Below are 44,270 nucleotides of genomic sequence, written 5' to 3' on the forward strand. Positions count from 1 at the left end.
TTTCGCGTTCGACTTGCATGTGTTAAGCACGCCGCCAGCGTTCGTTCTGAGCCAGGATCAAACTCTCCAGTTTAATATCCTGACCAATCACAAATGATTGGTGCTAATCAATCAAAAACCAAAAAAACTACTTGGCCCGCTCTTACTGTTCAGTTTTCAAAGATCAAAAGCGCTTGCGTTCCGCAAGCTGCGTCAATCAGTCTATCATGTTTTCGAAACGCTGTCAACCATTTTTTTGTTTGGTTGCAAGCGCTTCCGTCGTATTCGGCGTTAGCCCCCGAGCGACGAGGCGCCAATATACAGGCCTTGATCCCGCTCGTCAATCTCTTTCTTTTACTCTATGTCGTTTTTTGCCCGTCTGCGAAAGAGGGACTTTTTAATGGTATGAGAATTGAGACCAAAGGTCAATGAGATGGTGAATTATTTTTCGTTCTCTGCGATCCAGCCAGAGAGTGTCTCTACGATCTTTTTCGCCTGGGCGACCGAGGATATATTAAATTTTGATTTGGCTAAGTACTGCCCGTTTCTTTTCTGATACCGGCGGATGGTAAACTTTTCCTGGCCAAACTCGCCTTTTGTTCGATCGAGGTCCTGATAGCGATACAAAATGGTGGTCCAGCTTCCCTTGGAGAGAATCGCTTTGTCGAGTTCTTTAACGACCTGAACCCCATCTTCTTCATAGTTGACGCTTAAATCTTCTACGTTTTCTGCCATGTTCTTCCTGGGTTAAAGGGTGTGTGAAAATTATAGCGGCTCAACCTACCGCGCTGGATGGAAAAAGGCAAACAACCAGTGCATTTTCTTGCCTGGCCCAAAATATTCAGGAGTTCGTGCCCATGCTGAAGCGGTCTTTTCGGAGTCGGGGCTTACCTGAACTGGGACAAAAATTTCATCTCTGGACAGACACGAGTTAATGCTCAAATTCGAATTTGATGTCGCTGCCGCTGGATTCTGCACCGGTCTCGGTCAACAGGGAGAAGCCATGACCAAGGTTGAGTTTGGTGTTGAAGGAACTTGCATCCTCTCCCAGGCTCTTGCCATAGCTGACATACAAATCCGGGGTAAGCCAGCTTCCTAAAACAAGAGATTGGTCCTCATCGTCGTCCCCATCTTCTATTTTAATTTCATCGATCATGGAGAATTTTTTCAGGCTTCTGAGGTAGGGCACAAGGCCTCCCATTCCTATTTTTTCGGCTACAGTGCCCACGGAACCTATATCATCCCTTGTTTCTCCCCCAATTGCCGTATCCTGGAGCATGGTCTGAATGATTGCAGCCTGCTGCATGGCAGGGGTCGAGTAAAAGGATATTTCAGGGTGTTGCAGAAAGCCCTCGACCGTTAGGCCGGTGGTTGCCTTCTCTGTTTTGCGTTCACTGCGTAGTTCAATACCGGGATTATCCAACGGGCTTGCCGTATAGAGTACCCGGCCAACATCAATATTAAGTCGCTTGCCATAGAGGGTGAAGGTACCGTCGTTGACCGCAAGGGTGCCTGTCCCGATCATGGGACGCCCCGGTTGCCCATCTATATGGAGATTACCTTCAATATTGGCGCGAAGGCCAAAGGCATCAATTTTGACCTCCTTGCCGATGGATATTGCCAGGTCCAGGTAAAGAGGCTGGGGCGCTGCAGGCGCCAAAGGCCCTTCATCAACAATGACGACGTCACTCGATGGTGCGGTTGCCTGGTCAAAATCAATGGAACTCAGTTTTGCTTGGGGAATGTCGACTCCCCCCTGAACCTTTATCTCCTGATCACTGACATGAACCTGTAGATCTGGGGAGACTGTCAGGTCCATCCCCGGAAGGCTGGCCGCATGAAAATTCTCGCCTTCTAAAAGAACATTGATTGTCTGGGATCCCGTCTGAAGCAGGTCGACAGTGGTGTCTGCCTGGAGCTCTCCTGTTCCGGAATGGGCCAGTGCCTGGAGCTGTATCTTTTGCCCCTTGCCTTTTAAGGTCAACTCAAGAGGCGAAAGGGTGATACCTAAAGGAGGTATTTCCGCCTTTCCCTCTTTGAGGACGATTTGACCGGAAAAGTTTGGCTCCTTGATAAGTCCTTGCATCGTCCATCTACCCTGCAGTGCCCCTTCGGGGATGACCGCCTGCTGGGTCAGAGCTGTCAGGAGTTGCAGATCTTGAAGATCTATATCAAGTGTCGCCTGAAGCGGTTGGGTCATCAGATCGGCAACGGGATTCGCTGTTTTCTGGCGCAGGTTGAGCTGCACACCGTTTTCCTTGTTGATGCGGCTGAGCAGAGTGCCGCTGAGGAGATTGTCTGCATAACTTGCCTTGAACGTATTCGTGGTCCAGGCAAGTTCCTGCTCAGTCCCGTCGGGAAGGGGAGCGGTGACGACAAGGCCATCTGTGTCGGCCCGAAGCGTTGCCTGGCGAATTTGGGCGGCGTTGCCTTGAGCCTCTAGAAAGGTGTTCAGGCTCCCCTCTACCGGCCATGGAGCATTCAGCGTCCCCGCAAGAGCTGGAAGGGGAAGGGTGGTTACCGTTGAGGTAACCTTCCAGTGTTGATTGCTGCCCCTCCATTCTCCCTGGAGACAGATGGAACTTTCGCTGGAGGTGGCTAAACAGGTTTGGGTTAATTTGGCTTCTTGGGATGAGGCCAAAAGGCTGCTTGGGGTTTTTTGTTGCCACTGGTCCCATCGTTCGTTGTTCACATAGGCATTTTGCAAATTTCCCTGCCAGGTCCCCTGGCGATAGCCGCCAACGAGTTCCAGGCCGGTTTGGAGGTCGCTATTTTGAGCTTCAAAATGGAGTTGGTGTTTTTTCAGGGTTCCGTTGAGCGAAAGCACGCTTGAGTCAAGCTCTGTTCCCGCAAGATCAGCCTGCGCAAGCGTTACTTTTGCTTTGAGTGCGCCTTCCTGGGTGATCAGGCCGTTTGCCGTTGCTTCCACATGGCCGATAAGCATATCTTGATATTCAATATCCTGTCCGTTTAGGCGCAGATCGAGGTTGGGTTTTTTCAGGGAGCCGGTCAACTGCGCCTTGGCCTTAAGTGTGCCCGAGGCTTGGGGAAGGAGTTCGGCCAGGTTTGGGGAGTCGATATCAAGGTTCAGGTCAAGCTTTGGTGAAGATGTCCCCTGGATATGGAGCCGGGAGGTGCCACTTTTCAAGCTCAGGTTCGGGAGTTCAAGTTGGTCTCCCTGAAGTCGCATGCTTCCTTTTCCCTGCAGGGGATAGCCACGCAGGGTGCCGTTAAGGGCGTGGAGCTGCAGCTGCATCTGGAGTTCCCTGTCCAGTGTGCCTTGAGTAGAAAGGTTGGTGGAAAAGTTTCCGGGCCATTCGGCAAGAAAGGCGGACGGATCGATTTTCTGTCCTTGCAGCTCTGCCTTCCAGGAGAGCGCGGGGCTCCATTTGAGCTCACCCTGTAGAGCAAGCTGGGCCTTGTCCTGGACTGCCTTCATACGGGTTATCTGTACACCTTCAGTATTTCCTGCAAGTGCAGTGTCGAACTGCAGCAGGGCAGGGGCGCCTGGCACCGTTGTCTTGGCCTGGAGAGTTCCCTCGTAGGTGGTAAAGGTTCCTTTGCCCTGGAAATGCAGATCTTTGATTTCCTCTTGGGGCCAGGTTTTGTTTATTGCAGCAAGCGCGATGCGTTCACTGTGAAGAGCTGCCGTCCAGCGAGGGGCACTGAGCAGATCGTTGAGGCTGCCATCCAGCTCAATCATTGCTGGTTGGAGCAGGTCAGCACGAAGCTTGAGATTATTAAGCGGGCCGGTGAGCTCGAGTTTTGTATCGATGGGGGCAAATTCCGGCAGCACAAGGTGGGCTGTCAGGGCAGCCTCAATCGGGTAGGTAGTATTTGTGCGCAGGGCGGCTTTGAGTTTGAGGATGTTCTCCTGGGCCTTGACATTGAGGGCGGCCAGACGAAACTGATCTCCCCGGGCGCTGAGCTGACGAAGTCCTACATGATCGATATGTTGAGGAGCTGCTCCGTTAAGATGCAGGCTGAGATCGTTGATATCCAGCTGCTTGAGCTGAATATCAATGGGCAAGGAAAAGGCGGGAAGTGTCGCTGTAACACTTTGTGGCTCAGGCTTTTCATTTTCTGTTTTTCCCGTACGCATATCGATTGCATCCGCTGCAAGGGATGTCAAGATGAGTTGTTTTTTGAACAGCTTTCCTGGCTGCCAGTCCAGCCGAAATCTGTCAACCGTAACAGTGTTGATCCCATCGTTGTATTGAACCTTGTTGAGTGTAAGCGGTCCAAGCAGACTCCCGGAAGCGCTGCCAATGGAAACCATGGTGGCGGTGAATGGTTGAGTGAGTTTAAGGAGCGTGTGGAGTCCTGTTTCTGAACTGACCAAAAATGCCAGAAACCCGATCAGGCAACAAAACACGGCGACGGTCGCCAGAAGAAGTCGTTTGAGTATTCTCATAGATCCGCCCCCAGAGTAAAGTGAATCCTCCAAGAGCCACTTTCATCCAGGGCCTTGGCCAGGTCAAGCCTGACCTGCCCAAAAATACCACTCCATCTGAGCCCAACGCCTGCCCCGGAATGCATGGTAAAATCCGAAAAACTGTTCATCGTTGTTCCGCTATCATAAAAAGCTGCTCCGCTCCAGGCCTTGTAAAGTTTGCGTTCCAATTCAATACTGTAGGTGAGCATGTCTTTGCCTCCCACCAGGTTGCCTTCTGTATCTGTTGGTGAGATCTCTTTATATGCATACCCTCGTACACTTTGGTCGCCACCGGTATAAAAGCGGAGGCTGGGTGGGATGGAATAAATATCATCAACGAGCGTAGTTCCAATTTCCGCACGGCCAATAACACGCCAATCCTCCAAAAAGCGATAGATGCCTTTGGCGCTGAGCGTGCCTTGGAGAAAATCCGCATCTCCAAGCATTCCCTTTTCGCTGCCGATTATTTCCGCTGAAATTCGAATCCCCTGATCCGTGGAAATGCGATCCTCTGCCCAGAACAAGGTGGTTTTTACACCAGGGATGAAAAAGCTGGAGCGGTCACTGTCAATGGCAGAGCCCGTATCATAATTTTCATGGAGATACTGCAGTGAATAGGAAAGCTCGCCCCAGCCTCGGTAATAGTCGCGACTTATGGTGGCGTTGATAGTTTCCGTTTCCGTGTTTTCATAGGTCTCTGTTTCATAAAGACCAGAGAGGCTGAATTTGTCTTTTTTAGGATCACCAATAGGGATGGAATAGGTGCCCCCCAAATTGGTTTTTCGTTGGGAAGGCTGAAATTGCAGATCGAGTTGATGTCCGTAGCTGTTGAGGTAGCGGTTTGTATACTCCAGCGTACCGCGAGGGCCCGTATCTGTACCGTAGCCCAAGCCAATTCCGTACTTGTGGGCAAGGTTTTGGGTGAGGGCAATGGTGATTGGGACCTTGTTGGTTGTTGGTTCGGCCTGGTCAAGGTCGTAGCTGATATCCACCTTGCTGAAATACCCCGCATTATAGAGCGACTGGCGCATACGGGTCAGCGCTTTGGGAGAAAAAGGAGCGCCTTCTTGGATGGGGGTGATTTTTTTCAGGAGTTTGTGATTGATAAAATCGGCCTGAAATTGGAGCTCGCCAATCAGGTACAGGGGGCCGGTGTCGATGTTGATTACAATGGCAGCGCTCAGGTCCTTTTTATGAACTGTAACTTGACTGGTGCGAAAACTGGCCTTTGGATATCCATTTTCCAAGGCCTTGCTGATCAACTTTTGCTTGCCTTGCGCATACAAGGGATGGTTGAGCGCATCTCCCCGCTGTAGGGGGAATTGAGAACTCGCCTCCAAAAGTTTTTCATCCTTTGCTCCAGGTCCTTCGTAGGTTATTGCAACGCTTTGAACAAGAACGGGTTTACCCGGTTGCACTGCAAGATCAACCAGCCACTTACCCGCTTCCAGCTCTTTTTTGCTGATGCTGATTTCGGGGGTGTAGTAGCCGAAGGGTTCCAGGGCCTTAGCCGCTTCCACCTGTGCCTTGCTATACAGCCGTTTGAAGACATTTGCAGAGAGCTGCTCATTGTCTTCAATGCGATTGAGCGAAAGATAGGAACTGATGTTTTGGCGTTCCGCGTCGGTCAGTTCACCGTTGATATTCAACTCGAGGTTGGGGTGGGCATAAGCAGATGACAGGAGCAGGAAAAAATGAAGTTGGCAGACAAAAAAGGTGTGCCAGTAGTGCATGCGGTGTCTGGTTGTGCGGGCAGGATACGATCGATGGCCTCCAGGAGAAGACACTGTTTGGTTGGCTACAAAAAGAAGCCAGCGGTACGGGGATGGCATGGTCTTGGTTGGTCCAGTTCAGCTGTAGTGGATAAACACGAGAAATACATACCTTGCTGTTTGTGCAAAGGTTAAACTGACACTGTACCCTGCTTGGGTGGGTTTTTAAAGGGTGTCTTGAATAATTAGATTTTTCAATCAAGGCCAAGGATTGCGCAAAATTTTACCGCAGGCATATGTGTGATATTCCGAGGATAAAATTTTAAGCATGACGCCGGGATTGGCAGAAAAAGCAATTATTCAAAATTCCCTAAAGATTTGATTGAGCGATAGGCGCTGCGCGTTTTTCGCTCCAGAGAATTAAACCTTGTATCCGTGACGGCGGGTGATCACTGAACAAGGTATCTCTTTTCATGAGACACCGGTGGATGCTCACTGATTCGGGGTAAAAAAATGCCCCCCATGGAATCACCATGGGGGGCAAGAGCTTACTGACGTGAGAAGCTGAGGTGCCCGTTCGGGGCTTTATCAATGAGGATGTGATCACCCTCAACAAAATTTCCTTCAAGAATTTCCAGGGCCAGCGGGTCTTCAATATGGCGCTGGATAGCCCGTTTCAGGGGGCGGGCGCCAAAAGTCGGATCATAGCCCGCATCCACCAGGTATTGCTTGGCTTCTTTGGTCAGGGTTACCTTGTACTTGCGTTCGGCCAGCCGTTTGCTCATACGTTTGATCTGAATGTCGACAATCTGGAGTAGATCTTGCCGTCGCAGCCCGTGGAAGGTGATGATCTCGTCGACACGGTTGAGAAACTCCGGCTTGAACTGGCGATGCAGGAGTTCATCCACCTGGCGACGCATGGTTTCCGGATCGGTCTGGGCCAACTCCATGATGATATGGCTGCCGAGATTCGAGGTCATGATCATGATTGTGTTTTTAAAATCCACGGTCCTTCCCTTGCCATCGGTCATACGGCCATCATCCAGGACCTGCAGGAGGACATTAAACACATCTGGATGGGCTTTTTCGATCTCATCAAGCAAGATGACCGAATATGGTCGCCTTCGAACCGCCTCGGTGAGCATGCCGCCTTCGTCATAACCGACGTAGCCGGGGGGCGCTCCGATAAGACGGGCCACCGAGTGCTTCTCCATGTATTCCGACATATCAATGCGAATCATGGCCTGCTCGGAGTCAAAAAGAAACTCGGCCAGACTGCGGGCCAGCTCGGTTTTGCCCACACCCGTGGGGCCCAGGAAGATGAAGCTTCCCAGAGGTCGATCCGGATCTTGCAGGCCTGCCCGGGCACGCCTGACCGCATTGGAGACCGCGACAATGGCCTCGCGTTGTCCAATGACCCGGTCGGCCAACTGATCTTCCGCATGGACCAGTTTTTCTTTTTCCCCTTCCAGGAGTTTATCCACCGGGATGCCTGTCCATTTTGCAACCACCGCAGCCACATCTTCTGCGGAAACCTCCTCGTTGAGCATTTGCTGTTGCTCCTGAATTTCACTGAGACGTGCTTTGGCAGTTTCCAGGTCTTTTTCCAGCTGGACGATCTGACCGTAACGAATCTCTGCCACCTTGCTCAGTTCACCGCGGCGTTCGGCCTGCTGTTCTTCCACATGGGCCTGGTCAATCCTGGATTTGATATCTCGAATGGATTGAATGATATCTTTCTCCAGAGTCCATTGGCCTTTCATGGCTTTCAGCGAGTCGTCCAGGTTTGCCAGGTCCATCCGCACCTTTTCAAGCCGCTCTTTGGAGGCTGGGTCGGTCTCTTTTTTCAGGGCCTCCTGCTCGATTTCCAGTTTGATTTTTTTACGCTCCAACTGGTCGATTTCCGTGGGCATGGAATCGATTTCAATGCGCAAGCGCGATGCCGCCTCATCGATCAGATCGATGGCCTTATCCGGCAGAAATCGGTCGGTAATGTAGCGGTTAGAGAGCGTCACTGCGGCCACGGTGGCGGCGTCTTGAATACGCACACCATGATGGACTTCATATTTTTCCTTGATACCACGGAGGATGGCGATGGTGTCCTCCTCGCTTGGCTCCTGGACGAGCACCGGTTGGAAGCGGCGTTCCAGGGCTGCATCCTTCTCTATATATTTGCGGTATTCATCTAAGGTGGTGGCTCCTACGCAGTGAAGTTCACCGCGGGCCAGGGCCGGTTTGAGCATATTGGAGGCGTCCATGGAACCTTCAGCGGCACCGGCCCCCACCAATGTGTGAATCTCATCGATAAAGAGGATGATCTCACCGGCTCGTTTTTCCACCTCTTTAAGCACTGCTTTGAGGCGGTCTTCAAATTCGCCCCGGTACTTGGCACCCGCAACCAGCGAGCCCAGGTCCAAAGAAACGACCTGCTTGTTTTCCAGGGTGGAGGGGACATCTCCGTTGACGATACGCAGGGCAAGTCCCTCAACGATCGCTGTTTTTCCTACACCCGGCTCACCAATGAGCACAGGATTGTTTTTCGTCCGCCGTGAGAGGACCTGGATAATGCGGCGAATCTCCTCGTCGCGGCCTATGACCGGGTCCAGCTTGCCCTTGCGCGCCACATCAGTCAGGTTGCGAGCATATTTCTCCAGGGCCTGGTACTTATCCTCCGGGTAGGGGTCGGTAACCCGCTGGTTCCCACGCACGCTCATCAGCGCCTTCAAAAAGGAGTCGCTGGTAACTCCCTGCCTGGTCAGCATGGCTGTTACTTTTAGCGAACTGTCAGCGAGCATGGTCAAGAATAAATGCTCCTGGCTGACATACTCATCCTGCATGTTGGAGGCAGTCTTGAAGGACTGGTCCAAGAGCGCTCGAAATTTTTGCGAGGCGTAGGTTTGATTTGCTCCAGCTCCGCTGACCTTGGGGAGTCCATTAATCAGCTGGTTGGTCTCGTTCAAGACCACGCTTGGCGTAACGCCCATTTTCTGTAAGACCGGCACGACAACCCCTTCGGGCTGCTCCAGGATGGCTTTGAGCAGGTGCTCCGGCTGCAACTCCTGGTTGCCGGCAGACTGCGCCAACTGCTGGGCAGCCTGAATGGCTTCCTGTGATTTGAGGGTGAATTTGTCCAGTTGCATATTCTCTTCTCTCCTTGCCTGTTGAGTTGGTTGTGACAGGCGATATATTCTTTTATTCGAAGGAGAAAATAAGGGTCAAATGGTGGGTGTCAAGAAATTGGCACTGCGGAAAGATGCTCTTTGTATGCAAGAAAAAGGGAATATTCCTTGAATCCGTGCGCATTCAGCGAACATCCTTCATCACGGATAAAAAAACCCCCTTGTCAGAACTGACAAGAGGGCTGGGGGCCGGATGATCTATGCATGATCAACCGCAAGAGCCGCTACAGGAACCACAACTGCTGCCACCGCTGCTGAGCGGGTTGGCGGAAGTGATTGAAAACCCGGAACGGTATCCGGCCTCGATGAAGTCAACTTTGACGGCACCGCATTTATCCTGGAGATCGTTATCAACCAAGAATTTCAGACCGCCTTCCTCAAAAACCTTATCTGTGTCTTTTGGCTCATCCAGAGCCAAACCTAGGCTTGGGCCACTTCAGCCACCCTGCATCAGTGCGATGCGAATAGCAGAATCAATTTTGTTCTGCTCCAGGTAGGCTTTCAGGTTGTTCACAGCAACCTCTGTTACTTCAAACATTCTGCCTCCTCAAAAGTAATAAAACCTCCTTCCCTTGAGGGGGAAGAAGTCATTTGGGTTATGTGTCCAAGGTAAAGCGCATTCTTGAACTCGTCAACCATAGAACGGTTCTAAGGGGAATAAAGAGCCACTTGGTGGTGTTGATTTTCAATCTTCGTTGCCCTATCGGATCAAGAGGTGGGAGGCGTAACTTCGTCCAAAGACAGTGGGGAGAGGTTATTTTTGCTGAGCCCTATGGCGAGCAAAAAGGATATAAAATCAGATTATTGGCTGAAATCTATTGTCAAAGGTTCAGGGGGTTTCTACAATTAAGAGGAATCTTGATGACAGGGTAAAAGGGAACAACGCTGAAAGCATCGAATTGTTGTATAAGTATGCGACGACGCTTAAAGCGTCTTCTTCAAGCAACCCAAAACATATTGCCTGAATCCGTGAGCATTCAGATGCAGGGAGCCCAAGATGCGAGAAAAACTACTTATTTCCACCGGTGGCGGTGATGCTCCGGGGTTAAATGCCGTTATCTTTGCGGTGGTGAATTCGGCAGCCCGAAAGGGGTGGGAGGTCTATGGCAGTCGGGCTGGCTACGGTGGATTGCTCGATCGGGATGATCTGGTGCGACTCACGCCGGAAGGAGTGGAAGGTATTCTTTCCCAGGGGGGAACGATTTTAGGCTCTACCAACAAAGGAAATCCCTTTGCTAAGCCGGTGGAAAATTTGGCAGGTGAGATTCAGATTGTCGATATCTCCGATAAAATTCTCACCAATTTTCAGCGCAACGGCTTTTTTTGCCACATTGCCGTGGGCGGTGACGGCAGTTTGGAGATAGCCCATCGATTTGCCCAGAAGGGGATGCCGGTTATCGGGGTGCCTAAAACCATTGATAACGATCTTGAGGCAACAGACCGAACCTTTGGCTTTGATACGGCTGTCTCCACAGCCACAGATGCCATTGACAAGCTCCACTCCACGGCCAAATCTCACGATCGGGTCATGGTGGTGGAGGTGATGGGGCGGGATTCCGGTTGGATCGCACTTTATTCAGGTATCTCAGGCGGGGCCGATGCCATCCTTATTCCCGAGATTCCCTTTCAGATGGATGCGGTCTGCGCCAAAATCTCGGATAATGAATTGCATGACAAGCATTACTCGATAGTGGTTGTCGCCGAAGGGGCCCGATCCGAAGATGGTGAGGTCATCAATAAAGGCAAGGGGGAGTTGGGGCGCTCTGAGATGGTACTTGGGGGAATTGGGGAATGGGTAGCCAACCAGATTCGTGATCGGCTGGGAAAAGATACCCGCTCTTTAGTGCTCGGGCATTTGCAGCGAGGCGGTTCGCCCACAACCTTTGATCGCCTTCTGGCCCTTCGATTTGGTGCTGCCGCGGTTCGTTTGGCCGAGCAGGGAATTTTTGACCATATGGTCGCCTGGGTGCCGCCCAATATGACTGCTGTCCCCATTGCCGAGGCTATTCGCAATCGTAAAAAAATTGATCTGGGCAGCGATAAAGTGCAAACGGCCCGGGATATCGGGATTTGTCTGGGGGATTGAGAGTGGTTTTTCCAGGGACAGAGGTTTAGAGGATTGAGTCGCTATGCTGACATCTGAGGCAAACAAATACAGATGTTCTTCCAAATGGTCTCATGTCCACAGCTGAAACCTTAGAGCTGATCTATCAGCGGATGCTGGCGCAGCTTGGCCCCCAGCACTGGTGGCCTGGGGAGAGTCCTTTCGAGGTAATGGTGGGGGCTATCCTCACTCAGAACACCAACTGGAAGAATGTCGAGCGTGCGATCGACAATCTCAAAAGGGCAGGCGTTTTTTCATTTTCTGCCCTTGCTGCGCTGCCCACGGCCCTTCTTGCCGAGTATATTCGCCCTGCAGGCTACTACAATATCAAGGCGGGCCGTTTGCAGAACCTGCTGTTCTTTATTCAGGAGCAGCAGGGCGATGACGTAGAAATTTTTCTTGATCAGCCACTGGATCGTCTCCGCCAGCAGCTCCTTTCTGTTAAGGGCGTTGGCCCCGAGACAGCAGATTCTATTCTGCTCTACGCAGCCAAACTGCCGATCTTTGTGGTCGACACCTATACCCACCGCATTCTCCTACGTCATGGGCTCATTGAAGAAGAGTGCGATTATGCCTGTGTACAGGAACTGTTTATGGACAACCTGGCCTGCGAGACGGCCTTGTATAACGAGTACCATGCGCTTCTGGTACGGGTGGGGAATCTGTACTGTAAGAAGAAAAATCCAGATTGTGGTGCTTGCCCTTTGCAGGGGATTTAGGGGATTACAATCGCGGGCCATGCCCGCGATATCCGGGGCGGTCTATTGATCTGGTTGCCCCCACTGTTCGAACTCGAGTTCCGGCATCAAGCTCTTCACGATTCCCTCAAGCCTCCTGCTCCTTTTCCGGCATGGCCTGGTCGTGATGACGGCTGTGCCAGAGAAATTTGCGGCAAACGCCGCGGATCAAGCTGGATTCTTTTTTCTTGAGTTTCACTCTGCCTAAAAATTGGCGAATGTTGCGCATCCAGTAGACACGGTTGGTGTCGTGGAGAAAGGTGATTTCGCCCAGAGCCTCCTCGATATGCTCATACATGCCTTCCAGTTCAAAGGAGTTGGCCAGATCAGACTGGGGGACCCCCGCATAGGGATGGGTGTGCAGCGTGGTGTAGAGTTCGTAGCAATGAATGGCCACCGCCTGCGCCAGGTTCAGTGAAGAAAAACCTGCTGTGGGAATGGTGGAGGCGAACTGGCAATAATCCAAATCTTCATTGGTCAGGCCCGCGTCCTCCGGGCCGAACATGATTCCAATATTATTACCCTCAAGCATGGGGGCCACCTGGGCCATAACCTCACGCGGGGTCTGATCTTCCAGGCGACGCCGTCCCTGACGCGCAGTCGTGCCGACGATGCAGTGATAGGGGGCAGCAGCCTCCGCTGTTGTCTTACAGACACGCATACCGTGAATAAGGTGGGCTGCCTTATGGGTGGCCATTCTCAACATGCGCTCCTGATCGTAGTCTTCGCTGCTCACTACAGCCAGCTCCGAGATGCCAAAGTTTGAGGCAACACGGGCCGAAGCCCCGATATTTTCCGGAAACTTCGGCCCAACCAAAATAATACCGACCTGCCCCAGAGGGGAGGTCGGTTTTTGTCGTTCAATCATGTCTATTTGTAATCATTCCCCGGAGGATTGATCATACTCCAAAGCTTTTTTACTGGTTTTATCCGCCCCTGGAGAGCTGTTCGTCATACGTTTGAAGAAGGGGATGATGCCACGCTCAGCGCGTTTCATCTCATCTTCGGCTTCTTTCATGGTGATCTGCCAGGCGGGAGCAAAACCGGGTGATTTCTCAAACATAATTTCAAGCGCTTTCTGGTAGACCTGCACCTGGCGCAGCTCCTGACGACCAGGCTTCTGGTTGAGGACCTGCACCATGTTGCGCAGGTTATCGCGCTCCTGTTTGACTTTATCCAGCTCTTCCTTGCGTCGCTCGTTTTCAGCAGCGTCGATTTCCAGCTTTGTATGGAGATGCTCCCGCAATTTTTTTACCGTGCTCCGCAGTTCCCGCGATTTGAGCCAGCCGCGCATCAGGAAGAAAAGCGCTATGGCCAGACCGATGCACAGTCCGCGCAGGAATGGATTGGCAATAATGTCGGAGATCCAGAGTGTATCTAGCATGTTTGTACCTCGATAAAAAGTGATGCGACCGGGGAGAAAATGGGGCCGCATGAACGAATTGGTCCGTAAGCGATCACGGGGCACCGAATCTGCGGTGTTATCGCCCTGTTTACGTATAGGTAGGTGTACGCGGCACAGGCCGATGCCTAGCATCTCCGGCACCCTGCGATCGCTTACAGGTATCGAAGATACGGGGGCTTTCGAAGCTTCCCCCCCCCCGATCGGTTACATAGGTCCTCTCTAGGGGCCCCTTTTTTATTTGAATTGCCCCTGTTCGTCAAGCAAAACCACGGAGAGCGTTTTCCCTTCAGGCCATTGTTGATTCGTTGTTTTTTTGCTCCCCGGCAGGTGGGATGGAGGCCAGGGAAAAGCTGATTCGTTTCGTTGCCAGGTCAACATGATCAAGGCGTGCCTCAATACGGTCGCCCAGCTGATACATTCGATTGGTGGACTGGGCGATCAGGCGATAGCGACGGCTATCATGCAGGTAGTAGTCATCTGTCATGGTCGCTACGGGAATCATACCACTAATAAAGGTTTCATCCAAGGTCAGGAAAAGGCCAAAAGAGCTTACGCCAGAGATGATTGCCGGGAAAATTTCACCAACACGGTCCATGAGGAAAAGGGCGGAACAACGTGCATGGACATTACGCTCGACCTCAATGGCCTTGCGTTCACATTGAGAGAGGTGAATACCCGCCTCTGCCAGGTCTTGCCCCCTCTGCGGTGTTGGCCGAGCCTCTTCCTTCAACAGCCAGGCTTGCAGGACCCGGTGGGCGACCAGGTCGGGGTAACGGCGGATCGGCGAGGTGAAATGCAGGTAGTACGGGGCGGCAAGTCCAAAGTGGCCAACATTTTCCGGTGCGTATCGGGCCTGTTGCATGGTGCGAAGCAGCAGGTTGTTGACTATATAGTCGGATTGGGTGTCTGCCACCTGGCTAATCACCTCACTGAACCAGGCCGGATTCACCTCAGAGCGGGGCAGGGTTATCCCCAGGGCTTTGGCCGCATCGGTGAATGTTTCGAGTTTGCCCGGATCGGGACGCTCGTGAATTCGGTATAAAACCGGTTTTTGTGCCTTGGCAAGCGACTCGGCCACCGCTTCGTTGGCGGCCAGCATACAGTCTTCAATCAGCAGGTGAGCCCGGTTACGCTCGGCCAGTTTTATTGAGCTGACCTGATCATCCTGCAGGCTGACCACCGGTTCGGGGATATTAAACTCAAGACTACCCCGTTCAAGGCGTCTTTTTTTCAGGAGCACAGTCAGTTGGTCCGCCCGCTCAAGCATGGGGAGCAGGGCTTGAAATTCCTCGCGCACCTGAGGGGTTTTCAGGTACAGCAACTCATTGATGATTGTGTAGGTAAAACGCTGTTTACTTTGAATTAAGGATTTGCAGTAGTGCTCACCAAGCCTTTTTCCTGTGTGGTCGTAGCGGAGAATGGCTGTAAATGCCGGTCGTGGCTGATGAGGAACCAGGCTGCAGAGATCGTTTGACAGGCGCTCGGGGAGCATGGGTAAAACGCGGTCGGGCAGATAGACGCTGGTACCGCGCAGGTAGGCCTCCTGATCAATGGCAGAGTTGGGGCGCACATAATGGCTGACATCGGCAATGGAGACATAGAGGGTGTAGCCCTCATTCGTGATTTCAACGCAGATGGCATCGTCAAAATCCCGAGCAGTTTCTCCGTCAATGGTGACATGATCCAGATGACGCAGGTCTTTTCGCCCCTCTTCACATTCTACAACCGGGGTAAGTGCAGCTGCCTCTGCTATGACTGCAGCGGAAAAATGATCGCGCAGGGAAAACTGGGTAATGGCCATGCGGATCTGCACTCGGGCACTGCGCGCATCACCCAGGATTTCAGTAATACGGCCACTTGGGCCCTGACGCTCTACTCCGTAATCGGTTATTTCAGCCACCACAATCACACCGTCCTGGGCATTGGCGCTGTCTTTGGGAGCGATGGTCACTGTATAGGGTAAGCGATCGTCATCCGGTGTGACAAAGTCACCAAAGGTGCTGCCGTTATATATACCGCAGACGCTTGTCACTGCGCGTTCCTCGACAGCAAGCACCCTCCCTTCCCGTCGTCCGCGACTGGAAGGTATCAGCACCAATTGCACCGTATCTCCATGGCTGGCACTGCCAAGATTATGAGGGGCAATGAACACATCCTTGCCCTTTTGTGCCTGTTCTCCCTCTAAAACGGCAAAACCATATCCTTTACTGGTCAATTCGACCGTGGCCCGCAAGGATTGGGGGGCGGCACCGGAGGAATATTTTTTCCCCTGCTTCTCTATTTTTCCACTTTCCAGAAGTGAGGTCAGAGCCTTGTGCAAGGCAGAGAGTTGACCACGGGAAATAAAGAGCTCCCTGGCTATTTCCTGCAGTCCCAATGCCTGTTGCCGTTCACCAAGCAAACCGAGAACTGAAGTTTGCAATGACCCGGAGGGCTTTGACCGTGGGGTGCTGCGTTTGCGTTTTTTTCGTGAGGCTGCAACTGTCTTTTTTTTGCGATGAAATTTTCCAGCCATCTTTTAATCCTTGCTTAGGTTAACTTCTGGAGTTCAGTCCATTGCGCCAATCAGGTAAAGTTTTTTCTGAGTCAGGCTGGGGCAATGCATTGCTTTGTGTATGCGTGCTTGATTGTTCGAAAATAGAGAGTGAAATGCGCGAAGCTTTTTTTAAGAGCGACACTATTTGCTTTGTCCACGGGGGTGTCTCTGTTAAGGTACAGTTTGGTTTTTGGGGCGGAAACTTTTATTGTACTCGATTTCGTTTTTTTAAAAAGTAAAAGCCAAGGCAGGCTGGAAAGAGGATGCATTACACTACTTTTGATCTAGAGGCGTACCGCCGGGTCATGCTTGATTTTATCGGCGACGGACCGGAATCACAGGTGTTCTGGAAGGCTCTGGATTTTGCTGTTGACGCCCACGGAGACCAGTGGCGCCGTTCGGGTGATCCATACATTATGCATCCCTGTTCGGTGGCTCGTATTCTGGCGGAAGAACTGGATTTGCGTAACCCCGAGATTTTGGCATCTGCACTCCTGCACGATACGGTTGAGGATGTTGAAGAGATCACCGATGAGGTTATCCGCGAACAGTTTGGTCCGACGGTTGAGGCCATTGTCGAGGGATGTACCAAGGTAACCCATTACTCCGGTGATCGGCAAACCTTTAAAAAATTGGTGCACCGCAAAATTTTCAGTGGGGCCGCAGCCAAGCTTGAAGTTATGATCGTTAAGTTGGCTGATCGTCTGCATAATCTGCGTACCCTTGCCAGCATGCCCAAGCGCAAGCGACAAAAAATTGCCGATGAGACGCTTGATATTTATGCGCCCCTGGCCACAATACTGGGGCTTTTTGCCATTAAACGCGAGCTCTATAATCTGGCCCTGGCCTATAAGTTTCCGCGGCAGGGGAGTCGCTTGCAGATGCACATCAACAGTCTGCGCAACGATCCTACCGTGCTGGCCATTGTTGATAATGTCCAGAAGGCCATAGAGGAAGAGGGGCTTAAGGGAACGGTCACCTTGCGAACCAAAGGCCTCTGGGGCTACTATGATGTGCGCAACCATATTCTTATCAAAGAGATTGAAAGCCCTCAGGAAATGCTCATCCTTATGGACACCCGGAGTGAGTGTTACCAGGCCCTCGGGGTGCTCAATCGAATTTATCCTCCCATTCCCCGCACCATTCGTGATTTCATCGCCAGCCCCAAACCCTCCGGCTACCAGGGGCTGCATGCCCGGCCTAATATCGATGGCCGCAAATACCTCTTTAAAATCAGAACCAAAGATATGGCCCGCCGTGCCCAGCGGGGCATGATTCGCGAATGGACCAGCGACACCCGCATTAATAATCGCTACTTTCGTGAAATTCAGGAGATGTTCGATATTCTCGGCAGCGATGATTCCGTTTCCTACCGAGACATGATCGCTGCCAGTGGCCGCAAGGAAATTTACACCTACACACCCCAGGGGGATCTGATCTGCCTGCCGGTGAACTCGATCCTGCTGGACTTTGCCTTTCGGGTACACACAGCCATTGGCCATACCTGTATCGGCGGGATGATCGGCAAGCAAAAGGTCAAGCCCGATCAACAACTGCGCGATGGCAGCGTGATCAAAGTTCTGCGGCAGAAGGACGAGGTGAACTTTGATCCTGCATTGCAGATGCTCTGTCAAACACCCAAGGCGCGCTCCGAGCTGTCCAAGGCTTTTCGCAAGCGACGGGAGGCGGTCTCTCGCCAGATTGGTGCTTCCGTGCTTTCCCAGGAGTTACGTAGGTACGGGGTGCCGTTTGAGGTGCTGGAAAAGGAGGAGATGGTCGATATCATGACCTACTTTGGAATAGATTCTTTGGATGAACTCTATCTCCAGGTAGGTGAGGGGCGGGTGCGTTTACGGGAATTGATCTATGAAATTCGTAACGGCCTTTATGTGGGGCGCCCAACCCTGTTTCAGCCCACCGGCGTTTTTAACCGGGTGGATTTGGTAACTCTTGACCCGGTGGTCCTTAAGTCTTCAGCCTGTTGTAAACCCGGCCCTCTGGATAAGGGGGTCATTGGACTTTTGAGTGAACGTGGTCTTTCGCTCCACCGCAAGGACTGCAGCCAATTGCAAAAAGTCAAATTTCAGCGGGAAGACGCAGTGGAAGTGCGGTGGAAGCTCAAAGGCACGCGTATAGAGAAGACGCAACGGATTATCGTGATGCAGGCCACGCGCAACAGGCTATTGATGATGCTCTCTGTTGCTCCTGAGGAGATGAAGGTGACAGATATTGTCTATCTGGGGAAAGGCGCATCGGCAGTCGGTGACTGGGAGGTGCATTTCCAGGTGGCCAATTTGTATGGTTTAAAAAAAGTTGATCGCCATTTCGAGCGATCAGGATTGCTGTATGATTTTGAGCTTGAACATTGAAAAGTTGAATCCGGGGTGTCTTCCCTGATGCGTTTTAAATCTTGACACCTACTTTGTGGTGGTTAGGATAAGAGGGGAAGGGGGCTTGGATTACTCCTGTGGCGGTTTCTTTATGACTGTGGTGCTTGTAGTGCCGGCAGCCTCTTTCCATTGCTTTCTTTCCTTAATGGTGTTTGCCTGGATCTTCTGTTGGTCTTCCGGGTAAACACCATTTTTTTTGGGGCAAGCAGTCATCGATGTGCAGTTCGAGTTGTTCCTGGAAGGCCTCGCGCGAGAGTTCGCGGGCACCAAAGCGGAGCAGGTGGGCCGTGGTCATCTGGCAGTCGATCAGGCCAATTTCTTTGTGGCGGGCTAGCTGAATCAGATGGGCGAGTGCCACCTTGGATGCATTGCTTACTCGGGTAAACATGGACTCGCCAAAGAACATGCGATCCAGGCAGACCCCATAGAGCCCTCCCACGAGTTTTCCCTCCTGCCAGCATTCAATCGAATGGGCGAATCCGTATCGATGAAGTTCCAGATAGGCATCCTGCATCTCGGCTGTAATCCAGGTACCATTTTTTTCACGCCCCGAAGCAGTGGCGCAGCCTGCAACAACCTCGGCAAAGGCGGTATCGGCCGTAACGGTAAAGGCTCCCGCTCGCAGAGTTCTTTGTAACCGTTTGGAGAGGTGGAATTCACCGGGGAAAAGAACCAGCCTTGGGGCAGGCGACCACCAGAGAATCGGATCCCCCTCGGAGTACCAGGGAAAGATGCCCATGCTGTAGGCCATGATCAGCCGTTCCGGGCTTAAGTCTCCCCCCACGGCAAGCAGGCCGTCATCTTCGGCAAATTCTGGCGAGGGAAAAAGGAAGGCTTCGGAGAGGCGGAAAACAGGCATGATGGTTGTGTTCGAGTTGAAGGGAAATAATCCTCGAAATCCTACAGCTAAAACGAAAAAAGGCAAGCCCGAAGGCTTGCCTTTTTGCATTGAATGTCGTGTTCTGTGGTTACATGTTCTTGCGGCGACGGGCCATGCCAGCCAGTCCGGCAAGGCCGGTACCGAAAAGCAGCATGGTTGCTGGTTCGGGAACGGGGTCTGAAGCTGGATCAATCGCAATATGACCGTTTATAATGTCGTTACCACAAGACATGGTCCATAAGGTATCCAATGTGAACCCTGTGGCTTGCCAATCGCTGCCTAAGATTACGGAAAGGTCTAATTGGAATATTGCGTAGTAGGACTCAATGTTTGAGGTACTATATGGTTCAGTCGTCCCGATTAACCCGCCTGAAAGAGTCTCTCCCTCAGCCTTATAAGGTGTAGTGTTCCCAAAGCTTGTCACGGGGGTTGTTCGAGAAATTTCTACCAATTTTTCACCGCCATCGTATAAACCATCGTCTCTCCACTTAGAGTTACCGATATCAATAGCATATTCGTAACTGGTTGCGCTCCCATCAAACGAGAGGAATAAATCGCCAGCAAAGTACCAGCTACCATTGTAATACTGCCTCCCATTTAACAAATTAAAACCGCTCTGTAACCCGAGATAAAGCGTATCCCCCACTGTTTTGTAGAAAAAATACTCTGCATCAAAAGCCTGCCCACCATATCCTGGATCGACATAACCATATGTGCCAACCCAATCTTCAGAGTGGTCGCTAGGCTGAACAGTAATGTCTTGGTAATTATTACTAGGCGAGGAGAACACAGGCGCAATATCGGCAAAAGCTGGTCCTGTGCTTGTAAAAACAAATATAGCTGCTAAAAATAAGTGATTTTTTTTCATCTCGGTCCCTCGTTTTATTAAATGATGTAGAATGAAAGCAAAAGCTGGGCCGTTTTGTTTTTTAGGGCCTTTTTTTTAGTGGTATTTGACTGTAATTAATGTGAAAATTTATGTTGTTCGTAAGGTGCTCTTCCTTCTGGATCTATAGGTGCGTTTCAATTCAACGGGTTTGGCTCGGAAAAGTGGAATGTTTTATTCGGGAATCCGGAATTGCTAAAGTCTTGCGGTCACTTGCCGTGGAAATTTTGTCCGAGGAGCTTCTGCTTAAAGGAATAATGAGGGAGGAAAGAGGCTAAAGCTTTCTTTACGAATTACTTGAAAACGGTTGATGGAAAACCACAAAGTGGTTGATTGTGTCAATCACGCAGGTACTTATAAAGATTATTAAAAAACTATCTGTCTCGAATTGGAGACAGGTTCATGGGATTCTCTTGTATTCTCACTCTCATCAATATCATGCACCTGCTTAACACGGAGAATCTCTTCAGCAAGCGTCCTGCTGCCCTTTTTTTCCGTTGATCCCCTCGATTATGATTTTCTCCTGCTCGGAATCGCATTCTTCCGGTTCTGAGTGTTAGATGTAGTTGAATATGGGATACAAAGTGTCCAGCCATTGTGTCCGGCATTGGTTTGTACTAATGATGAGTTCTTTGAAATTGAGAGTGTCAACTCCTTCCAATTGACTTGCCCTCTATTTTCGGGCATTGTCCTTTGTATGTAGATTTACAGTGTAAATAAAATTTTTGATCCTGTTGGCCTGTTGATTGGTACGCCTAAATGCCATAAGACGCAAAAGCGAAGAGCCCCATGTATATTGAACACTATGCTTTAACTCATGAGCCATTTCCGAAATCCAATAATCCAGATATTTTTTTTACGGAATCCCGGACATGGCAGGTGTATCAGTCTCTAGTGGTCGACATTTTGGCTGGTAAATCGCTGCTGAAGCTGGTGGGGCCGGAAGGTTCGGGCAAATCGCAGCTTCTCTGCATGCTGGTCCACCGCTTACCGGCATCTCAGCAGGTTATTTTGCTGGATCCATCAGCCGGTTCCTTTGCGGCCTTGCTCCATCATATTTGCACCTCACTTGGTGTTTCTCTGGAAAACTCCCCACGTACGGAGGAGGCTGTTGCTGCGATTCGAGACAGCGTCAATAAGCTTCGTCAACAGGAAAAACGCGTTGTTTTGCTGATGGATGCAGTAGAGCAACTCTCTGCCGAGGTAGTCTCAGCTCTTGTAGACTTTGTAAAAGAAGGGGGAGGAAATGCAGGGGTGAGCCTGGTTCTCTCTGGTCGCCAGGGATTGGATACAACTTTGGAGCAATTGGCAGACCAGGGTGAAGAGCCAGTTTTTGCAGAAAACTATACGCTGGAACCATTGACCGAGAGTGAGACCCGGCAGTACCTGCGTTTTTGCGCAAGCGAGGCAGGCATGTCCCGAGCGGATTACGCCGAAGTCTTTACGGACAGGGTGGTAACCAAGATTTTTAAATCTGGCCAGGGCAATCTGCGCCTGATTAACATTCTGGCTGAGGAAGTGCTGCAGAATGTTTGTGCGGAGAAATCGTTTATGGTTCTCCTTGATCAGGTTGATCCCGAAACAACAGAAACCTCGCCTCTCCCCCCCAATCGCTGCGCTCGGACCGCCGCTCTTTTTCGTTCCTCCCCTCTCCTGGGAGGCGGTTTCATCGCCTTTGTTGTTTTTGCATTGGTACTGGGGAGCATGTTTTTGCGCACACAGGATGCCCCAGTAACACCACCAGAAACTATGACAGCCAGCAGTGTTTTAGAGCCCCAAGTCGGAGCCACTGACACCCCAGCCACTCCTCCCAGGCACTCCAATATTGAAAAAGGGAAAGCGCTTTTGCAAGATCGAACAGCAGCCAGTGCTCGATGGTTGAGCGGAGAGCTGCAGGAGAAGTATACCATTCAACTGATGATGCTTTCCTCATCGTCAGCCGAGTATAGTCTGGCCAGCACCCTGGCATCCGATGACTACGCACCGGTGCTTGACCTGGTGTATGTGTTGAGTAATCAAGAGACTCCGCCCTCCATTTTTGTCTACTACGGCGTCTATGATACCCTTGATGCGGCACGTGAGGCACGGAATACCATGCCTCTTTTTCTGCAACAGCAGGGACCCTATCCACTTGCAATCGCTGATGCCGTCGAGAAAGTCAAAACGGAATAGTTCATGGCTCCTGTTTTCTTCTTTCCCCATTTTTCGAAATTTTAACTGAAGCATATGGCCCTGATCCGATGCTTTTTGAGGTCTTTATGAAAGTTCTGCTTGCTAATCCCCGCGGTTTCTGTGCCGGAGTCAACCGCGCTATCTCCATTGTTCATCAGGCATTGGAGCGTTTTTCACCTCCTGTCTATGTCCTCCATGAGATCGTCCATAACACCCACGTGCTCGAGGAACTCCGTGATCGGGGAGCCATCTTCGTTGAAGAGCTGGAGGAGATTCCAACTGGTGCCGTAGCAATCTTCAGTGCTCATGGCGTTTCCAAGGCGGTTGCCCGGCAGGCAGAGAACTTGGGGCTGCGGACTATTGACGCCACCTGTCCCCTGGTGTCCAAGGTGCATCGGCGCATGATTCGGCTGTATAATCAGGGCTACGATGTCTTGGTGATCGGTCATAAGGGGCATCCTGAGGTTGAGGGAACCTGTGGTCAAGTTGAGGGAAATGTACAGGTGATCTCAAAGGCGGCTGAGGTGGGGGGCCTTCAGGTCCGTGATCCGGAAAAGGTTGGCTATGTCACCCAGACCACCCTCAGTGTTGATGATACCGAAGAGATGCTTGACGCTCTGCGCATGCAGTTTCCCCTGATTTCCGAGCCTGAGCGCACAGATATCTGTTACGCGACCACCAATCGTCAGAAAGCTGTGCGCAGATTGGCGGATCAGGTGGATCTCATTTTAATCGTGGGCTCAAAAAACAGTTCAAACTCCAACCGATTGCGTGAGGTGGCCGAGCTGCGGCAGACTACGGCTCATCTGATTGATGATGCCAGTGAAATCAACCCGGACTGGTTGCAAGGTGTGCATACTGTCGGTATCAGTGCGGGGGCTTCAGCTCCGGAACATCTGGTTACTGGAGTCATCGAGTGGCTCAATGAGCAGGGGCCAGTGAGCGTAGAGGAGATGGAAGGCGAAGAGGAACATATCAGTTTTCTTGTGCCCGATTTTGAAGAAGGAGCCTGAATTTTTTTGAATACTCTTTACTGAGAATTGGGTGGGCATGTCTTGTAGTGTCCACCGTAATCTCAGCCCCGCCTCACCTGAGCAGCTCTTCAACGGAGACCAGCTCAACTTCGTTCAGTTTTTCTTGGGCACAGGAAGCAAGGGCGGTGACCATCGCCTGATTGGGATGCCCAATGGCGATGGCATTCTTTTTTTCCCTGGCAAGTTCTGCCACCTGACCAAGCCGCTTGCAGATCGCGTCTACATTTTGCTCATTATCTAAAAAAATATTGCGTTTGGCCGTGGGAATTCCCATTCTCCTGGCTGAGCTCAAGCCAAGAGAATTTCCCGTAGTGTAGGAATCAACAAAAAAAAGATGGTGTTGCTGGACAATACCCAGCACGATTGCCATCTTTTTTTGTTCTCGAGTAAAGCGAGATCCCATATGGTTATTGGCTCCACGGGCCTGGGGGACTGCTTCCAGCATTTGTTCCACTTTTCTCTCAAGCTCTTCCTGGGAATCCTTTGTGTATAGCGTCACGGGTTCTGCTTTCCATTTGTCGGATTGCGGTTCCATGGGCATGTGTACCAGGATCGTGCGGTCCATTTGCTGGGCCAGGTGGAGGAGTTCCTGGGTATGGGGTGCCTGGGGGAGGAAGGAAAAATTCAAAGGAAGTTGCAGGCGGAGTAATTTCAGGCCAATCCTTTTATTGTAGCCCATGTCATCGATGATAAGAGCGACTTTAGGGCGGCTTATTTGATCAACAGGCTGTGTGGAGGCAGGGGGAGAAGATTTTTGAGGTTCTCCCTGAGGGAGCAGTTCAGCGACGCGTTGATCATGAATCCGTATACCAGGTGAACCCGTCTGGCGAAGCGTTGATGCTTTCTGAGCGATATGCCAGGGGGGAGCAGGAGGCACGGCAAGCCGCACCGGTGCCAGGAGAAGCACCAGAACAGCAGTGATGAAGAGAAAAGCCCTGAAGAAGAAGCGAACCAGCACAAAAATGAAAAATTATTTATTGCGGGAGAGTATATAGCCCGCCAACAGATTGAGCAGTTCTATTTCTTCTTGAGAATGTTGCGTGGATGCAAAGGGCGCAAGCGCTTCGGTCGCCTCAAGGGAGAATTCGCGGGCGGCCTGGGCGGCAGTGGCAAAGCCCTGGTAGCGTTCGATCAGAGTGTATAACTGTTGGTAGGCCTCTTGGGAGCTGCGGTCTCCGGCAAAGAGTTGTTCCAGAACTTTTTTATCTTCGTCAGTAGCCCGAGCGTAGGTGTGGAGGATGGGCAGGGTTAGCTTGCCCTCGACAAAATCATTGCCCGTGGTCTTGCCTGTTTGTTCGCTTTGCCCCTGAAAATCCAGCAGGTCATCAACCACCTGAAAGGCAGCTCCAATGCGATGGCCATAGGTGGCCAGCGCCTCTTTTCGGGGGGCATCAGCTCCCGCAAAAAGGGCTCCGATGGCGCAGGTGGAGGCAATCAAGTTACCGGTTTTTTGTCTGATCACGTTGTAATACTGCTCTTCACCGGTGTTCATGTCGGCAATATAGCGCAGTTGCTCAAACTCGCCGTTGACCATGGATCCGGTGGCCTCGCAAAATATTTCAAGCCCCTCTGCACCGGCAAGCTTTCCAATCAGATACATGCTGCGCGCATGCAGCCAGTCACCTGCCAGAATGGCGGCTTCCAGACCGAACTGGGCGCTGACAGTCGTTTTGCCACGTCGCTTGGGGGCATGATCAATCACATCATCATGGACCAGAGTCGCCACATGCAGGTACTCAAAGGCCGCCGCCAGCAGGTAGAGATCACTATCATCCCGACCACAACAGCGGGAGCAAAGGACAGTGAGCAGGGGACGAATACGCTTGCCGCCACTAAAAAGGGCGTGTTCGAGCACTTCCCCTAAAAGGGGATCACAGCCCTTGAGAGCCAGGGCGAGGTCTTCGCGCATGGCAGCTTCAACCTGGCTGGCCACAGAGGCGGCCATGGCGCGGAGGGGGGTAAAATCAGGGATTGAGGTCATGAGTACAGGTGTTCAAAAAATGCTGCGACCTCATCCATCTCACGGGTCAGGGGGCTAGGTGGCAGGCTTTGACGGAATTGACGACCATATCCCTTGGTGAAGAGCCGAGTATCTAAAAGAGCAATGACTCCGCGATCTTCGGCGGTCCGCATAAGCCGCCCAACTCCTTGCCGCAGGGTGAGGATAGCTCTGGGGATCTGAAATTTTATAAAGGGATTGCCGCCAAGTGCTTTTATACGATTTACTCGTGCCATAATAACAGGGTCGCTGGGGACTTCAAACGGTAATTTGTCAATAACGACCAGGCTCAGCGCTTCTCCTGGAATGTCTACCCCCTCCCAGAAGCTGGCCACCGCCAATAAAACTGTCTCGGTTTGGCGGCTAAATGTCTCGAGAAGACGTCGCCTGGGGGCATCCCCCTGGACCAAAAGCGGGTAGGGCAGGCGTCCTTCGAGAAAGGAGGCCGCACGGTCCATGGCCGCAAAAGAGGTAAAGAGACAGAGACTGCGTCCCCTGGCATGGTGGATGAGCTGTTCCAGGTTCTGGTGGATAGCCTCCACGTAACCCGGCGCGTTGGGCTCCGGGCAAGAGGGGGGCGGAACGTAGATCAGGGTACGTCCTGCATAATCAAAGGGAGAGGCCAGGGAGAGTGTTGGTGTTTCCGAACTCAATCCCACTCGATCAAGAAAATAGGTGAATTTGCCTCCTGTAGTCAGGGTGGCCGAGGTGAAGATGCAGTGGCGTACCGTGGAAAACAGACTCGCCTGCAGCTCCAGGGCCACGTCGACCGGGGTGGCGCAGAGGGTCAGGTTGCGCTCGCTGCGCTCAAACCAATAGGTAAACGGGATTTCTTCGGCTGGTAGATCATCAAACTGTTCTGCAAGCAAGCGCTCCAGGCGGGCGGTGAGATCCTGGGTACGGTCCAGATATTGCCGCCAAACAGAATCCCCCCCGCCTAGCGGATCAAGAGCTTCCATCAGGTGGTTGAGCGCTGCGTGCAGGTCGTTGTGGGCCTGACGAACCGAGGGCTGCTCGATGATTTCAGTCGTGAGCGGAAACCGGCCCCGTTCCATGGGGAAAACAGCGGCAAAGCGTTCAACGCTGTTCAGCACACGGCCGATTGCTGTGAGCAACCTACTGAGAGTTCCTTCAGAGAGTTCGCTCTGGGCACTCCGTTCGAGATCGGCTGCCAGGTCAACGACCTGATAGCGGGAAAAGCTGAAACCAAAAAAGGAGGTCGCGACCTGCTCCACATGATGCGCTTCGTCAAAAATGACACTCTCGTAACGAGGCAAGACCTCGCCATAACCGGAACGGCGTACGGCAAGATCGGAAAAAAGCAGGTGATGGTTGACGATCAAAACGCGAGAGTTGGCCGCATCCCGCCGCAACCGGTTGAGAAAACAGTCCATGGCCTCTGGGCAGTTGGCGCCCAGACAGAAATGAGACTGACAACAGATTTTGTGCCACAGGGGGGAGGAGCCGCTTAACCAGTCCAGTTCGGCACGCTCACCATAAAAAGTCGTCGGAAGCCATGCCTCCAGCCGTTCTTTTTCTTCTGCTTCCAGGGCGCCATCGGCACGTTCCGTCAGCAGCTGGTGGTAGCGATAGAGGCAGAGGTAATTTTGTCGCCCTTTGACGCAGAGTGCGTTGAGTCCCGGATCAATGTGTTTGAGGATGAGCGGGATCTCTTTGAGCAGAATCTGATCCTGCAGATTCCTCGTGTGGGTGGAAACGACCACTCGTTTACCACTGAGCACAGCAGGAATCAGATAGGCAAGTGTTTTCCCCAGTCCCGTCTCCGCTTCAATCACCAGGCTGGCAGCCATCCCCTCCGAGGGGTCATCCCCGGCCATAAGCAGATCATCGACAGCCTGGGCCATGCGCAACTGATCGGGTCTGCACTCATACCCTGCTAATTTTTGAGCAAGAATGCCCTGGGGGCCAAAAAACTGCTCCATCTGCACTACCCCAGAATATCACGGACGATCTCAACCACCTGGGGAGAGTCGTCATCCAAGAGAACTGAGAGAGGGGCCAGCGCCTCTGGGCTGCCTATAATTCCCAGCACATTGGCGGCTTCACCCCGCACCCAGGATATTGAATTTTTCAGTTGAACTTCCAGGCTGGGGATGGCCAGATGCAGATGTTCCGGGCAGAGTTCCAGGAGGTATTCAAAAAGGACAGAAACCCCCAGGCGAACAGCAAAGCGTTCGTCGCTTATGAGTTGACCTGTCCATGCAAAATAGCGGGGGTCCTGGCGAAACATGGCCACGATATTTTCCACATGGCCCATGGCCAGAAAGTCGGCAATAACCTGGAGGAGTTCTTCGTCACTGACGGGGGATTTTTTTTCGATGGCTTGGTGTAAGTGCGGCATAGTTTTTTCCGTTTTCATTGTATATTGTCAATACCATGGCTGTCGGGTGCGAGCAATCCGAGAATCGATATCACCGCATCTTGACACACTTTTTATTGGCGAGTAGAACAAAGTCAGTCATTATGTGTTTTTTTTCTCAACTTTCAACCAAGGCCACGTCAAATGATTGAACAACACTTTCCCCCTCCTCCCCTTTCCATTGCAGAGGATGAATTCCTGGAGGAAGGTGAAGTGATTGTCATTGTCGATGATTTTCCAGATATTGTGGCCCTGCTCCAGGATTTCCTTGAGCAGCAGGGCTATGCCTCGGTCACCGCCGATTCGGCGGCTACTCTTAAATCGCAATTAGCCGCCCATAAAGCAGCATTGGTCCTACTTGATATTGGCCTTCCAGATGCCGATGGTTCCAAGCTGCTGCCCGAACTCAAGGCAGAGGATCCAGATCGGGCGGTTATTATGCTGACTGCTGTGACGGACCTGCAAACCGCATTGACCTGCCTGCGTTACGGTGCTGACGATTACCTGGCCAAACCGGTCCACTTTACTGATTTGCTTGCCACCCTGCGCCGGGTTCTTGAAAAACGGCGTCTTGCCATCCGTAACCGTCAGTATCAGCGTGAGATTGAAAAGGCCAACTACCGTATTGGTCTCGCGCATCAGCTGGCCATGAAGATGAACAGCGCCTACCTGAGTATGACCGAGCTTGATGAGATGCTGTTGGCCATTCTCATCGGCATCACCGCTGATGAGGGGCTCGGCTTTAACCGGGCCTTTCTTGCCCTTTTTAATGAGTCAGGAGCCACCCTTGAAGGACGTCTTGCAATTGGGCCGGGCAGCCGTGAGGATGGAAATCGAATCTGGCAGGATCTGCAGGATCAGGATCTGGGCCTGAACGATCTTTTTGAGCGCATCCAGGATAATACCAACTCCCGTGATGATGAAGTCAATAAAATTGTCCGCGCCCTTCGAGTCGATGCAACCGATCGCGAGCATCTTCTGATTCGGACAGTTCGTGAGCGCACCTCCATTTTGGTGCAGGGCGGAAAAGCACGTTGTTCGGTCCCCCTGGAGTTGATCGGGCTTTTGCAGGAAGACTCCTTTGTGGTCATCCCGCTCTATTCACCCAGCCGTGATTTGGGGGTTATTATCGCCGATCACTTTGTGAACCGCAGTCCCATAGATGCGGAGAGGATTCGTGCTCTGGAGAGCTTTGCCAGCCAGGCAAGCCTGGCCATCGAGCATTGTCATCTCTACATGGATATGCAGCGTAAGATTCAGGAGCTTGAGTCGACTTCTCAGGAACTGGAGAAAAATAAAGATCTTCTAGTGGAGGCGGAACGCTACTCCGCCCTAGGTCACATGGCAGCACAGCTGGCCCATAGTATCCGCAACCCCATCACAGCTATTGGTGGTACCGCCCGTTTGCTCGCCCGGAAGATCGAGGATAAAGACCTGCTCCGTTTTCTGGCGATGATGTCCGGCGAGGCAGAGAAAATCGAAAAAACCCTGGAGGATCTCTTCAGCTTTGTGGAGCAGGTGAAACCCGAGCTTGAGCGGACCCATCTTTTTCCCCTGATTCATAAATCATTACTCCTGCATTACAGTGCGGTGAAAGAGCAGCGGATAAAACAGGTGATGCTGCTGCCCGATACCGATCCCTTAGTCGAAGTAGACCCCCGCCTGATCCAACAGGCCCTGGTGCATCTGATCAGAAATTCCCTGGAGGCCATGCCTGATGGCGGTGAATTGGTGATTGAAGTAACGCTGGAGCCCGATGAGGTGCGTATTCTTATGCGGGATACTGGTCATGGCCTGGGCGAATCGTCGGGAGAGAGCGTTGCCAATCCTTTCTTTACCACCAAAATGGTGGGGACGGGGATGGGGTTGACCCTGGTGAAACGTATTATTGATGATCATGGCGGAATGCTGAGTCTGGAGAATCGTGAGGCAGGGGGGACGCGGGCGACAATTTTGTTGCCTCGGGTGGTGGAAGAGTAGAGGGGGAAAGTGTCAAAATGTTACAGCTGAGCTTGAGTGGTAAGTACTCATAAAAAAAGGCGCTCGGGCAGGTAGCCCAAGCGCCTTTTTCATGCTTTGCTGTGTACGTTCTATATTAGAACTTCAGCTCGAAGCGGGTCAGAGCACCGAAAGCTGCGTCGTCTTCCCGGGTATCGTCTTCGAATTCAGGATTCAGGTAGCCCATAGAGAAGTAGACATCAGCCCCTTGGCTGATGGTGTACTTGAGGACTGCAGAGAGTTCCCAAGCTGAATCCAAAGCAAAATCGTTGTCTTCCATGGCGCTGGAGGAAGCATCAAAACCACCTCTCGGCCCATCACCGATTTCGGTCCAAGCGTCTACATCAGCGTAAACAAAGTTACCGGTCAGGGACAGGCTCTCACTGATCTGATAGGTTGCAACCAAGCCACCCCAGATCCAGTCGCCGCCTGAACCAATTCTGTGTGCGGAAATTTTGCTATTATCCGTCGCACCCAGCATAACAAAACCATACGCACGGTCAGGCTGGAAGCCATCTTGGGTGAAACCAAGGTTCAAGCCGATGTTGAGTCTGTCCATCTGGTAGTTGGGGAAAATGTAGCCACCAAAACCAGTGTCGTCAGAGCCGATGTAATCAGTTGCAACATCATCATCAAGCCAGGAGTTCATGCCGTTGAGGTCACCTTCGGTCACAGCAATCTCACCGTAGATACCGAATGCACCACTCTGACCTTTGGCATAGAGAGAACCAAAGAAGCCTTCATTGGATACATAGCCCCAATCTGATGCGGTGGGGTCGGTCTGCATGCCAGTAACCTCTGTACGAGCGTCAGTCTGATAACCAATCATACCGCCAACGGTCCAGTCTGCATTCAGCTTGGCCTTGGCATGAACACCAAAACGGATCTCGTCGTGATCGTAAGCGCTGTCTGAAGTTCCACTATAATCGGAATCTTGCCCTTCTTCCATCCACTCAAGGAAAGGATTGATGGTTACGTTATCCATCGTGATAATGCCACGAAAACCGGTCAGGTGGACGTCATCGTAGAAGAAGTTGTGGGTGGTACCTACAGGGCCGTAGGTGGAACGGTATTTACCGACTTCCAGGATGAAGGTATCACTGAAAGGAATACCGACATAGGCTTTATCAACCCAGATGTTACTGTTGTTGGTGTCACCAATGCCATCTGAAGCATCCCTATCGAAATCACCCATGATGGTTTCCATCATGCGGATACGAACTTTCGCATAGGCGCCACCGGCTGCGGTACCGGTGATGTCAAGACGAACACGGGAATCCATAGTGGTGTCCGAACCATTTTGGTTACCATCATTGAAGTCATAGGTGTCTTTATACCATAAACGAACACGGGCGTTACCGGTGATGTTTACACCAGGCTCAGCAGCGTAGGTCGCATCAGCAGCAAACATGCCACCGGCCAGCATCAGGGCAGCACCTGTAAGCAGTACTTTTTTCATTGTCCTCTCCTTAGTTTTACATGTGGTCCATGCAAGTTTATCGTTTTCTTTAGCAGTGGATCGAAAACGACGTTTCAAGCTTGTACTCAACTATTGGGATATCGTTTTTCTCTTTGTGCAAGAGACTGTTACAAACATATTTGAGTTACACGTACCCTATAAGACCAGGACACCCTCGTCAAGTTTTTTTTACTGCAAAGTAAAAATATTTTAACCACAGAAAGGTTAGACCCGGAAGGGGAGGAAAATTCCTGTTTCTAGAGGGTTAGCAGGATAAAAAAAAGCCCGGCGACAAAAATGTAGCGCCGGGCAGAGGGGGAAAACAAAAATTAGAAAGTCGAATTTTTTAGATTTACTGAAGCCGTGAGGGGATCACTTGCAACGTATAACAGTTCAGATAACTGGTTGTTGATTGCCAGAACGCAAAGGGATAGGAGCTTTCGGTTTCGACAAAAAAGATGGTGTACTGGTTCTCGGCCGGGGTGTTCGTTCCCACCTGGTAGTTGGTGAGGTAACCTGCAAGCTTGCGGGTCTCCCAGATGCTTTGCATGGTGCCGTTTTTCCATTGGTAGGCCGCCAGGCTGGCACCATCGAAATAGCGGAGATTGGGCATGAAACGCACCGATTCCACACGATTGCGGCCAACAAGCACGTCATTGATGCCATCCTGGTCCAGGTCGGCAATGGCGATGCGTGTGTGGATCCAGAGGGTGTCGTTATCGGCTTCCACCGAGTTGTTGGTGCTGGTGGGGGTTCCGAAAAATTTGTTGCTGGCTCCGATCAACTCTGGGCTTGTCCAGCGCAGGGTGCCATCGGCATCAAAGACTTGAAGGTGATTTGAGTGGGAAATGGTTAAGATTTCTCTGTTGCCGTCCCCATCGATGTCAGCCAGGGTAAAGTTGAATATCGTTGTTCCTTTCGGCAGGGAAAGAGGTTTACCTGGGATAATGGTACCATTCGTCTTGAACTGCAGGGTGTAGATATCGCCGCCGGGAAATTCATAGGAGATGCCTTTTTGCCCCACCAGCATGGGGGCAACGTCCGGTGCTGTTATAGTGTCCAGGTACCAGGCGACATGGTCGGTCAGCGTTTTTATTTTACGTCCGTCCCACTCCAGGACTGTGGAATCAGGATTGTCTCCGTTACTGGCACTAATATAGATTTCCTGCAATCCATTGTTGTTCATATCCGCCATGCTGATCGCGTGGTAACGCAGGTGGTCAGGCAAATCGATGGTGGCCAGCATGCGAAAGGAGCCGTTGTCGTTGCGGTAGAGACGCAGAGCCCCGCTGGTCAGTACCAGAATTTCTTCCTGGCCATCCCCTTCAAGATCGGCAACGTTGATGTCCATGGCCTCACCTGCCACACCTTTGGAGCGAAAACTTTTAACCAGTTCAAATGGTCCGCCTTGCTCCAGGCCAACAGGCGAACCGGAAAACAATCCTTCACGGTAGGCTCGTTCAGGGTGTGCGGTTTGGAAACCACTCATACCGGTTGCGCCTGTACCTGCCAGTGCGTCAGGTTTGGGTTTGTTAAACACCTTGCCGCTAATATCCCAGGCCATGGCGTCGATAGCCGTCATGGCATCATCTACGCTTTGAAAATCCTGTTCAAACTGTTTTGGGGCCTGTGACCCGGTTCGAGTGAACACATAACTGACCAGTTCAAATTGCCCGGCTTTGGGGGCCAGAGCACCCATGACCAGATAATCGGCGCCGGATTTCTCAAGCATTTGGCCAAAGCGGGAGTAGTTGCCTTCCGTCAGTGCATGGGCCAGTTGATTTGATGTGTTTGTTTGGGCAACTGCAGCAACGTTTGCCCGTGAAGAGAGGCGGCTGGCCAGGGTGGAGGCCAGGCCGTTTTGGAGGTAACTGTACGAGCCGGGGATTTGCACATCAAAGGGGAGAAAGAGCACCTGTGGCTTGGAGGCAACAGGGGGCGCAGCAGCAGCGGGCGTAGTGCAGGCTAAGGCTATGGCAAGGCAAAGGCTTAGGCCCGTTGCCCATAATCGTCCGCCAGGTAAGCGTTTCGCCAGGCTGGTAAAAAAATTGCGCAGAGAATGTCGATTCACGGGGTGTACTCCTGTCTCTGGTGGATAAAATGATTGAAGTTATTGGGGGTGTGCAAGAAAAAAATGCTCGTTGGGCGAGCCAGCAGATTATCAGCTGCAGACCAATAAGGGCCTGGTTTAACGGTCACCGGCATTTTTCAGGACATACTCGGCGATCGCTGAGATCTGTATTTGCTGCACTCTTGCTAATCTCTCGCGTTTTACCAAAAAAGAAAAGAAAAATCCGGGTAAAGAAGCCGAGAATTCAGCAATGTGCCTGGCTTTTTAAAAAAGTTTTACCATTTTATGGATGTTTAATACGAGAAACTGATTGAAAGGCCACCGTAGAAAATATCTTCGGTTTGAAGGCGGGTATTGGAAGAGGCCGCACTTGCAGAATTTCCGGCATCTGAGGGGGTGAGTGGGCGTGTCCACTGAACTTCGGGGGTTATGGTGATGTAATTTTTGTAGGTGATCGGCATGCTGAAGAGCAAGGAAACTGATCGGCCTTCGCGCAGGTCGTACGGGTTTTTTAACAAGAGGGCCTTGTTCCCTAAGGAAAGGGAAAAATTCTCATCAAGTTGATAGGAGCGTGAGAGATCAAGTGCCAGGAACCATGATCGTTCAGGATAGAGACTGAAATTTTCGCCAAGGGGCTCAATGTCAAGAAAAACAGAGGCAGGCTTGTTGCTTGCCGGATCCTCGGAGAGCAGGTAGCCTGCTGAGAATTGCAGCAGGCCGGAAGATCCTTCGTAAGAAAAGGTGATGGCCTGGGTGGAGAGCAGGGATTCGGCATGTGGGAGACCAGGCATATTTGCGTCACTGTTGTGCAGGCGCATGCTTAAACCTGCAAGCAGGCTGTCCTCCACTCCGTACATGCCGGTAGCAAGCAAGGAGTTGACCGTGGCATCCCAATCGGCTTGGGAGGTGGGGGCAGTTCTATCTGCCGCCTGTGCGGGCATATGCAGCAGGCAGATCGCAAGGAAGATTCCCAGATAATGGGGTGTTTGGTGGATAGATTTCGATTTCACGGAGCAGACACCTCATATAATGTAGCCTTAATAAAACACTACTCCCGATCGAGGGGAAAAACAATGGGCAATTTATGAAAGGCTGTTACCGGAGGTTCTGCTTTTTTTGCAACTTGCTGGCGATCAGACCAAAAAAAATATGACTACCTGCGTCTTGGATGTAGCGCCAGCCAAGGTGGGCCTGGCAGGCCGAGCAATGAACAATCTGCCAGGAGTAGCCCGCGAACCAGGAAAATTCGTTACTGGGAAAAAGATAGGGCGTCACACCCGGGGCGAGCTGAAAGCAACGTACTTCATACGTAATGCCCGCAGGATTGAAAAAAGCGTGATGGTAGCTGCCGCTGACCGAGATAGCGTTCTCTTCGGCGGTGATGGGGTGGGCGCAGTTGCTGCAGTAGAGCTGGTTATCCTCATTCTCGGCAGGCTCCTCCGAAAAAGAGGGAGCCTGCCGAATAAGGGCTTTTTGTTTACGTTTGCGACAATAACATCGGACCTCCTGCCCTGTAGGCGGGGCATAGCCTTGCACCCGATACAGCGGGGGAGCAAAAACATTGGACCGAGCCAAGCGATGCATCAGCACAGAGCCGGAAGGTATCGATTCAGCCTTTTGTCCGCTGCGATGGATTGTCTTTAGCGTAACAAACAATGGCCTGCACCATGTCATCGATGGTGTAGCGTTCAGGCTGGATATCAACGCTCAGCCCGTTATCGCGAACAGTCTCCGCTGTGATCGGGCCAATGGCCGCGATACGCACATTGTTAAGCAGTCGCTGGAGTTCCTGCCCGTCTGCAGCCCCCAGCATGGAGAGGAAGTTGCTTACTGTGGAGGAGGAGGTAAAGGTGATCATGTCCACACTGCCGGCTTCCAGCTGGTCGCGCAGCTCTTCACGTCTGCCCTGGGGCGGAATATTCTGGTACGTGGGGGCAATGGTGACCATGGCGCCCGCGTCGGTAAGCGCTTCAGGCAGAATTTCCGTTGCCTTCAGTGCCCGAGGCAGGAGGATGCGGTTACCTTTGACCTCGGTTTGCAGAAGTGCTTCAGCGAGCCCCTTGCCGGTAAATTGTTCAGGAATAAGGTCGGCGCGAACTCCATATTTCAGCAGTTCTTCACCGGTTGCCCTTCCAACTACGGCAATTTTGGTGGCAGCTAGTTTGCGGCTGTCATATCCTTTTTCATGCAAACGTTTAAAAAAGTAGGTCACCGCATTGAGGCTGGTAAAGAGAATCCAAGAGTAACTGTCAATCTCTCCCAGGGCCTGGTCAAGGATGGTGTAATCCTCTACCGGTTCAATATGAATGGTTGAATATTCGAGACATTCGGCGCCGTTTTCCTCCAGTTTGACCACCAGGTCACTGGCCTGTTCACGGGTTCTGGTGACCACGATGCGCTGACCAAAGAGCGGACGTCGCTCAAACCAGTCAATGGTTTTACGCAGCTTGACCACATCCCCCACAATCACCAGTGCAGGAGGCTTAATATCCGCTTTCTGCACCACTTCGCAGATGGTCGCAAGCGTCCCTTCAACGGAAAATTGTTGCGGAGTTGATGCCCAGCGAACAACCGCGACCGGGGTATCGGGCGAACGGCCATACTCTATGAGTTTTTTGGTGATGCTGGGCAGGGTTTTGATTCCCATATAAACAACAATGGTTCCCGCACCGGTTGCCAGCTTCTCCCAGGAGATATTGGAGGATTTCTTGGTTGGATCTTCATGTCCAGTCACAAAAGCGACCGAGGCGGTATATTCCCGGTGGGTGATGGGGATTCCGGCATAGGTTGCCGCGGCTGTTGCCGAGGTCACACCCGGGACTACTTCGAAATCGATTCCCTCCCGAACCAGTTCCTCGATTTCCTCTGCCCCACGGCCAAAAATAAAGGGGTCGCCACCTTTGAGGCGGACAACCATGCTGCCTTCCTTGGCATGGTCAATCAGGAGCTGGTTGATGCCTTGCTGGGTAAATGCATGAAGCCCCCCACCTTTTTTTCCGGCATAGATGAGTTTTGCATCTTTGGGCACATATCCCAGAAGTTTGGGGTTGGCCAGATAGTCGTAGACAACCACTTCGGCGTGTTCAAGCAGGTATTTCCCTCTGAGGGTAATCAGACCAGGATCGCCGGGACCAGCACCGACAAGATAGACTTTGCCACAGGGGATAGGGGATGATGATTGGGAAGTTGTCACAGTATTTCTCTTTGGGCAAAAAAAGTAAAAAGTGATTGCTCAGGCTGGGACTTGGCGAGCTGCTTTAGGTACAGCCTGCGTTACACTCACGTTTGTTTAGAAAATCTCAGGCGTTGTTTTTATACACCTCGTCCAGTATGGCTTTACCACCCTGATCAAGGAGTTGCTGTGCCAAGGTTGTTCCTAGAGCGGCTGCGTTGGCAGCGGTGTCGCTCTTGGTATCTGTAAGGATACGGCTGCCATCTACCTCGGCAACAAGGCCGGTGAGACTGACTGTCTCTCCCTCAAGCGTAGCAAAGGCACCGATGGGAACCTGGCAGCCTCCCTCAAGCGTCAGGAGAAAAGCCCGCTCAGCCGCTACTGTCACCGCCGTCGGCAGATGATGAAGAAACTGCAGCCCCTTAAAAAGCTCGTTGTCGTCTTGGCGCAGCTCAATGCCAAGTGCCCCCTGGCTGATTGCGGGTAACATCTGGCTTGCGGGCAAAAGGGTGGTGATGCGCTTGCTTAAACCCAGTCGGTTTAAGCCAGCACCTGCGAGAATGATCGCATCGTAGATTCCCTCATCGAGCTTGCGCAGCCGGGTATCAATATTGCCACGCAGGTCGACAATGTTGAGATCCGGACGCAAAGCTGAGAGCTGTGACTTGCGACGCAGGCTTGAGGTGCCCATGGTCGCTCCCTGGGGAAGGGCATCTATGGAATCGAATTTATTCGATATAAAAGCATCAAACGGGGTTTCTCGTGCCGGAATGATGCCGATATGAAGTCCTTGGGGTAATTCTGTGGGAACATCTTTCATTGAATGCACCGCCAGGTCGACCTCACCTGTGAGCAGAGCGTCTTCGATTTCTTTGACAAAGAGCCCTTTTCCACCGACTTTCGCCAGGGGGACATCCAGAATTTTATCGCCTTTGGTGGTAATCTTAACCAATTCCACCTGGGTTTGCGGGTGTGCATTTTCGATCTGATTTTTAACCCAGGTCGATTGGGTCACAGCAAGTAAGCTGGCGCGTGTTCCTATGCGTAAGGTAGTTCTCATTCCCTATCCTGTGGAGGTAAGCTGAAATCAATTCGGTCTATCAGCGCGTGTGATCGTTAAAAAGTGAAAGCCGAGGCAAGAGAGCAACTGCTGTTGTCTCGCTTGCTGAGCACACGTATTTTGCCGAGGCGAATTCAGGCAAAAGCGTTTTGAGAGATACTCTTGGTTTTGTGGAGGTGTTTGCGTCAGAAGACATCTTTTTTTACGATGTTTCATGGAGGCTGCAAACCACCAATGGTAGGGGCATATACTTTTTTCGCGGATATTTGTCAATTTACATGGCTTGGTTCCTGGGAAAAACACCCTGGGATGAGCCTGCTCTCCTCGAGCTTACGCTTTTTTAAAGAGGGCAAAAAAAAACGTTCCTACGCATACGGCGCAGGAACGTTTCAATGTTGGAAGCGTAAAGGCTATTGTCCTTACGGCAGCTGACCCATGATGTCAGCGGAAACTTCCTTGATGTTTTTGGAACCATCAACAGAGATAACCGGAGCGCCACCCAGGTTTTTGAAGTAGTTGACAGCAGCCATGGTGCCGGTGGTCTCGTCGTAGTAGATGTCGTGACGTTTGTTGATTGCTCCCTCGTCCTGATCATCGGCGCGGGCAGACAGCTCGCCACCACAGACACGACAAACCAGTTTACCATCTTTTTCTACCGGTTTGATGGCATCAAAAGCAATGTGGTTGGGATGGTTGTTGTCGTTGGCGCAGAGACGACGACCCATGATGCGATCTTTAGCGATCTGACGATCGAGCATGATCTCAACAACACAGTCCAGCTTCATGTCGGCTTCTTTCAGCGCTTTGTCCAGAGCCTCTGCCTGGGCCAGAGAGCGGGGGAAACCGTCGAGCAGCCAGCCTTTTTCCTTGGATTTGCCCAAGGTTTCAAGAACCATCGGGATGGTGATTTCGTCGGGAACGAGATCGCCGCGATCAATATATTCCTTGGCTTTCTTACCCAACTCGGTGCCGCCTTTGATGTGCTCGCGGAAGATGGCGCCGGATTCGATGTGATCGATGCCATATTTTTCTTTAATGATCGCGCCTTGGGTACCTTTACCGCTGCCGTTCGGGCCGAAAGTAAGGATGTTCATGCCGGCTTCCTCCATGTTTGGTTCAAAGGATTGTTAGGTAACGTCTTTATATAATTAGTGAAAAGAAGGGTCGAAAAATGAATGACCTCTCATTGCCTTGGGGAATATACAGTACCTGGCCTGAATGTGCCAGAGAAAATGATAGATTGAATCAGGGGAAGTGATAAAGGCGGCTAAAGCCAGGAAAACAAATGGATGCCAGGCAGGTGGGGACTGACCTCCATTGAGCGGTCACTTGAAGGCTTCAGGGGAATCGGGCTTCTGGCTGTGGAAGAAGCGGTGTATACTTTTTGACAAGGCTTAGGAAAGAGGGTAGAAAACCGCGCAGAAAAAGATTGTTGCTCACCACATAAGCGTTGCATTTTGCTGAGCTTGTTTCAGGACCCTCTCATTTGCCCTCTGTGGCAGCGGGGGCCACCGCCTGGAGAAGCAGAAGTGCAACAGTTGCTCAGATACGATATTCCCTATTCCATTTTTTCGAGGTGATAACGGGCATGAAGGAAATCAAGGTCGGATTGATCGGGTTTGGTACGGTAGGTAAAGGCTTGGCAGAGGTGCTCTACTCGCAGCGGGAAAGACTGGTAAAGCGCTCCGGAATGACCATTCACTTGGCGGGCGTTGCCGATAACAGTGCGACCGAACTGCCGGAAAAATTTGACGATGTGACTTTGACCAAGGATGCTCGTGAGCTGATCAATAATCCTGAGATTGATATTATTGTTGAGCTCATTGGTGGGATGGAACCTGCGAAAACCTTTGTTCTGGAGGCAATCGCAGCTGGCAAACATGTGGTCACCGCCAATAAAGCGCTGCTTTCCCAGCACGGCGCGGAAATCTTTGCGGCAGCCGCCAAAAAGAATGTCGAAGTCGGCTTTGAAGCCAGTGTAGGTGGCGGTATTCCGGTTATCAAGGCGCTGAAAGAAGGATTGGTTGCCAACAAGATACTTTCCATCATGGGGATCATGAACGGCACCGCCAACTACATTCTTTCCCGTATGACCGATGAGGGGATTCATTTTGAGGAGGTCCTGAAAGATGCCCAGCGACTCGGATTTGCCGAGGCCGATCCCACCTATGATATAGAAGGCATTGATACCGCTCATAAACTGGCCATTCTTATGACCATGGCCTACGGTATGCCCATCACCCATAACGAGATCGCCACCGAGGGCATCGCAAGCATCGAGCCTATGGATATCGAGCTGGCCCGTGAGCTCGGTTGCCGTATCAAGCTGCTGGCCATCAGTCGCAACCATGGCGATCATGTCGAGGCCCGGGTCCATCCCACCATGGTTCCCCAGAGTCATCTGCTGGCTTCCATTCACGGCGCGTATAATGCCATTCATTTTCAGGGCGATACGGTGGGCAATGTTCTACTCTACGGCCAGGGAGCGGGCATGATGCCCACAGGTTCTGCCGTAGCGGCTGATGTGGTCGACATTGCGCGGAATATTGAGAGCAATTCCATTAATCGGGTGCCCTCGCTTTCCTATCTGCCCACCGAGATGCGTCCGCGCAAGATAACCCCCATGGATGAGTTGTACGGGCCTTACTACTTTCGCTTAACCGTTCTCGATCAGCCCGGTGTACTCTCTAAGGTGGCAGGTATCCTCAGTAAATATGAGATCAGCATCGAGTCGGTTATTCAGAAAGGGCGCAAGAAGGTTGGGGCCGTGCCGCTGGTTATTGTGACTCATCACGCCAAAGAGTCTGCCGTGCGTGGCGCTCTGGAGGAGATCAGCAAGCTGGAGTCCATTACAGCTCCGGTGGTTAAGATCCGCATTCTCGAAGAGGAGGACTGATTCGACATCTGAATCATAGACAGGACACCATGAAATATATTCTTTTGATCGGTGATGGTATGGGCGATGTGCCTGTACCGGCACTGAATAACCAGACCCCGCTTGAAGTAGCCCAAACGCCCACCATGGATCGCTTGGCAAACGCCTCGGAGATGCTCCAGGTGCGAACGGTTCCCCAGGGCTATCCACCGGGCAGTGATGTTGCCAACCTTTCCTTAATGGGGTATGAGCCGGAGAAGTATTATACCGGACGCGCCCCTCTGGAGGCAGCCAGTCTGGGAGTGGAACTTGGTCCTGACGAGCTTGCCTTTCGCTGTAACCTGGTCCATGTTGAGCGGGCCTCTAATGGTCGCCTGAGGATGATCGATTACAGTGCTGGTCATATCTCTACCGAGGAGAGCACCCAGCTTATCACGGCGCTGCAGGAAGCATTCAACTCAGAAAAAATTGCCCTCTATCCAGGTGTGAGCTACCGTCATCTGCTGGTCTTCAGCGGGCAGCTTCCCACAGATTTTTCCACTGTGCCTCCCCATGATTATTCCGATCAGGAGGTCACTTCTTTTTATAAAGAGTACGAAAAGGTGCCGTCGCTTGCCCATATCATGGAAAAGGCCCAGGAGATTCTCGTGAAGCATCCGGTGAACCGGGAGCGAGAACGCCAGGGGAAGCGAACCGCCAATGCGGTCTGGCTCTGGGGCGAGGGAAAGCGCCCGGCTATGGAAACCTTAGATGCGCGTTTCGGTATCCGTGGCGGGCTGATCTCCGCCGTCGACCTGCTCAAAGGACTTGGTGTGCTTGGCGGGCTTGACATCATCCATGTGGACGGTGCCACCGGATACCTGGACACCAACTATGCAGGGAAAGCCCAGGCAGCCATTGATGTACTGAAAAAAAATGACTTTGTCCTGGTTCATGTTGAAGCACCCGATGAAACCGGGCACCAGGGGTTAGCAAAAGAAAAGGTGCAGGCCGTTGCTGACTTTGATGAGAAGATTGTCACTCCCATCGTGGAGGAGATGGAGCGGCAGGGAGAAGAGTTCCGGGTGGCCATCACCATGGACCACTTTACCCCTATCCATCGCCGCACCCATGAAGACTGGCCCGTGCCCATGTTTATCTACGATTCCCGTGGCGTGACCCAGCCTGCTGGCTGCACCTACTCCGAGGCGCATGTGTTGGCCGCCGTGGAGAAAAACGGGCTTAAACTTGATTCCGGTGCAGCCTTTTTTCGTCATTTTGTTGAGCAGGAGGAGTAGGGGATGTCCAAGATGAACGTCAGCTTGAAAGAACCAGTTTTTACAACCACCTACCGTGTTATTTACGGGGATACGGATGCGGCTAAGGTGGTGTATAATGCAAACTATCTTCGCTATTTTGAGATCGGTCGCACAGAGATGATGCGTGCCTGGGCCTTACCCTACAGCGCCATAGAGGAGTTTGGCTGTGTCCTTCCGGTGACCGAATCCTATCTGCGATTCAAGGCCTCGGCAGCCTATGATGATTTGATTACCATCGCCACCTCACTAGTCGAAGTGACCAAGCTGACCTGCCGCTTTCATTACGCCATTACCCGTGAAGAAAGTGACGGAAAATCAACCCTGCTCGTCAAGGGATTTACCGCTCATGCCTGTATCAACCAAGAGGGCAAACTGACCCGTTTTCCCGCACCGGTGCTGGAAAAGATTCAAGCTATTCTCAATAAAGGGAACGCAGAAGAAGAAATAGGTTGACTTTTCCTGAAAACCTAGTATTATATGCAGATCGCAACGCGGGGTGGAGCAGTCTGGTAGCTCGTCGGGCTCATAACCCGAAGGTCAGAGGTTCAAATCCTCTCCCCGCTACCACGCATATTCAAGGGTTTAGATCGATTCGATCTAAACCCTTTTTTTTGTTTCTCCTCCCCTCGGTCTGTAAAGCTTCTGCACAGTGACTTGTCGGCCTTTTTAGTCCGGTGTCTGTTTAGTTCGACCATTGCTTATTATGTCGCCGCCATCCCGGCGTGTATCAGAAAGGCTCCTTTTTTTTCTTCAGTTCAAGGTTATCAGGAATAACCTCAAGCTTTGCCCGCGTAGAACAGATTGAGATTGTTTCCTCACACCTGTATTAGATTGCCAAAAGCCACCTTAATTGTCCCTTGGTCATGTTTAATATCGGGACCACTTCTTTTACCCGTAGCGCCATAAATATCGTTACCTTTTCTTGAGAAAGCATTTTTCCTGCTATACAATATTTTTACCAGACACCGGAGGCTGTTTGTCGTTCGAACGCCTGAAGCGATGTAATTCTTGTTAGGCACAGGCCTTCTTTGCCGTATGGTACAAAAAGTTTGAAGATTCCTTGGAAACATAGAAGTTTCCAGTCTTATGGACCGATCTATAAGTCAATGATGTCATTGACATTTACCACCCAGAATATTCTAAAAAGGGAAAAATCTATGCTGGCATCGATGAAATTGCGGACGAAAATGTTGTTGTTTATTTGTGGCGTGGCTTTCCTGTCATTTTCCGCAACCATTGTCATTATATCCGGTATTTCCACAAAAAATGCTGAAAAGGATGCCTTTAGGCTGGTGATGGAAACAGCGAACAAGAGCAGCACTGAAGTGAGAAGTGAAATTGATAAGGCAGTCATTGCAGCTAATACATTGTCCGAAATGTTAAGTGCAATCGATAGTTCTGAGCACACTGTATCCAGAGCCATGGTTGTTGACATGCTGCACTCGGTCGCAGTCATACACAATGATTTTTTTGGAGTCTGGGCAGTATGGGAGCCGAATACATTTGACGGTCGGGACAGCAGCATGGATGTTAATCAACCCGGAACTGCCGAAAATGGGCAGTTCAGACCTAATCTGCAGCGATACAGCGGCAAACTCGTCAAAAGTAAGACCGGCATGCCTGCAGAGGGGTCTAAAGGAAGTGAATGGTATTGGACTCCTTTGCGTACAGGAAAGCCATTCATTACCAAACCAACAGCTTACGAGGTCAATGGCGTGCCGATAATGATGATCTCGGCTACCTCCCCAATCATAGTCAATGGCAAGACTGTTGGTGTTGCCGGAATTGACTATGGTATGGATAAAATGAAAGAAATCATTTCCCTCATCAAACCGTTTGATACCGGCTTCGGCATCCTGAATTTCAGTGATGGTTCTGTGGTAACGCATCCTGATGAAAAAGCAATTGGAAAAAAACTTATATCAAGTAAAGCGCTGCAGGCCACCAATAGCCTACAATCGTATCAGGAAATATTGCAGACAAAGGATTTTAACGGAGATGCTCTGTCTGTTTCTGTCCCTGTCAAATTTGGAGAGGACCTTGATATTTGGAACCTCACGATTCGGGTTTCAATGGATAAAGTCCTGGCGGCGGCAAATGCATTACGTACGACAAACATTATTATCGGCATCGTCAGTCTCCTTGTCTTGTTTGTTGTTGTGTATTTTATCTCCACCCTCATTATAGCCCGGCCGATTAATCTTGCTATCGCAGGGCTCAGGGATATCGCAGAGGGTGAAGGAGCAGCAATTCCCGATGCAGCCGGAAACCTAGTAATAGCGCTAAAAATGGATTTAGCTTTCGTAAACCCTTATAAAAAATACGGGGAAAATTAATTTTTTTCTGGACATATCAACGAGTTAGCGATTTTCGCCTTTTTGTAAGAAAAACAACAACTTACAAGGAGGCGCCATGTCGAATCAAATTTCATCCACCGTAAAAACTCGCAAGAGAGATATCGCACGCATGGAAAAAATTACCGTACGTAAGCATTTGAACAGTGATGCTC

32 protein-coding genes, 1 tRNA gene and 1 rRNA gene are annotated in these 44,270 nt (G+C 51.4%); 12 read left to right on the forward strand and 22 right to left on the reverse strand.

The window, feature by feature from the left end:
- The 6 genes from JWJ90_RS18430 to JWJ90_RS23640 all read right to left on the reverse strand — a co-directional run.
- Positions 1–73, reverse strand: a 16S ribosomal RNA gene (locus tag JWJ90_RS18430); the annotation flags it as partial.
- 347 nt (positions 74–420) lie between these two features.
- Complete coding sequence (locus JWJ90_RS18435; protein ID WP_205228690.1) at positions 421–714, reverse strand: hypothetical protein; 294 nt, start codon at positions 712–714, stop codon at positions 421–423.
- A 196-nt stretch (positions 715–910) separates the two neighbouring features.
- Positions 911–4,393, reverse strand: coding sequence for a translocation/assembly module TamB domain-containing protein (locus JWJ90_RS18440; RefSeq protein WP_205228691.1), 3,483 nt, complete (start codon positions 4,391–4,393; stop codon positions 911–913).
- Positions 4,390–6,147, reverse strand: a complete 1,758-nt coding sequence (locus tag JWJ90_RS18445) for an autotransporter assembly complex protein TamA (RefSeq protein WP_205228692.1) — start codon at positions 6,145–6,147, stop codon at positions 4,390–4,392. Before JWJ90_RS18445 ends, JWJ90_RS18440 begins: the two co-directional genes overlap by 4 nt.
- Before the next feature lie 527 nt (positions 6,148–6,674).
- Entirely contained in the window at positions 6,675–9,266 is a 2,592-nt protein-coding gene (clpB, locus tag JWJ90_RS18450) for an ATP-dependent chaperone ClpB (RefSeq protein WP_205228693.1), read from the reverse strand.
- Between the two features lie 247 nt (positions 9,267–9,513).
- Positions 9,514–9,843, reverse strand: a complete 330-nt coding sequence (locus JWJ90_RS23640) for an IscA/HesB family protein (RefSeq protein WP_275889140.1) — start codon at positions 9,841–9,843, stop codon at positions 9,514–9,516.
- Between the two features lie 459 nt (positions 9,844–10,302).
- Here JWJ90_RS23640 and JWJ90_RS18465 point away from each other — a divergent pair, with 459 nt between their 5' ends.
- Positions 10,303–11,391, forward strand: coding sequence for a 6-phosphofructokinase (locus JWJ90_RS18465; protein WP_205228696.1), 1,089 nt, complete (start codon positions 10,303–10,305; stop codon positions 11,389–11,391).
- A gap of 92 nt (positions 11,392–11,483) precedes the next feature.
- Entirely contained in the window at positions 11,484–12,128 is a 645-nt protein-coding gene (locus JWJ90_RS18470; RefSeq protein ID WP_205228697.1) for an endonuclease III domain-containing protein, read from the forward strand.
- A gap of 106 nt (positions 12,129–12,234) precedes the next feature.
- Here the strand turns inward: JWJ90_RS18470 and JWJ90_RS18475 are convergent, their stop codons facing one another.
- From JWJ90_RS18475 to rnr, 3 genes are all read right to left on the reverse strand, one after another.
- A complete protein-coding gene (locus JWJ90_RS18475) occupies positions 12,235–13,014 on the reverse strand; it encodes an RNA methyltransferase (protein ID WP_205228698.1) in 780 nt (259 codons plus the stop codon).
- A 12-nt stretch (positions 13,015–13,026) separates the two neighbouring features.
- Positions 13,027–13,530 (reverse strand): hypothetical protein, encoded by a 504-nt coding sequence (locus tag JWJ90_RS18480; RefSeq protein WP_205228699.1) that lies wholly within the window; start codon positions 13,528–13,530, stop codon positions 13,027–13,029.
- A 307-nt stretch (positions 13,531–13,837) separates the two neighbouring features.
- Positions 13,838–16,066: a ribonuclease R gene (rnr, locus tag JWJ90_RS18485; RefSeq protein ID WP_205228700.1), complete on the reverse strand. Its 2,229-nt coding sequence runs from the start codon at positions 16,064–16,066 to the stop codon at positions 13,838–13,840.
- Between the two features lie 284 nt (positions 16,067–16,350).
- Between rnr and JWJ90_RS18490 the strand changes: the two genes are divergently transcribed.
- Positions 16,351–18,456, forward strand: coding sequence for a RelA/SpoT family protein (locus JWJ90_RS18490; RefSeq protein WP_205228701.1), 2,106 nt, complete (start codon positions 16,351–16,353; stop codon positions 18,454–18,456).
- 163 nt (positions 18,457–18,619) lie between these two features.
- Here the strand turns inward: JWJ90_RS18490 and aat are convergent, their stop codons facing one another.
- A complete protein-coding gene (gene aat / locus JWJ90_RS18495) occupies positions 18,620–19,336 on the reverse strand; it encodes a leucyl/phenylalanyl-tRNA--protein transferase (RefSeq protein ID WP_205228721.1) in 717 nt (238 codons plus the stop codon).
- Positions 19,337–19,445: 109 nt separating this feature from the next.
- Positions 19,446–20,225 carry a PEP-CTERM sorting domain-containing protein gene (locus JWJ90_RS23310; RefSeq protein WP_240195033.1) on the reverse strand — a complete coding sequence of 260 codons (780 nt, stop codon included), beginning with the start codon at positions 20,223–20,225 and terminating at the stop codon, positions 19,446–19,448.
- Between the two features lie 897 nt (positions 20,226–21,122).
- Between JWJ90_RS23310 and JWJ90_RS18505 the strand changes: the two genes are divergently transcribed.
- Both JWJ90_RS18505 and ispH read left to right on the forward strand, forming a co-directional pair.
- A complete protein-coding gene (locus JWJ90_RS18505; RefSeq protein ID WP_205228702.1) occupies positions 21,123–22,415 on the forward strand; it encodes an AAA family ATPase in 1,293 nt (430 codons plus the stop codon).
- Positions 22,416–22,501: 86 nt separating this feature from the next.
- Complete coding sequence (gene ispH, locus JWJ90_RS18510) at positions 22,502–23,428, forward strand: 4-hydroxy-3-methylbut-2-enyl diphosphate reductase (protein ID WP_205228703.1); 927 nt, start codon at positions 22,502–22,504, stop codon at positions 23,426–23,428.
- Between the two features lie 73 nt (positions 23,429–23,501).
- Here the strand turns inward: ispH and JWJ90_RS18515 are convergent, their stop codons facing one another.
- The 4 genes from JWJ90_RS18515 to JWJ90_RS18530 are packed head-to-tail and all read right to left on the reverse strand — an operon-like array spanning position 23,502 to position 27,810.
- Positions 23,502–24,407: a divergent polysaccharide deacetylase family protein gene (locus JWJ90_RS18515; protein ID WP_205228704.1), complete on the reverse strand. Its 906-nt coding sequence runs from the start codon at positions 24,405–24,407 to the stop codon at positions 23,502–23,504.
- 12 nt (positions 24,408–24,419) lie between these two features.
- Positions 24,420–25,430 carry a polyprenyl synthetase family protein gene (locus JWJ90_RS18520; RefSeq protein WP_205228705.1) on the reverse strand — a complete coding sequence of 337 codons (1,011 nt, stop codon included), beginning with the start codon at positions 25,428–25,430 and terminating at the stop codon, positions 24,420–24,422.
- The gene (locus JWJ90_RS18525) at positions 25,427–27,391 is read right to left on the reverse strand and encodes a DNA repair helicase YoaA (protein WP_205228706.1); all 1,965 of its coding nucleotides are present in this window, start codon (positions 27,389–27,391) and stop codon (positions 25,427–25,429) included. Before JWJ90_RS18525 ends, JWJ90_RS18520 begins: the two co-directional genes overlap by 4 nt.
- A gap of 5 nt (positions 27,392–27,396) precedes the next feature.
- Positions 27,397–27,810, reverse strand: a complete 414-nt coding sequence (locus tag JWJ90_RS18530) for a HEAT repeat domain-containing protein (protein WP_205228707.1) — start codon at positions 27,808–27,810, stop codon at positions 27,397–27,399.
- Positions 27,811–27,972: 162 nt separating this feature from the next.
- On the opposite strand from JWJ90_RS18530, the gene JWJ90_RS18535 reads away from it, so the two are divergent.
- The gene (locus JWJ90_RS18535; protein ID WP_205228708.1) at positions 27,973–29,808 is read left to right on the forward strand and encodes a response regulator; all 1,836 of its coding nucleotides are present in this window, start codon (positions 27,973–27,975) and stop codon (positions 29,806–29,808) included.
- A 115-nt stretch (positions 29,809–29,923) separates the two neighbouring features.
- Here the strand turns inward: JWJ90_RS18535 and JWJ90_RS18540 are convergent, their stop codons facing one another.
- Positions 29,924–31,375 carry a hypothetical protein gene (locus JWJ90_RS18540; RefSeq protein WP_205228709.1) on the reverse strand — a complete coding sequence of 484 codons (1,452 nt, stop codon included), beginning with the start codon at positions 31,373–31,375 and terminating at the stop codon, positions 29,924–29,926.
- 262 nt (positions 31,376–31,637) lie between these two features.
- Positions 31,638–33,356, reverse strand: coding sequence for an FG-GAP-like repeat-containing protein (locus tag JWJ90_RS23755; RefSeq protein WP_205228710.1), 1,719 nt, complete (start codon positions 33,354–33,356; stop codon positions 31,638–31,640).
- 29 nt (positions 33,357–33,385) lie between these two features.
- Between JWJ90_RS23755 and JWJ90_RS18550 the strand changes: the two genes are divergently transcribed.
- Positions 33,386–33,670: a hypothetical protein gene (locus JWJ90_RS18550; protein WP_205228711.1), complete on the forward strand. Its 285-nt coding sequence runs from the start codon at positions 33,386–33,388 to the stop codon at positions 33,668–33,670.
- On the opposite strand, the gene JWJ90_RS18555 is transcribed toward JWJ90_RS18550, so the two are convergent.
- From JWJ90_RS18555 to JWJ90_RS18575, 5 genes are all read right to left on the reverse strand, one after another.
- Positions 33,650–34,366, reverse strand: a complete 717-nt coding sequence (locus JWJ90_RS18555; RefSeq protein WP_205228712.1) for a hypothetical protein — start codon at positions 34,364–34,366, stop codon at positions 33,650–33,652. The genes JWJ90_RS18550 and JWJ90_RS18555 overlap by 21 nt on opposite strands.
- An 85-nt stretch (positions 34,367–34,451) precedes the next feature.
- Positions 34,452–35,012 carry a cereblon family protein gene (locus JWJ90_RS18560; RefSeq protein WP_205228713.1) on the reverse strand — a complete coding sequence of 187 codons (561 nt, stop codon included), beginning with the start codon at positions 35,010–35,012 and terminating at the stop codon, positions 34,452–34,454.
- Positions 34,966–36,549, reverse strand: a complete 1,584-nt coding sequence (gene cobA, locus JWJ90_RS23760; protein WP_338032345.1) for a uroporphyrinogen-III C-methyltransferase — start codon at positions 36,547–36,549, stop codon at positions 34,966–34,968. The genes JWJ90_RS18560 and cobA overlap by 47 nt, the downstream gene beginning before the upstream one ends.
- 106 nt (positions 36,550–36,655) lie before the next feature.
- The gene (hemC, locus tag JWJ90_RS18570; RefSeq protein WP_205228714.1) at positions 36,656–37,588 is read right to left on the reverse strand and encodes a hydroxymethylbilane synthase; all 933 of its coding nucleotides are present in this window, start codon (positions 37,586–37,588) and stop codon (positions 36,656–36,658) included.
- A gap of 419 nt (positions 37,589–38,007) precedes the next feature.
- Entirely contained in the window at positions 38,008–38,682 is a 675-nt protein-coding gene (locus JWJ90_RS18575; RefSeq protein ID WP_205228715.1) for an adenylate kinase, read from the reverse strand.
- Positions 38,683–39,176: 494 nt separating this feature from the next.
- On the opposite strand from JWJ90_RS18575, the gene JWJ90_RS18580 reads away from it, so the two are divergent.
- From JWJ90_RS18580 to JWJ90_RS18600, 5 genes are all read left to right on the forward strand, one after another.
- On the forward strand, positions 39,177–40,484 hold the full coding sequence (locus JWJ90_RS18580; RefSeq protein ID WP_205228716.1) for a homoserine dehydrogenase: 1,308 nt from the start codon (positions 39,177–39,179) through the stop codon (positions 40,482–40,484).
- Positions 40,485–40,513: 29 nt separating this feature from the next.
- Entirely contained in the window at positions 40,514–41,740 is a 1,227-nt protein-coding gene (locus tag JWJ90_RS18585) for a cofactor-independent phosphoglycerate mutase (RefSeq protein WP_205228717.1), read from the forward strand.
- Between the two features lie 3 nt (positions 41,741–41,743).
- Positions 41,744–42,214, forward strand: a complete 471-nt coding sequence (locus tag JWJ90_RS18590) for an acyl-CoA thioesterase (RefSeq protein ID WP_205228719.1) — start codon at positions 41,744–41,746, stop codon at positions 42,212–42,214.
- Between the two features lie 37 nt (positions 42,215–42,251).
- A tRNA-Met gene (locus tag JWJ90_RS18595) sits at positions 42,252–42,328 on the forward strand.
- 590 nt (positions 42,329–42,918) lie between these two features.
- Positions 42,919–44,097, forward strand: a complete 1,179-nt coding sequence (locus JWJ90_RS18600) for a PDC sensor domain-containing protein (protein ID WP_205228720.1) — start codon at positions 42,919–42,921, stop codon at positions 44,095–44,097.
- The last annotated feature ends 173 nt before the right edge of the window (positions 44,098–44,270 follow it).

This window comes from Desulfobulbus rhabdoformis, assembly GCF_016919065.1.
In the GTDB taxonomy this organism is placed as follows: domain Bacteria; phylum Desulfobacterota; class Desulfobulbia; order Desulfobulbales; family Desulfobulbaceae; genus Desulfobulbus; species Desulfobulbus rhabdoformis.

Bases quoted from the DNA above. Each gene is read 5' to 3' on its own strand.
- JWJ90_RS18580 (WP_205228716.1), top strand. From the start codon at position 39,177: ATGAAGGAAATCAAGGTCGGATTGATCGGGTTTGGTACGGTAGGTAAA.
- JWJ90_RS18445 (WP_205228692.1), bottom strand. From the start codon at position 6,147: ATGCACTACTGGCACACCTTTTTTGTCTGCCAACTTCATTTTTTCCTG.
- JWJ90_RS18470 (WP_205228697.1), top strand. From the start codon at position 11,484: ATGTCCACAGCTGAAACCTTAGAGCTGATCTATCAGCGGATGCTGGCG.
- ispH (WP_205228703.1), top strand. From the start codon at position 22,502: ATGAAAGTTCTGCTTGCTAATCCCCGCGGTTTCTGTGCCGGAGTCAAC.
- JWJ90_RS18590 (WP_205228719.1), top strand. From the start codon at position 41,744: ATGTCCAAGATGAACGTCAGCTTGAAAGAACCAGTTTTTACAACCACC.
- JWJ90_RS18575 (WP_205228715.1), bottom strand. From the start codon at position 38,682: ATGAACATCCTTACTTTCGGCCCGAACGGCAGCGGTAAAGGTACCCAA.
- JWJ90_RS18550 (WP_205228711.1), top strand. From the start codon at position 33,386: ATGATTGAAGTTATTGGGGGTGTGCAAGAAAAAAATGCTCGTTGGGCG.
- JWJ90_RS18440 (WP_205228691.1), bottom strand. From the start codon at position 4,393: ATGAGAATACTCAAACGACTTCTTCTGGCGACCGTCGCCGTGTTTTGT.
- JWJ90_RS18435 (WP_205228690.1), bottom strand. From the start codon at position 714: ATGGCAGAAAACGTAGAAGATTTAAGCGTCAACTATGAAGAAGATGGG.
- JWJ90_RS18475 (WP_205228698.1), bottom strand. From the start codon at position 13,014: ATGATTGAACGACAAAAACCGACCTCCCCTCTGGGGCAGGTCGGTATT.
- aat (WP_205228721.1), bottom strand. From the start codon at position 19,336: ATGCCTGTTTTCCGCCTCTCCGAAGCCTTCCTTTTTCCCTCGCCAGAA.
- JWJ90_RS23310 (WP_240195033.1), bottom strand. From the start codon at position 20,225: ATGAAAAAAAATCACTTATTTTTAGCAGCTATATTTGTTTTTACAAGC.
- rnr (WP_205228700.1), bottom strand. From the start codon at position 16,066: ATGGCTGGAAAATTTCATCGCAAAAAAAAGACAGTTGCAGCCTCACGA.
- hemC (WP_205228714.1), bottom strand. From the start codon at position 37,588: ATGAGAACTACCTTACGCATAGGAACACGCGCCAGCTTACTTGCTGTG.
- JWJ90_RS18490 (WP_205228701.1), top strand. From the start codon at position 16,351: ATGCATTACACTACTTTTGATCTAGAGGCGTACCGCCGGGTCATGCTT.
- JWJ90_RS18465 (WP_205228696.1), top strand. From the start codon at position 10,303: ATGCGAGAAAAACTACTTATTTCCACCGGTGGCGGTGATGCTCCGGGG.
- JWJ90_RS18585 (WP_205228717.1), top strand. From the start codon at position 40,514: ATGAAATATATTCTTTTGATCGGTGATGGTATGGGCGATGTGCCTGTA.
- clpB (WP_205228693.1), bottom strand. From the start codon at position 9,266: ATGCAACTGGACAAATTCACCCTCAAATCACAGGAAGCCATTCAGGCT.
- JWJ90_RS18600 (WP_205228720.1), top strand. From the start codon at position 42,919: ATGCTGGCATCGATGAAATTGCGGACGAAAATGTTGTTGTTTATTTGT.
- JWJ90_RS18520 (WP_205228705.1), bottom strand. From the start codon at position 25,430: ATGACCTCAATCCCTGATTTTACCCCCCTCCGCGCCATGGCCGCCTCT.
- JWJ90_RS18525 (WP_205228706.1), bottom strand. From the start codon at position 27,391: ATGGAGCAGTTTTTTGGCCCCCAGGGCATTCTTGCTCAAAAATTAGCA.
- JWJ90_RS18480 (WP_205228699.1), bottom strand. From the start codon at position 13,530: ATGCTAGATACACTCTGGATCTCCGACATTATTGCCAATCCATTCCTG.
- JWJ90_RS18530 (WP_205228707.1), bottom strand. From the start codon at position 27,810: ATGCCGCACTTACACCAAGCCATCGAAAAAAAATCCCCCGTCAGTGAC.
- JWJ90_RS18535 (WP_205228708.1), top strand. From the start codon at position 27,973: ATGATTGAACAACACTTTCCCCCTCCTCCCCTTTCCATTGCAGAGGAT.